Annotated in this window: 59 protein-coding genes (1 of these 59 running past the window's edge); 30 read left to right on the forward strand and 29 right to left on the reverse strand. The window is 68.8% G+C overall.

Going from position 1 to position 53,006, the window contains the following annotated elements:
- The 3 genes from ADE01S_RS18375 to ADE01S_RS18385 form a co-directional block, all read left to right on the forward strand.
- Positions 1–981, forward strand: a 981-nt coding sequence (locus ADE01S_RS18375) for a phosphate acyltransferase (RefSeq protein ID WP_255220869.1), incomplete at its 5' end; no start/stop codon positions are given.
- On the forward strand, positions 962–2,188 hold the full coding sequence (locus ADE01S_RS18380) for a patatin-like phospholipase family protein (protein WP_062683170.1): 1,227 nt from the start codon (positions 962–964) through the stop codon (positions 2,186–2,188). The genes ADE01S_RS18375 and ADE01S_RS18380, both read left to right, overlap by 20 nt.
- Positions 2,185–2,652, forward strand: a complete 468-nt coding sequence (locus ADE01S_RS18385) for a barstar family protein (protein WP_062683171.1) — start codon at positions 2,185–2,187, stop codon at positions 2,650–2,652. The genes ADE01S_RS18380 and ADE01S_RS18385 overlap by 4 nt, the downstream gene beginning before the upstream one ends.
- A gap of 5 nt (positions 2,653–2,657) precedes the next feature.
- Here ADE01S_RS18385 and ADE01S_RS18390 read toward each other — a convergent pair whose 3' ends face one another.
- Positions 2,658–3,389 (reverse strand): 16S rRNA (uracil(1498)-N(3))-methyltransferase, encoded by a 732-nt coding sequence (locus ADE01S_RS18390; protein WP_062683172.1) that lies wholly within the window; start codon positions 3,387–3,389, stop codon positions 2,658–2,660.
- A gap of 238 nt (positions 3,390–3,627) precedes the next feature.
- Here ADE01S_RS18390 and tkt point away from each other — a divergent pair, with 238 nt between their 5' ends.
- The 3 genes from tkt to ADE01S_RS18405 all read left to right on the forward strand — a co-directional run bounded on the left by tkt (position 3,628) and on the right by ADE01S_RS18405 (position 7,978).
- Positions 3,628–5,664: a transketolase gene (tkt, locus tag ADE01S_RS18395; protein ID WP_062683173.1), complete on the forward strand. Its 2,037-nt coding sequence runs from the start codon at positions 3,628–3,630 to the stop codon at positions 5,662–5,664.
- Positions 5,665–5,678: 14 nt separating this feature from the next.
- Positions 5,679–6,689 carry a type I glyceraldehyde-3-phosphate dehydrogenase gene (gene gap, locus ADE01S_RS18400; protein ID WP_062683174.1) on the forward strand — a complete coding sequence of 337 codons (1,011 nt, stop codon included), beginning with the start codon at positions 5,679–5,681 and terminating at the stop codon, positions 6,687–6,689.
- A 95-nt stretch (positions 6,690–6,784) separates the two neighbouring features.
- Positions 6,785–7,978 (forward strand): phosphoglycerate kinase, encoded by a 1,194-nt coding sequence (locus tag ADE01S_RS18405; protein ID WP_062683175.1) that lies wholly within the window; start codon positions 6,785–6,787, stop codon positions 7,976–7,978.
- A gap of 168 nt (positions 7,979–8,146) precedes the next feature.
- On the opposite strand, the gene ADE01S_RS18410 is transcribed toward ADE01S_RS18405, so the two are convergent.
- On the reverse strand, positions 8,147–9,130 hold the full coding sequence (locus ADE01S_RS18410) for a Bug family tripartite tricarboxylate transporter substrate binding protein (RefSeq protein ID WP_062683176.1): 984 nt from the start codon (positions 9,128–9,130) through the stop codon (positions 8,147–8,149).
- A gap of 279 nt (positions 9,131–9,409) precedes the next feature.
- On the opposite strand from ADE01S_RS18410, the gene ADE01S_RS18415 reads away from it, so the two are divergent.
- Positions 9,410–11,098, forward strand: a complete 1,689-nt coding sequence (locus tag ADE01S_RS18415; protein ID WP_172600282.1) for a SulP family inorganic anion transporter — start codon at positions 9,410–9,412, stop codon at positions 11,096–11,098.
- Positions 11,099–11,113: 15 nt separating this feature from the next.
- Here the strand turns inward: ADE01S_RS18415 and fabI are convergent, their stop codons facing one another.
- The 8 genes from fabI to ADE01S_RS18455 form a co-directional block, all read right to left on the reverse strand.
- Positions 11,114–11,887, reverse strand: coding sequence for an enoyl-ACP reductase FabI (fabI, locus tag ADE01S_RS18420; protein WP_062683178.1), 774 nt, complete (start codon positions 11,885–11,887; stop codon positions 11,114–11,116).
- Positions 11,884–13,068 carry an acetate/propionate family kinase gene (locus tag ADE01S_RS18425; protein ID WP_062683179.1) on the reverse strand — a complete coding sequence of 395 codons (1,185 nt, stop codon included), beginning with the start codon at positions 13,066–13,068 and terminating at the stop codon, positions 11,884–11,886. The genes fabI and ADE01S_RS18425 overlap by 4 nt, the downstream gene beginning before the upstream one ends.
- Positions 13,069–13,123: 55 nt before the next feature.
- The gene (locus ADE01S_RS18430; protein ID WP_062683180.1) at positions 13,124–14,068 is read right to left on the reverse strand and encodes a phosphate acetyltransferase; all 945 of its coding nucleotides are present in this window, start codon (positions 14,066–14,068) and stop codon (positions 13,124–13,126) included.
- Positions 14,068–16,554: a DUF3141 domain-containing protein gene (locus ADE01S_RS18435; protein ID WP_062683181.1), complete on the reverse strand. Its 2,487-nt coding sequence runs from the start codon at positions 16,552–16,554 to the stop codon at positions 14,068–14,070. The genes ADE01S_RS18430 and ADE01S_RS18435 overlap by 1 nt, the downstream gene beginning before the upstream one ends.
- 174 nt (positions 16,555–16,728) lie before the next feature.
- A complete protein-coding gene (locus tag ADE01S_RS18440; protein WP_062683182.1) occupies positions 16,729–17,133 on the reverse strand; it encodes a VOC family protein in 405 nt (134 codons plus the stop codon).
- Positions 17,134–17,160: 27 nt separating this feature from the next.
- Positions 17,161–17,796: a glutathione transferase gene (yfcF, locus tag ADE01S_RS18445; RefSeq protein ID WP_062683183.1), complete on the reverse strand. Its 636-nt coding sequence runs from the start codon at positions 17,794–17,796 to the stop codon at positions 17,161–17,163.
- Positions 17,797–17,860: 64 nt separating this feature from the next.
- A complete protein-coding gene (locus ADE01S_RS18450; RefSeq protein ID WP_062683184.1) occupies positions 17,861–18,190 on the reverse strand; it encodes a DHCW motif cupin fold protein in 330 nt (109 codons plus the stop codon).
- Positions 18,191–18,250: 60 nt separating this feature from the next.
- Positions 18,251–18,736, reverse strand: coding sequence for a GNAT family N-acetyltransferase (locus ADE01S_RS18455; RefSeq protein WP_062683185.1), 486 nt, complete (start codon positions 18,734–18,736; stop codon positions 18,251–18,253).
- Between the two features lie 181 nt (positions 18,737–18,917).
- Between ADE01S_RS18455 and ADE01S_RS18460 the strand changes: the two genes are divergently transcribed.
- The 4 genes from ADE01S_RS18460 to ADE01S_RS18475 all read left to right on the forward strand — a co-directional run bounded on the left by ADE01S_RS18460 (position 18,918) and on the right by ADE01S_RS18475 (position 21,308).
- Positions 18,918–19,862: a DnaJ C-terminal domain-containing protein gene (locus tag ADE01S_RS18460; RefSeq protein WP_062683186.1), complete on the forward strand. Its 945-nt coding sequence runs from the start codon at positions 18,918–18,920 to the stop codon at positions 19,860–19,862.
- Positions 19,863–19,864: 2 nt separating this feature from the next.
- The gene (locus ADE01S_RS18465; protein WP_062683187.1) at positions 19,865–20,182 is read left to right on the forward strand and encodes a chaperone modulator CbpM; all 318 of its coding nucleotides are present in this window, start codon (positions 19,865–19,867) and stop codon (positions 20,180–20,182) included.
- Between the two features lie 71 nt (positions 20,183–20,253).
- Complete coding sequence (locus tag ADE01S_RS18470; RefSeq protein ID WP_062683188.1) at positions 20,254–20,964, forward strand: AzlC family ABC transporter permease; 711 nt, start codon at positions 20,254–20,256, stop codon at positions 20,962–20,964.
- The gene (locus ADE01S_RS18475; protein WP_062683189.1) at positions 20,961–21,308 is read left to right on the forward strand and encodes an AzlD domain-containing protein; all 348 of its coding nucleotides are present in this window, start codon (positions 20,961–20,963) and stop codon (positions 21,306–21,308) included. The genes ADE01S_RS18470 and ADE01S_RS18475 overlap by 4 nt, the downstream gene beginning before the upstream one ends.
- A 12-nt stretch (positions 21,309–21,320) precedes the next feature.
- Here ADE01S_RS18475 and ADE01S_RS18480 read toward each other — a convergent pair whose 3' ends face one another.
- The 4 genes from ADE01S_RS18480 to ADE01S_RS18490 all read right to left on the reverse strand — a co-directional run bounded on the left by ADE01S_RS18480 (position 21,321) and on the right by ADE01S_RS18490 (position 24,897).
- Positions 21,321–21,968, reverse strand: coding sequence for a DsbA family protein (locus ADE01S_RS18480; RefSeq protein WP_062683273.1), 648 nt, complete (start codon positions 21,966–21,968; stop codon positions 21,321–21,323).
- Positions 21,969–22,065: 97 nt separating this feature from the next.
- A complete protein-coding gene (locus ADE01S_RS18485) occupies positions 22,066–23,541 on the reverse strand; it encodes an inorganic phosphate transporter (protein ID WP_062683190.1) in 1,476 nt (491 codons plus the stop codon).
- 89 nt (positions 23,542–23,630) lie between these two features.
- On the reverse strand, positions 23,631–23,756 hold the full coding sequence (locus ADE01S_RS32155; protein ID WP_254916382.1) for a hypothetical protein: 126 nt from the start codon (positions 23,754–23,756) through the stop codon (positions 23,631–23,633).
- A 16-nt stretch (positions 23,757–23,772) separates the two neighbouring features.
- Positions 23,773–24,897, reverse strand: coding sequence for a D-alanyl-lipoteichoic acid biosynthesis protein DltD (locus ADE01S_RS18490; RefSeq protein WP_062683191.1), 1,125 nt, complete (start codon positions 24,895–24,897; stop codon positions 23,773–23,775).
- A gap of 284 nt (positions 24,898–25,181) precedes the next feature.
- On the opposite strand from ADE01S_RS18490, the gene mog reads away from it, so the two are divergent.
- The 3 genes from mog to ADE01S_RS18505 all read left to right on the forward strand — a co-directional run bounded on the left by mog (position 25,182) and on the right by ADE01S_RS18505 (position 27,084).
- Positions 25,182–25,811: a molybdopterin adenylyltransferase gene (gene mog, locus ADE01S_RS18495; protein WP_062683274.1), complete on the forward strand. Its 630-nt coding sequence runs from the start codon at positions 25,182–25,184 to the stop codon at positions 25,809–25,811.
- A gap of 62 nt (positions 25,812–25,873) precedes the next feature.
- Entirely contained in the window at positions 25,874–26,212 is a 339-nt protein-coding gene (locus ADE01S_RS18500; protein WP_062683192.1) for a hypothetical protein, read from the forward strand.
- Between the two features lie 5 nt (positions 26,213–26,217).
- Positions 26,218–27,084, forward strand: coding sequence for a peptidoglycan DD-metalloendopeptidase family protein (locus ADE01S_RS18505; protein ID WP_062683193.1), 867 nt, complete (start codon positions 26,218–26,220; stop codon positions 27,082–27,084).
- A 25-nt stretch (positions 27,085–27,109) separates the two neighbouring features.
- Here ADE01S_RS18505 and ADE01S_RS18510 read toward each other — a convergent pair whose 3' ends face one another.
- The 5 genes from ADE01S_RS18510 to ADE01S_RS18530 all read right to left on the reverse strand — a co-directional run bounded on the left by ADE01S_RS18510 (position 27,110) and on the right by ADE01S_RS18530 (position 29,705).
- Complete coding sequence (locus ADE01S_RS18510; RefSeq protein ID WP_062683194.1) at positions 27,110–27,397, reverse strand: hypothetical protein; 288 nt, start codon at positions 27,395–27,397, stop codon at positions 27,110–27,112.
- A gap of 152 nt (positions 27,398–27,549) precedes the next feature.
- Positions 27,550–27,813: a translation initiation factor IF-1 gene (gene infA, locus ADE01S_RS18515; RefSeq protein WP_062683195.1), complete on the reverse strand. Its 264-nt coding sequence runs from the start codon at positions 27,811–27,813 to the stop codon at positions 27,550–27,552.
- Between the two features lie 509 nt (positions 27,814–28,322).
- Complete coding sequence (locus ADE01S_RS18520; RefSeq protein WP_062683196.1) at positions 28,323–28,862, reverse strand: SRPBCC family protein; 540 nt, start codon at positions 28,860–28,862, stop codon at positions 28,323–28,325.
- Positions 28,855–29,220, reverse strand: coding sequence for an ArsR/SmtB family transcription factor (locus tag ADE01S_RS18525; RefSeq protein WP_062683197.1), 366 nt, complete (start codon positions 29,218–29,220; stop codon positions 28,855–28,857). The genes ADE01S_RS18520 and ADE01S_RS18525 overlap by 8 nt, the downstream gene beginning before the upstream one ends.
- A 53-nt stretch (positions 29,221–29,273) precedes the next feature.
- Positions 29,274–29,705 (reverse strand): GFA family protein, encoded by a 432-nt coding sequence (locus ADE01S_RS18530; protein WP_062683198.1) that lies wholly within the window; start codon positions 29,703–29,705, stop codon positions 29,274–29,276.
- Positions 29,706–29,900: 195 nt separating this feature from the next.
- Between ADE01S_RS18530 and phnC the strand changes: the two genes are divergently transcribed.
- From phnC to phnE, 3 genes are all read left to right on the forward strand, one after another.
- Positions 29,901–30,737 carry a phosphonate ABC transporter ATP-binding protein gene (gene phnC / locus ADE01S_RS18535; RefSeq protein WP_062683199.1) on the forward strand — a complete coding sequence of 279 codons (837 nt, stop codon included), beginning with the start codon at positions 29,901–29,903 and terminating at the stop codon, positions 30,735–30,737.
- 32 nt (positions 30,738–30,769) lie between these two features.
- Positions 30,770–31,750 (forward strand): phosphonate ABC transporter substrate-binding protein, encoded by a 981-nt coding sequence (gene phnD, locus ADE01S_RS18540; protein WP_062683200.1) that lies wholly within the window; start codon positions 30,770–30,772, stop codon positions 31,748–31,750.
- Between the two features lie 80 nt (positions 31,751–31,830).
- Positions 31,831–32,625, forward strand: coding sequence for a phosphonate ABC transporter, permease protein PhnE (gene phnE, locus ADE01S_RS18545; RefSeq protein ID WP_062683201.1), 795 nt, complete (start codon positions 31,831–31,833; stop codon positions 32,623–32,625).
- 53 nt (positions 32,626–32,678) lie between these two features.
- Here phnE and ADE01S_RS18550 read toward each other — a convergent pair whose 3' ends face one another.
- The 3 genes from ADE01S_RS18550 to ADE01S_RS18560 are packed head-to-tail and all read right to left on the reverse strand — an operon-like array spanning position 32,679 to position 36,047.
- Positions 32,679–33,185 (reverse strand): GAF domain-containing protein, encoded by a 507-nt coding sequence (locus ADE01S_RS18550; RefSeq protein ID WP_062683202.1) that lies wholly within the window; start codon positions 33,183–33,185, stop codon positions 32,679–32,681.
- Complete coding sequence (locus ADE01S_RS18555) at positions 33,182–34,156, reverse strand: Bug family tripartite tricarboxylate transporter substrate binding protein (RefSeq protein WP_062683203.1); 975 nt, start codon at positions 34,154–34,156, stop codon at positions 33,182–33,184. The genes ADE01S_RS18550 and ADE01S_RS18555 overlap by 4 nt, the downstream gene beginning before the upstream one ends.
- 55 nt (positions 34,157–34,211) lie before the next feature.
- Entirely contained in the window at positions 34,212–36,047 is a 1,836-nt protein-coding gene (locus ADE01S_RS18560; protein WP_062683204.1) for a gamma-glutamyltransferase family protein, read from the reverse strand.
- 104 nt (positions 36,048–36,151) lie between these two features.
- Between ADE01S_RS18560 and ADE01S_RS18565 the strand changes: the two genes are divergently transcribed.
- On the forward strand, positions 36,152–37,099 hold the full coding sequence (locus ADE01S_RS18565) for a LysR family transcriptional regulator (protein ID WP_062683205.1): 948 nt from the start codon (positions 36,152–36,154) through the stop codon (positions 37,097–37,099).
- A 6-nt stretch (positions 37,100–37,105) separates the two neighbouring features.
- Here ADE01S_RS18565 and phnN read toward each other — a convergent pair whose 3' ends face one another.
- From phnN to phnF, 4 genes are all read right to left on the reverse strand, one after another.
- A complete protein-coding gene (gene phnN / locus ADE01S_RS18570) occupies positions 37,106–37,684 on the reverse strand; it encodes a phosphonate metabolism protein/1,5-bisphosphokinase (PRPP-forming) PhnN (RefSeq protein ID WP_062683206.1) in 579 nt (192 codons plus the stop codon).
- Positions 37,681–38,424 carry a DUF1045 domain-containing protein gene (locus ADE01S_RS18575; RefSeq protein ID WP_062683207.1) on the reverse strand — a complete coding sequence of 248 codons (744 nt, stop codon included), beginning with the start codon at positions 38,422–38,424 and terminating at the stop codon, positions 37,681–37,683. Before ADE01S_RS18575 ends, phnN begins: the two co-directional genes overlap by 4 nt.
- A 2-nt stretch (positions 38,425–38,426) precedes the next feature.
- Positions 38,427–39,626, reverse strand: coding sequence for an alpha-D-ribose 1-methylphosphonate 5-triphosphate diphosphatase (locus tag ADE01S_RS18580; protein WP_062683208.1), 1,200 nt, complete (start codon positions 39,624–39,626; stop codon positions 38,427–38,429).
- 111 nt (positions 39,627–39,737) lie between these two features.
- On the reverse strand, positions 39,738–40,460 hold the full coding sequence (gene phnF / locus ADE01S_RS18585) for a phosphonate metabolism transcriptional regulator PhnF (RefSeq protein ID WP_062683209.1): 723 nt from the start codon (positions 40,458–40,460) through the stop codon (positions 39,738–39,740).
- 171 nt (positions 40,461–40,631) lie between these two features.
- On the opposite strand from phnF, the gene phnG reads away from it, so the two are divergent.
- From phnG to ADE01S_RS18630, 9 genes are all read left to right on the forward strand, one after another.
- Positions 40,632–41,102 carry a phosphonate C-P lyase system protein PhnG gene (gene phnG / locus ADE01S_RS18590; RefSeq protein ID WP_062683210.1) on the forward strand — a complete coding sequence of 157 codons (471 nt, stop codon included), beginning with the start codon at positions 40,632–40,634 and terminating at the stop codon, positions 41,100–41,102.
- A gap of 1 nt (position 41,103) precedes the next feature.
- Entirely contained in the window at positions 41,104–41,721 is a 618-nt protein-coding gene (phnH, locus tag ADE01S_RS18595; protein WP_062683211.1) for a phosphonate C-P lyase system protein PhnH, read from the forward strand.
- A 1-nt stretch (position 41,722) separates the two neighbouring features.
- Positions 41,723–42,838 carry a carbon-phosphorus lyase complex subunit gene (locus ADE01S_RS18600; protein WP_062683212.1) on the forward strand — a complete coding sequence of 372 codons (1,116 nt, stop codon included), beginning with the start codon at positions 41,723–41,725 and terminating at the stop codon, positions 42,836–42,838.
- The gene (locus tag ADE01S_RS18605; protein ID WP_062683213.1) at positions 42,835–43,728 is read left to right on the forward strand and encodes an alpha-D-ribose 1-methylphosphonate 5-phosphate C-P-lyase PhnJ; all 894 of its coding nucleotides are present in this window, start codon (positions 42,835–42,837) and stop codon (positions 43,726–43,728) included. Before ADE01S_RS18600 ends, ADE01S_RS18605 begins: the two co-directional genes overlap by 4 nt.
- Positions 43,725–44,501 carry a phosphonate C-P lyase system protein PhnK gene (gene phnK / locus ADE01S_RS18610; protein WP_062683214.1) on the forward strand — a complete coding sequence of 259 codons (777 nt, stop codon included), beginning with the start codon at positions 43,725–43,727 and terminating at the stop codon, positions 44,499–44,501. Before ADE01S_RS18605 ends, phnK begins: the two co-directional genes overlap by 4 nt.
- A gap of 2 nt (positions 44,502–44,503) precedes the next feature.
- Entirely contained in the window at positions 44,504–45,226 is a 723-nt protein-coding gene (phnL, locus tag ADE01S_RS18615; RefSeq protein WP_062683215.1) for a phosphonate C-P lyase system protein PhnL, read from the forward strand.
- A gap of 2 nt (positions 45,227–45,228) precedes the next feature.
- Positions 45,229–46,428, forward strand: a complete 1,200-nt coding sequence (locus ADE01S_RS18620; protein WP_062683216.1) for an alpha-D-ribose 1-methylphosphonate 5-triphosphate diphosphatase — start codon at positions 45,229–45,231, stop codon at positions 46,426–46,428.
- A 20-nt stretch (positions 46,429–46,448) separates the two neighbouring features.
- On the forward strand, positions 46,449–46,991 hold the full coding sequence (locus tag ADE01S_RS18625; RefSeq protein ID WP_062683217.1) for an MOSC domain-containing protein: 543 nt from the start codon (positions 46,449–46,451) through the stop codon (positions 46,989–46,991).
- A 106-nt stretch (positions 46,992–47,097) separates the two neighbouring features.
- A complete protein-coding gene (locus ADE01S_RS18630) occupies positions 47,098–47,532 on the forward strand; it encodes a hypothetical protein (RefSeq protein ID WP_062683218.1) in 435 nt (144 codons plus the stop codon).
- A 27-nt stretch (positions 47,533–47,559) separates the two neighbouring features.
- Here ADE01S_RS18630 and ADE01S_RS18635 read toward each other — a convergent pair whose 3' ends face one another.
- Both ADE01S_RS18635 and ADE01S_RS18640 read right to left on the reverse strand, forming a co-directional pair.
- On the reverse strand, positions 47,560–47,937 hold the full coding sequence (locus ADE01S_RS18635; protein ID WP_062683219.1) for a hypothetical protein: 378 nt from the start codon (positions 47,935–47,937) through the stop codon (positions 47,560–47,562).
- 135 nt (positions 47,938–48,072) lie between these two features.
- A complete protein-coding gene (locus tag ADE01S_RS18640) occupies positions 48,073–49,374 on the reverse strand; it encodes a dicarboxylate/amino acid:cation symporter (RefSeq protein WP_228468614.1) in 1,302 nt (433 codons plus the stop codon).
- Positions 49,375–49,716: 342 nt separating this feature from the next.
- Here ADE01S_RS18640 and ADE01S_RS18645 point away from each other — a divergent pair, with 342 nt between their 5' ends.
- Positions 49,717–50,616 (forward strand): SMP-30/gluconolactonase/LRE family protein, encoded by a 900-nt coding sequence (locus ADE01S_RS18645; protein WP_062683221.1) that lies wholly within the window; start codon positions 49,717–49,719, stop codon positions 50,614–50,616.
- 194 nt (positions 50,617–50,810) lie between these two features.
- A complete protein-coding gene (gene fba / locus ADE01S_RS18650; RefSeq protein WP_062683222.1) occupies positions 50,811–51,875 on the forward strand; it encodes a class II fructose-bisphosphate aldolase in 1,065 nt (354 codons plus the stop codon).
- An 87-nt stretch (positions 51,876–51,962) separates the two neighbouring features.
- On the opposite strand, the gene ADE01S_RS18655 is transcribed toward fba, so the two are convergent.
- A complete protein-coding gene (locus ADE01S_RS18655; protein WP_062683223.1) occupies positions 51,963–52,418 on the reverse strand; it encodes a GFA family protein in 456 nt (151 codons plus the stop codon).
- Between the two features lie 265 nt (positions 52,419–52,683).
- Between ADE01S_RS18655 and ADE01S_RS18660 the strand changes: the two genes are divergently transcribed.
- Positions 52,684–53,006: the start of a phosphoribosylaminoimidazolesuccinocarboxamide synthase gene (locus ADE01S_RS18660; RefSeq protein WP_062683224.1), read on the forward strand. Its footprint extends 559 nt past the window's final position; the window shows 323 of its 882 coding nt (coding positions 1–323); the start codon lies at positions 52,684–52,686; the stop codon falls past the right edge of the window.

Consider the following 53,006-nt stretch of genomic DNA (forward strand, 5'->3'; position numbering starts at 1 on the left):
TCCAAGCGCATCGTGCGCGAAGGCGGCAAGGCCCGCATCGTGTTCGCCGAAGGCGAAGACGAGCGCGTGCTGCGCGCCGTGCAGGTGGTGGTGGACGAAGGCCTGGCCCGTCCGATCCTGGTGGGCCGTCCGTCGGTGCTGCTGACGCGCATCGAGAAGCTTGGCCTGCGCCTGCGCCTGGGCGAGGACGTCGAAGTCACCAACCCCGAATACGACGAGCGCTTCCACCAGTACTGGACGACGTACTGGGAACTGATGTGCCGCCGCGGCATCACCAAGGAAATGGCGCGCGTGGAAATGCGCCGCCGCATGACGCTGATCGGCGCGATGATGGTGCGCCTGGGCGATGCCGACGGCATGGTCTGCGGTTCGGTCGGCGCGTATCACGACCATCTGCGCTTCGTGGATGAAGTGATCGGACGCCGCCCCGGCCACAACGTGTACGCGGCAATGAACATCCTGCTGCTCAATGAGCGCACGGTGGTGCTGGTCGACACGCACGTGAACGATGAGCCCTCGGCCGAACAGATCGCGGAATTCACCGTGGCGGCCGCCAACGAGATGCGCCGCATGTACCTGGCGCCCAAGGTGGCGCTGCTGTCGCGCTCGAATTTCGGGTCGGGCAGTTCGGCTTCGGGCGCGAAGATGCGCCGGGCGCTGGAACTGGTGCGCGAGATCGCGCCGGACCTGGAGATCGACGGCGAGATGCATGGCGATTGCGCGCTGGATGAAGCGCTGCGCATGCGGATCCTGCCGTCCTCGTCGCTCAAGGGCGAGGCGAACCTGCTGGTGTGCCCGAACGTGGACTCCGGCAACATCGCCTACAACCTGCTCAAGACGGCGGCGGGCAGCAACGTGGCGGTGGGTCCGTTCCTGCTGGGCGCGAATGCGCCGGTGCACATCCTGACCTCCAGCTCCACCGTGCGCCGCATCGTCAACATGACCGCGATGACGGTCGTCGATGTCAACACACCACGTTGAAGTACGGCCGGCCGGCCCGGCGTGCCCGCGCACGCCGACCGGCCTGGTCCTGACCGGAGGCGGCGCCCGCGCCGCCTACCAGGTGGGCGTGCTCAGCGCCATCATGGAACTGCTGGACCCCGACTGGCATACGCGTTTCCGCAATCCCTTCCAGATCATCTGCGGCACGTCCGCCGGGGCGATCAACGCCGCCGCGCTGGCCTGCCGGGCCGACCGCCCGCACCTGGGCGTGCGCCGCATCCGGCGCCTGTGGTCCTCGCTCAATACCGACATGATCTACCGGGCCGACGCGCCCGGCCTGATCCGCACCGGCGTCCGCTGGCTGGGCCTGCTGTCGCTGGGATGGATGTACTCGGGGCTGACGCGCAAGCGGCCCACCTCGCTGCTGGACAACAGCCCCATGCAGGCCCTGCTGGGCCGGGTGCTGGATTTCCAGCACCTGCGCGCCAACCTGGAAAGCGGGGCGCTGTCCGCGCTGGCGATCACCGCCTCGGGCTACACCAGCGGGGAGCACCTGACCTTCTACCAGGCGCACACGCCCATCGAGCCGTGGCATCGCTATCTGCGCCTGGCCATCCCCACGCCGATCGGCATCGATCACCTGATGGCCTCGTCGGCCATCCCCTTCGTCTTCCCGGCGCGGCAGGTGCAGGTGCACGGCAAGGGCGAATGGTGCGGCGACGGGTCCATGCGCCAGCTGGCGCCGATCAGCCCGGCCATCCACCTGGGGGCGCATCGCGTCCTGGTGATCGGCACGGGCTTCCGCGACGATACCCACCCCGAGAACCGCGAGGACTCGCCGCCATATCCGTCCCTGGCCCAGGTGGGCGGGCACGCGCTGGCCAGCATCTTCCTGGACGGCCTGTCCTCCGACGTCGAGCGCCTGCAGCGCATGAACGCCCTGATGGAACTGGCCGGCGACGAGGGCGGGGGCAGCCTGCGCCGCGTGGATGTCCTGACCATCACGCCCAGCCAGTCGCTGGACCTGATGGCGCTGGAGCATCTGCAGGACATGCCGGCCCAGGCCCGTGCCCTTTTTCGCGTACTCGGTGTATCGTCCGACCCAGGCCGTCCGGGAGGGGGATCGCTGATGTCCTACCTGTTGTTTGAATCCAGCTACACCAAGCGATTGATTGAACTGGGTTATGCCGATACGATGCAGCGTAACGATGAAGTGATCGCCTTTTTCAAGGAGGCTCAGGCATGACGCGCAATGGCCAATCTACTTTGCAGCGGCAGCTGCTGCGCGGCGGTGCGCTGGCCCATGAAGGGCTCGACAAGAAGGCCGTGGTGGACGCCGCTCATGAGCTCGGCCTGGCCTTGTTCGTCGCCAACTGCGATCCCGCCCGCAGCCGTTCGGCGGTGCTGCGCGCCATCGTCAAGGCAGTGGACTTCCCCGAGTATTTCGGCGGCAATCTCGACGCGCTGTACGACTGCCTGTGCGACACCGTGCTGGACCACAAGACCGGCGTGGTGCTTTGGCTCTACAAGCTGCATTCGGGCGATCCGGCGCTGGAAGAAGACGCCGCCCTCATCGAAACCGTCTGCTCCGATGCGTCCGATTTCGCGCGCGAGAACGGCCGCGTCTTCGCCTACGTCATCGAGCACGCGGGCAAGCATCCCGACCCCGAACCCGGGGTGGCGGCCGCGCCCTACGGCGAAAACCACTGATCCGTTTACCAGCCCAGCAGCGCGCTGACGGCCGACGCCAGCGCCAGCCCGGCCGTCTCGGTGCGCAGCACCCGCGGGCCGAAGCGCACCGCCTGGACGCCCGCCGCCTCGGCCTGGGCCAATTCCTTGTCCGACCATCCGCCCTCGGGGCCCACCAGCAGGGTGAGCGCCGGCAGGCCCGGTGCCGCCCGGAGGCGGGCGGCGAGGTCGTCCGCGGCTTCCGGATGGCACATCAGGCGCAGGTCCCCGGACGGCTGCGCCAGCCACTCGGCCAGCGTCAACGGCGCATCCACGGCCATCAGCCGGTTGCGGCCGCATTGCTCGCTGGCGGATTGCGCGATGCGCTGCCAGTGCGCCACGCGTTTTTCCAGCCGCGGCCCCGACAACTGCAGCACGCTGCGCTGCGCCGCGACGGGGCAGACGCGCGCCACGCCCAGTTCCACGGCCTTTTCCACCACCCAGTCCATCTTGTCGCCGGATGGCAGGCCCTGGACCAGGGTGATGCGCCCGCCCAGTTCGGCCTCTCGCGGCGCGTGCTCGCCCAGCTGGGCGAAACCAGCCTTGCCCTCCACCTCCAGCACGGCGGGAAACTCGCCGCCCCGGCCATTGAACAGCACCAGGGCTTCGCCCTCGCGCAGCCGCAGCACCCGCAGCGCGTGGTGCGCCAGTGCGTCCGGCAGGGCGACGCGGGCGCCGGAACTGAGGGGAATGTCGCAGTAGAAGCGGGGAGCGGACATGGGCGTTGCTGGGATCGCGAGGAAATGGCGGCAGGCCGGCACGGCGGGCGCGTCCTGGGGGGCACCATTATGCCGCCGGGCCGCCCCAAGGTAAAAACCGCCCCTCCAGGGGCGCGCAGGCCCACCTTACGGCCGATGGCCTGGGGCAAACCCCTGGATGCTAAAATCCCTTGCTTCGCAACCTACTTAACTGGCCCTATTTTTCTTCTAGGGATGCCAGCTTCAAAGAGCCTTCCGAATGAGCAATCCGACCGCCCCTAAACTTGCCTTGGCGGATGCCATCCGCGCCCTCGCGATGGACGCCGTGCAACAAGCGAACTCCGGGCACCCGGGTGCTCCCATGGGCATGGCGGAAATCGCCCAAGCCTTGTGGGCCGGCAACCTGCGTCACAACCCCAAGGATCCCGCCTGGGCCAACCGCGACCGCTTCGTGCTGTCCAACGGCCACGGCTCGATGCTGATCTACGCCTTGCTGCACCTGACCGGCTACGACCTGCCGATCGAAGAACTGAAGAATTTCCGCCAGCTGCATTCCAAGACGCCGGGCCACCCCGAAGTGGGCATCACCCCGGGCGTGGAAACGACCACCGGCCCGCTGGGCCAGGGCCTGGGCAATGCCGTGGGCATGGCGCTGGCCGAGGCGCTGCTGGCCGCCGAGTTCAACAAGCCCGGCCACACCCTGGTCGACCACCACACCTACGCCTTCACCGGCGACGGCTGCCTGATGGAAGGCATCTCGCACGAAGTGTGCTCGCTGGCCGGCACGCTGAAGCTGGGCAAGCTGGTCGTGCTGTATGACGACAACGGCATCTCCATCGACGGCCACGTCGAGCACTGGTTCGCCGACGACACCGCCAAGCGCTTCGAGGGTTACGGCTGGAACGTGATCCGCGGCGTGGACGGCCATGACGTCGCCGCCGTGGACGCCGCCATCAAGCAGGCCAAGTCGCAATCGGCCAAGCCCACGCTGATCGTCTGCCGCACCGTCATCGGCAAGGGTTCGCCCAACATGGCCGGCACCCACAACGTGCACGGCGCGCCGCTGGGCAAGGACGAAATCGCCGCCACGCGCGCCGCGCTGGGCTGGTCCTCGGAACCGTTCCAGATCCCGCAAGACATCTACGACGGCTGGGACGGCCGCAAGGCCGGCGCCGCGGCGCAGGCCGAATGGCAGTCGGCGTTCAACGCCTACGCCGCCGAATTCCCGTCTGAGGCCGCCGAGTTCGCCCGCCGCATGAAGGGCGAGCTGCCCGCCGGCTACGCCGAACAGTTCCAGGCGTTCCTGAACGCCACGCTGGATAAGGCCGAAACCGTCGCCACCCGCAAGGCCTCGCAGTTCGCGATCGCGGCGCTGGCCGCCGCGCTGCCCGAAATGCTGGGCGGCTCCGCCGACCTGACCGGCTCCAACTTTACCGACTGGAAGGGCGTCGCCGCCGTCCGCGCGGGCGAGCAGGGCATCCAGTTCGGCCGCCACATCAACTACGGCGTGCGCGAATTCGGCATGGCCGCCATCATGAACGGCGTGGCCCTGCACGGCGGCTACCTGCCGTTCGGCGGCACGTTCCTGACCTTCTCCGACTACTCCCGCAACGCCATCCGCATGGCCGCGCTGATGAAGCAGCGCGTGGTCCACGTGTTCACCCACGATTCGATCGGCCTGGGCGAAGACGGCCCGACCCACCAATCCATCGAGCACGCCTCCAGCCTGCGCCTGATCCCCAACCTGTCGCTGTGGCGCCCCTGCGACACGGCCGAAACCGCCGTGGCCTGGAACGCCGCCGTGACGCGCCCCGCCAGCATCGGCATGGACGTGCATGACGGCGGCCCGACGGCCCTGTTGCTGTCGCGCCAGAACCTGCCCTTCGTGCCGCGCGACGCCGCCACCGTGGCAGCGATCGCCCGCGGCGGCTACGTGCTGCGCGATGCCGAAGGCGCCCGCGCCGTCATCATCGCCACCGGCTCGGAAGTCGCCATCGCGCTGGACGCGCAGGCGCAGCTGGCCAAGGAAGGCGTCGCCGTGCGCGTGGTTTCCATGCCCAGCACCGATGTGTTCGACAAGCAGGACGCCGCCTGGAAGCAGTCCGTGCTGCCCAAGGGCCTGCCGCGCGTGGCCGTCGAAGCCGGCGTCACCGCCTTCTGGCACAAGTACGTGGGCCTGGAAGGCGCCGTGGTCGGCATCGACCGCTACGGCGAATCCGCGCCGGCCGGCGCGCTGTTCAAGTTCTTCGGGCTGACCGCCGACAAGGTGGCCGAGACCGTCAAGCAAGTTTTGTAAAAAGGAGCCTAGTCATGACCATTCGCGTCGCCATCAACGGTTACGGTCGCATCGGCCGCAACATCCTGCGTGCCCACTACGAAGGTGGCAAGAAGCACGACATCGAAATCGTCGCCATCAACGACCTGGGCGATCCCAAGACGAACGCGCACCTGACGCGCTACGACACCGCCCACGGCAAGTTCCCGGGCACCGTCGAAGTCGACGGCGACTTCATGGTCGTCAACGGCGACAAGATCCGCGTGCTGGCCAACCGCAACCCGGCCGAACTGCCCTGGGGCGACCTGAAGGTCGACGTGGTGCTGGAGTGCACGGGCTTCTTCACGACCAAGGAAAAGGCCGGCGCGCACATCAAGGGCGGCGCCAAGAAGGTCATCATCTCGGCGCCGGGCGGCAAGGACGTCGACGCCACCATCGTCTACGGCGTGAACCACAATGTGCTCAAGTCGACCGACACGGTCATCTCGAACGCGTCGTGCACCACCAACTGCCTGGCCCCGCTGGTCAAGCCGCTGAACGACAAGCTGGGCCTGGAAAACGGCCTGATGACCACCGTTCACGCCTACACCAACGACCAGGTCCTGACCGACGTCTACCACGAAGACCTGCGCCGCGCCCGTTCGGCCACCATGAGCATGATCCCCACGAAGACCGGCGCCGCCGCCGCCGTGGGTCTGGTGCTGCCGGAACTGAACGGCAAGCTGGACGGCTACGCCATCCGCGTCCCGACCATCAACGTGTCGCTGGTCGACCTGTCGTTCGTGGCCAGCCGCGACACGACCGCAGAAGAAGTCAACGGCATCCTGAAGGCCGCCTCGGAAGGTGAGCTCAAGGGCATCCTGGACTACAACACCGAACCCCTGGTCTCGGTGGACTACAACCACAACCCGGCCTCCAGCACCGTCGACGCGTCGCTGACCAAGGTCTCGGGCCGCCTGGTCAAGGTCTCGTCCTGGTACGACAACGAGTGGGGCTTCTCGAACCGCATGCTCGACACCACCGTCGCGCTGATGTCCGCCAAGTAAGCAACACTGTCAGGCCAAAGGGGACGGATTTGTTTTCCGCTGTCGCGGAAAATGGGTTCGTCCCCTTTGTTCGCCAATCGTAGGAATCCATACTCATGCCCAAGGTCAATACCCTGTCCGCGCTGGCCAAGTCCGGCGCCCTGTCCGGCAAGCGCGTGTTCATCCGCGCCGATCTGAACGTGCCGTTCGACGACGCCGGCCGCATCAGCGAAGACACCCGCATCCGCGCCTCGGTGCCCGGAATCCGCCTGGCGCTGGACGCCGGCGCGGCCGTCATGGTCACGTCCCATCTGGGCCGTCCCAAGGAAGGCGTGCTGACCGAAGCCGATTCGCTCGCCAAGGTCGGCCAGCGCCTGTCCGAACTGCTGGGCATGCCCGTGCAGCTGGTGCGCGACTGGGTCGACGGCGTCCAGGTCGAGCACGGCCAGGTCGTGCTGCTGGAGAACTGCCGGGTGAACGTCGGCGAAAAGAAGGACGACGAAGCGCTCGCCAAGAAGATGGCCGCGCTCTGCGACGTCTACGTCAACGACGCCTTCGGCACCGCCCACCGCGCCGAAGCCACCACCCACGGCATCGCGCGCTTCGCGCCCGTGGCCTGCGCCGGCCCGCTGCTGGCGGCCGAGCTGGAAGCCCTGGGCCGCGCCCTGCATGAACCCAAGCGTCCGCTGGTCGCCATCGTGGGCGGCTCCAAGGTCTCGACCAAGCTGTCGATCCTGCAGTCGCTGGCCGACAAGGTCGACCAGTTGGTGGTCGGCGGCGGCATCGCCAACACCTTCATGCTGGCCGCCGGCCTGCCCATCGGCAAATCGCTGGCCGAGCCCGACCAGGTAGACCAGGCGCGCGCCGTGATCGAGATCATGAAGCAGCGCGGCGCGGCCGTGCCGATCCCGGTCGACGTGGTCTGCGCCAAGTCCTTCGGGGCGGACGCCGAAGCCACCGTCAAGGCCTCGACCGACGTGGCCGACGACGACATGATCCTGGATATCGGTCCCCAGACCGCCGCGCAACTGGCCGAGATCCTGAAGCAGGCCGGCACCATCGTCTGGAACGGCCCGGTGGGCGTGTTCGAGTTCGACCAGTTCGCCAACGGCACCGAAGTCGTGGCCCGCGCGATCGCGGACTCGGAAGGCTTCTCGATCGCCGGCGGCGGCGACACCCTGGCGGCCATCGCCAAGTACGGTATCGGCGAGCAGGTCGGCTACATCTCGACCGGCGGCGGCGCGTTCCTGGAGTTCCTGGAAGGCAAGACGCTGCCGGCCGTGGCCGTGCTGGAAGCTCGGGCAGGGTAGAAGAGAGGGAAGAGGCCCCCACGCGGCGCGCGCTTCGCGCGCTTGCTGCCCCCCAAGGGGGCTGTCCCGCCTTGGGGCGGCCCGGCGGCGGGACGGCCCCCACGCGGCACGCGCTTTGCGCGCTTGCTGCCTCCCGAGGGGCTGGCCCGCCTTGGGGCCGCCCTTTCTTTATTCCATCTTTGCGCCGGACAGTTTGACGATGTCGGCGTAGCGGTTGATCTCGGACTGGATGAAGGTGTTGAACGCTTCCGGCGTCTGGCCTGCGGGCACGATCGCGCCCATGCCTTCCATCCGCTGCTTCATGGCCGGGTCGGCCACCACCGCGTTCACTTCCTGGTTCAGGCGGCGCACCACGTCTTCCGGGGTGCCGGCGGGCGCCACGATGCCGTACCAGGCGGAGGCGTACATGCCGGGCACGCCGGCCTCGGCGAAGGTAGGCACGTCGGGCAGGGCCGGCAGCCGCTGGCGGGAGGCGACCGCCAGGGCGCGCAGGGCGCCGGCCTGCACCTGGGACAGGGAGCCGGTGTCCAGCATCATGTCCACCTGGCCCGCCATCAGGTCGGAGACGGCGGGGCCGCTGCCCTTGTACGGAATGTGCAGCACGTCGGCGCCGGTCAGGTGCTTGAACATCGAGCCGGCCAGGTGCTGCGACGAGCCCACGCCGCCCGAGCCGTAGTTCAGCTTGCCGGGTTCGGCCTTCGCCGCGGCGAGCAGGTCCGCGAGCGAGCGGAAGTTCGACTGCTTGGGCACTTCCAGGATGTTGGGGATCTCGGCCACGAAGGCCACCGGCGTGAAGTCCTTGGCCGGATCGAAGCCCAGGCGCGAGTACAGGTGCGGGTTGGCGGCGTTGGTGGAGCTGGTCGCCATGAGCAGGGTGTAGCCGTCGGCCTTCTCGCGCACGAAGGCGGCGGTGCCGATATTGCCGCCCGCGCCGGCCTTGTTGTCCACGATGACGGTCTGCCCCAGGCGTTCGGTCAGGCGCTGCGCCAGCATGCGGCCCAGCGCGTCGGTGGCGCCTCCCGGAGGCCAGGGCACGACCAGCTTGATGGGGCGGTCGGGATAGGCTTGCGCGGAAGCGGCGGGAGCGATGGCGGCGGCCAGCGCGGCGAGCGCGAGCGCGCCGCCGGCGCGACGCAGGAATGCGAGGGACATGGTGTCTCCAGGAGTGCCGGCCCGAGGTTGCGCCGCGGGAGCGGGCGGCGGGCCATTTTGGTCTAGGGACGCGGCCGCGGGCCGCTTTTTCTTATGGGACGACTCTACGCAATCGCATCGTTTCCGAAAAGGGATAAATATTGAAGAAAGTTCATTCCTTGAGGGAATATAAATCCGCCGGGCTTGATCTGGAGCAGCTGCAAAGCCCGGGCTTGGTGTAGGCTTGGCGCAGACCCCGCGTGCCGCGGAATTCCTTCGTCCGATTCGCCCCGCTGCATCATGAACCTACGCCTGTTTCCTGGCCTGAATAACCTCCGTGGCACTACCCGGGAATCGGCGCGGCGCGACGTCATGGCCGGCCTGAGCGTGGCGGCCGTGGCGCTGCCGGTGGGCCTGGCCTACGCCGCCATGATGGGCGTGCCGCCGGTCGCGGGCCTGTGGGCGGCGATTGCCGGGATGCTGGGCTATGCCGTGTTCGGTTCCTCGCGCACGCTGATCGTGGGCCCCGATACCGCCACCTGCACCCTGATCGCGGCCACGCTGACCGGCATGGCGCTCAGCACGCCCGAAGACCGCCTGGTGGCCGCGACGGGCATCGCCCTGACCGTGGGCATAGGCTGCCTGATCGCGCGCGTCCTGCGCCTGGGCGTGCTGGCCAACCTGCTGTCGCGCCCGGTCCTGATCGGCTACATGGCGGGAGTGGCCATCACGCTGGCCATCTCGCAGCTCAGCGGGCTGACGGGCGTGGGGCTGCGCAACAGCGGCCTGGTGCATCCCTTCCTGGAACTATCTCGGCGGCTGCCCGAAATCCGCATCCCCACGCTCATCCTGGGCGTGACGTCCTGCCTGCTGCTGGTGGCGCTCAAGCGCTGGCGGCCTAATTGGCCCGGGCCCATCCTGCTGGTGGTCGGGTCCTGCCTGTTGTCGTGGATCTTCAACTTTCCCGCCCTGGGCATCGCCGTCGTGGGCGAGGTCCCCGCCGGGCTGCCGGCGCTCAGCCTGCCGGTGCGGCTGGAGGGCCTGGACGGCATCCTGATGGGCGCGGCCGGCGTGCTCGTCGTGAGTTTTTCCAGCGGCATCGTGACGGCGCGTAGTTTCGCGGCGCGCACGGGCGAGCACGTCGACCCCAACCGCGAGCTGGTGGGTTTCGGCGCGGCCAACGTGGCCGCCGGCCTGTTCCAGGGCTTTGTGGTCACCGGCGCCGATTCGCGCACGGCGGTGGGGCTGGTCGCCGGCGGTTCGTCGCCGCTGGTCAGCGTCAGCGCGGCCGCCGCGCTGGCGATCGTGGTCGGCCTGCTGAGCGGGCCGCTGTACTGGCTGCCGCAGGCGGTGCTGTCGGCGATCCTGCTGTTGGCCGCGGCCAGCCTGTTCGACGGCCATGCCTTCCTGCGCCTGGCCCGCATCTCGCGCATCGAACTGGCTTTCGGCATCCTGGCGGCCGTGGGCGTCATCGGCTTCGGCGTGCTGCAGGGCGTGGCGGTGTCGGTGGGCGCCACGTTGCTGTATGCCATGTACGTCTCGGGCAATCCCCGCGATGCCCTGCTGGGCCGGCTGCCTGGCGAATCGGTGCTGGGCAAGCTGCACCTGAACCCCGGGGCCCAGCCGGTGCCGGGCACGGTGATCTGGCTGTTCGAGTCGTCCGTCTGGTTCTTCAACGCCGACGCGTTCCGCCGGCGCGCGCGCGAAGTGATGGATCAGGCGGCCGGCGCGCAGTGGTTCGTGCTGGACGCCGAAGCCATGACGCAGGCCGACGCCGACGCGGTCGAGGCGCTGTACGAGCTCAAGCGCGAACTGGATGCCCGGGGCATGACCCTGCTGGTCGCGGGCGGCCACGGCATGTTCCGCACGGCGCTGGAGCGTTCCGGCCTGGTGAAGAAGATCGGCCGCGACAAGATCTTCGGCAGCCCCGAGCAGGCCGTCGACGCCATCGATCGATGGCGCCAGGCCGCGCCTCCTACGCTGGGCTAGGGGCGCGCGCCGGGGCTAGTCGATGATGTGATAGCCGCCGTCGATATACAGTGTCTGGCCCGTCATGAGGCGCGCGGCGTCGGTGGCCAGCCAGGCGGTGGCCTCGCCCACGTCGTCGATGGATACCAGGCTGCGCGCCGGCGCCTTGGACTGCGCGCGGTCGAGCAGGGCGTCGAATTCGGCGATGCCCGACGCGGCGCGCGTCTTCAGCGGGCCGGGCGAGATCGCATGGACGCGGATCCCCTGCGGGCCCAGCTCCGCGGCCAGGTAGCGGGTGGCCGATTCCAGCGCGGCCTTCACCGGCCCCATCATGTTGTAGTGCTCGACCACCATCTGCGAACCGTAGTAGCTCATGCAGAAGAGCGCGCCGCCTTGCGGCATCAGCGGCTCGGCCAGCTTGGCCATGCGGATGAAGGACCAGCACGACACGTCCATCGCCTGCAGGAAGCCCGCGCGCGAGCAGTCCGTCACGCGGCCGTGCAGGTCCGCGCGCGGCGCGAACGCGATGGAGTGCAGCACGAAGTCCAGCTGCCCCCAGTCGGTTTCGATGCGGTCGAACACGCTTTCGAGCTCGCCGTCATTCAGCAGGTTCATGGGCAGCAGCAGCGAAGCGTCGACCTGCCGGGCCAGCGGCTCGACGTGAGGCAACGCCTTTTCGTTCAGATAGGTGACGGCCAGCTCCGCGCCCAGCGCGCGGAACGCCTTGGCACAGCCCCAGGCGATGGAATCGGTATTCGCGATGCCGGTGACCAGGCCGCGCTTGCCCGCCAGCGGCAGGTGGGCGCTCATCGTTGCCGCACCAGCGCCAGCGTGTGCTGGGCGATGATCAGCTCTTCATTGGTGCGCACGACGTAGACGCCGATGCGGCTGTCGTCGCTGGAGATGCGGGGGCCATGGCGGCGGTTGCGCTCCGGATCGAGCTTGATGCCCAGCCAGCCCCAATGCTCGCTGATCGCCTGCCGGATCTCGGCGGAATTCTCGCCCACGCCGGCGGTGAAGACGATGGCGTCCACGCCGTTCATGGCGCAGGCCAGCCCGATCATGCCTTCGGCCACGCGCCAGGCGAAATACTGCAGCGCCAGCTTGGCCGAGGGCTCGTCGCTGGCCAGCAGTTCGCGCATGTCGTTGCTGATGCCCGACAGGCCTTTCATGCCGCAGTCGTGATACAGCATGTGTTCGATCTGGTCATGCGTCATGCCGCGTTCCATCATCCACAGCACGATGCCCGGGTCCAGTCGGCCGGGGCGGGTGCCCATGGGCAGGCCTTCCAGCGCCGTGAATCCCATGGTGCTGTCCACGCTCTTGCCGTGATGCATGGCGCAGGCGGAAACGCCCGAGCCCAGGTGCGCGGCGATGATCTTGCCCATGGCGATGTCGGGCAGGGCCTGGCGCAGGCGCTGCGCGATGTACTCGTAGGACAGTCCATGGAAGCCGTAGCGGCGGACGCCTTCGCGGTACAGGCGTTCCGGCAGCGCGTAGCGGTCGGCCACGTCGGAATGGCTGCGGTGGAAGGCGGTGTCGAAGCACGCCACCTGCGGGATCCAGGGCCGGCGCTCGCGGATCACGCGGATCGGGGCCAGGTTGTTGGGCTGGTGCAGCGGCGCCAGCGGCGTGAAGGTATCCAGCCTTGCCAGGATCTCGTCGTCGACCAGCACGGGTTCCGAGAGATCGGGGCCGCCATGCACCACCCGGTGCCCGACCGCCAGCGGCGCGCCGCCCAGGTGGCCGCTCAGCCAGGTGCCCACCACTTCCTGCGCATTGGGCACGTCGGGCGCGTGGCTGGGCGAGATCTCGCGCTCCACCAGGGTCTCGCCCGCCGCGTCCCGGACCCGCAGCCTGGGGTGCGAGGTGCCGATGCCTTCGAGCTGGCCGCCCAGGCGGGGAGCCAGCTCCTGCGCGTCGTCGATGTCGTACAGATAGAACTTGATGCTCGAACTGCCGGCGTTGATGACGAGGATGGTATCGGTCATGGCGCTGTTATTCCACGTTGAGACAGGACGCGTGAGCGGGAAGGGGAGACGTGCCTCAGGCCAGGGGGCTGGCCTGCTGCTGGTTCAGGTGATGCGCGTAGATCGCCGCGACGGCGCACGAGGCCAGGCGCGAGCGCGGGCTGTCGGCGCGGCTGGTCAGGATGATGGGCACGCGCGCGCCCAGCACGATGCCGGCCGCTTCCGCGTTGGCCAGGAAAGTCAGGTTCTTGGCCAGCATGTTGCCTGCTTCCAGGTCCGGCACGACCAGCACCTGCGCGATGCCGGCGACCGGCGAGCGGATGCCCTTGATGCGGGCGGCGTCGGGGCTGATGGCGTTGTCCAGCGCCAGCGGGCCGTCCAGCAGGCCGCCGCTGATCTGGCCTCGGTCGGCCATCTTGCATAGCGCCGCGGCCTCGATGGTGCCGGGAATGCTGGGCGTGACCTGTTCCACCGCCGACAGGATCGCCACGCGCGGCTCGCCCAGGCCCAGGCCGTGGTGCAGGTCGATCACGTTGCGGATGATGTCGGCCTTGGTTTCCAGGTCCGGGAAGATATTGATGGCGGCATCGGTGATGAACAGCGGCTGCGAGTAGGTGGGCACCTCCATGATGAACACGTGGCTGATGCGCCGGCCGCTGCGCAGCCCGGTGTCGCGGGCCACCACTTCATGCATGAGTTCGTCGGTGTGCAGGCTGCCCTTCATCAGCAGGGTGGCCTCGCCGTTGCGCACCAGGGCCACCGCGCGCTCGGCGGCCGCGTGGCTGTGCGGCGCGTCGACGATGCGGGCATTGCCCAGGTCCAGGCCGTGCTGGGCGGCCGTCGCCCGGATCTTGAGTTCCGGGCCCACCAGGATCGGCTGCAGCAGGCCCAGGTCGCGCGCCTGCAGGGCGGCCGACAGCGAGGGTTCGTCGCAGGGATGGGCGATGGCGCAATGGGCGGGCGCCAGCGTCTGCGCGCGGGCGATGAGCTTGTCGTAGTGCGAGGACGCGGGCAGGGTCATCAGGAGGCCGCCTTGGTGGATTTGCGCGCGGGACGCGCGGGAGTCTTGGCCGCGCCGCGCGTGGCGCGGGCCGGCGAAGCCGCCGGGGTTGCCGGTTTGGCCTTCACGGGCTTGGCGGCGGCGGGCGGGCCGCTCTTCGCGGCGGCCGCGCGCGCGGGCTGGCGGACCGGCGCCTTGGTCGCGGTTTTGGCCGGAGCTTGGGCCGGGGCCTTGACCGTAGCCTGGGGCGACGCCTTGGCCGTAGCCTGGGCGGGCGCTTTGGCGGGCGCCTTGACCGGCGCGGGCGCCTGCGCCTGTTCGCGCTTCTGCGCGCGGCGCTCGGCGGATTCGAAGATCCGCTCCATTTCGTCCAGGCTCGCGCGCGCCGCGTCGCTCAGCGGCTCGGCGGCTTCCAGCACGCGTTTCATGGTGTCCAGCGTTTCGCGGATCGCGGCGGCCGACTCGTTTTCGAGCAGGCGCGGCATGGCCTGGATGGCGGCCGCCGAATCCATCGTCATCATCAGGGCCTGGTCGCGGATGGTGTCCTTGAACTCCTGCAGGGCGAGCGCGGTGTCCGCTTCGGCGCGCATCTTGCGGATCAGCGCGAAGCTGCGCTCGTCCAGGCCGCCTTCGGCGCCCGACACGAACAGCAGCATCCGGATCGCGGCAACGCGCAGGCCGCCTTCCTGCATCAGCGACCGAAGTTCCAGCGCGCGCTCTTCCATGAAGCGGCGGTGTTCGGGCGACACGCCAGGGTGCTTGCGAGGCGGGCCGGAGCGCGCGCCCAGGCCGGCCATGTCCTGCACCAGGGGCGAGCCGTACACGCCCATGAAGGTGCGCTCGTCGGCCGAGTCGCGCAATTCCTGCCAGATGTTCAGGCTGGTCTCGACCAGGTTCGAGAACATCTCCTGCGCCATCAGGAAGGGGTTGGAGGACGGAGCCGGCTTGCGCTGCTCGCGCACCTGTTGCGCCACCTGGGCGATCGGCGCGATCAGCGGGTTGCGGTCCGAGATGAGTTCATAGGGCAGGCGCAGCGGGTGCAGGCGTTGCGCCCACTCGGCGGACTGCGGGGTGACCATGGCGCGCACCCAGGGTTGCAGGAAACTGCGGTACATGCCCAGGTTGATGTCGGAGATCCGGGCGACGGCGGCGAAGCGGCGGTCGTCCTCTTCCTTGCGGTCCACGATGGCGCGCACGTCGTCCAGGCTGCGCTGCTCGAACGACAGCACGTAGTTGCCGAAGGCCAGGTCGGCGTTGGGCGTGTCCGGCGTCTTGTCGGCGATCTCGGCCTGGTAGATGCCCGGGGGCAGCACGTCGATCATGTCGATGTTGGACGTGAACTCCTGGTGCTCCTTGCGGGCCACGCTGCCGGACACGAAGATGCCCAGGTGGCCGATGCTCTCGTGCACGGCGTAGACGATGGTCTGGCCGTGGGCCAGCACCTCGGCTTCGTTCTGGTACAGATCGGGAATCCAGCCCAGCGCCTGCGGCGGGGGCGTGATGTTGTCGCCCTTGGAGCAGAACACCACGATGGGCGAGCGGATGTTGCGCAGGTCGATGCGGATGCCGTCGGAGGTTACCAGCCCGGCCGTTGCCAGGCGGTTGCCCACGAACAGGTTGTCGACGATGTACTGGATCTCGGGCCCGTTCAGGAAGACGTGGCCGCCCCACCATTTCTCGAAGCTCAGGTAGCGCGCCGATTCGGTGTCCACCTTGGAGTACAGGTTGTACTGCTTGGACCACAGCGTGTTGGCCGGATTCAGGTTCTCGAAGTTCTGCACCAGCCAGGCGCCGTCGAACTTGCCGTTGCCGAAGTCGCTGGTCATGGCGGTGAGCCAGCTGCCGCCCAGCAGGCCGCCGGCGTAGCGCATGGGATTCATGCCGCGCCAGCCGGCCCAGTACGACAGCGGGGCGCCCGCGACGATGATGGGGCCGAACAGTTCGGGGCGCACCGCGGCGGTCATCATGATCTGCCAGCCGGCCTGACAGTTGGCGACCACCACCGGCTTGCCCTCGGCGTTGGGATGCAGCGCGATGATCTCTTCCAGGAACCGCGCCTCGGCCATCATCACGTCTTCGACGGTCTGGGTGGGCATGGGCTGCGGCAGGAACGTCGCGAAGTAGCAGGGATGGCCTGCCCGCAGGGCCACGCCGATCTCGCTTTCGGGCTTGAACCCGCCGATGCCCGGGCCGTGCCCGGCGCGCGGGTCCACGACCAGGAAGGGGCGCTTGATCGGGTCCGTCTCGACGCCGGCGGGCGGCGTGATGCGCAGCAGGCCGTAGTTGACGGGGCGGGGAAGGCAGCGGCCGTCCAGCACCAGTTCGAATTCCATGCTCAGCACGTTCGGGGCGCGCTTGGCCATGTGCTCATGGTATTGGTTGCCGCGCTGGCGCATGACATCGGCGTAAAGCACGCCGCGCTGCCAGGCGTCCACTGCGTATTCATAGGCGGCCGTCCAGGGGTTGAAGGACGGCGCGGGGACGCGATCGTTGCCGGATCCGGCCATGGCGATCTCCTTGTAGTAGCTTCCGGCGGCGGTAGCCGCCAGGCCGATTCCAAGTGGAACCGGCCAGGTTGACCTCACCATTACACCGCAACTGATGTTGCGCTGCAACATCCGAGCGGCTGATCGCCGTCAAACCGCGGCGATTTAACTGTCCCTTTTTGCTTCCCGCGCCGATCAGGCCGGATCGTGGCAGACGGCTTCGATGCGGTTGCCGGCCGGGTCCAGCAGGAAGGCGGCGTAGTAATGCGAGTGGTAGTGTTCGCGCAGGCCGGGCGCGCCCTCGTCGCGACCGCCGTGGGCCAGGCCGGCGGCGTGGAACGCGTCGACGGCGGCGCGGCTGGGCGCCTTGAAGCACCAGTGGCGCCGCGCGCCGGCGGCGGCATCGACGCCGGCTCCCGTGGCGAAGACCGACAGATAGCTGTGCCGGCTGTTGCCGGGGCCGCAGCGCTCGCCGTAGCCGAGCGCGTCGGGGCGGTCATAGACCTTGTCCGCGCCCAGCGCCTGCATGACGGCGTCGTAGAAGGGCCGGGCGGCGTCCAGCCCGGGAACGGTGATGGAAACGTGGTCCAGCAGCTGCATCGGGGCCTCCGCGGGCGGGAACCGGGATCAGGGCCGCGCCGCGGCGTTGTGTTCCAGCCATTTCTGGACCGAGGGCCGCTGCCACTGGCCGTCGGCATAGGCGCGCAGGGGATCGGGCAGGTCGTCCTGGAACAGACGCCTGAGCATGACCGCCAGGTCGGTGTCGGCGATGCACCAGTCCTCGAACAGACAGGGGCGGCCGGCGCTCAACAGGCTGCCGGCCACGTGGATCAGCTTGGCCGCGGCGGCGTGGGCCGCGTCGGACAGCGGCTGGCCGGCGGCGCCGTAGAACACGGTTTCGGTGGGGCGTTCCTGGCGCAGCGCGGCCAGGTCGCTGCGCAGCCAGGCCTGCAGCTGGCGGGCCCGGGCGCGCGAGCGGATGTCGCGCGGGTACAGGGCGGCGTGCGCCGGGGCGGGAAAGGCCTCGTCCAGGTACTCGGCGATGGCGCTGGATTCGGTCAGGTGGAAGCCCTCGTGCGTCAGGGCGGGCACCCGGGACGTGAGCGCGCGGGCCTGGTAGGGCTGCATGCGCTGCTCGCCTGCCTCCAGGTCGATCGGACGCACCTCGAACGGCAGCTGCTTTTCGGTCAGCGCCACGTAGGCCGACATGGCGTAGGGGCTGAGGAAGAGAGAGTCGACGAATAGCGTAAGCGGGGCGCCCAAGAGAAGTCTCCGGTTGTATCGAAAAAGCGTAACGCAACTGCCGCCCGCGTGGCGCGCGGGCGCTTCAATCCACGATGAAGAGCTTGGCGCCGGTGACGGTGGACGAGCGGTGCGGCTCGGCCTGGTCCGCGACCTGGTAGCTCATGCCGGGCGTGAGCACGAACTGGCGGCCGTCTTCGAGTTCGGTATGGAGTTCGCCTTCCAGGCAGAAGAGGATGTGGCCCTTGCTGCACCAGTGGTCGGCCAGGTAGCCCGGGGTGTACTCCACCATGCGCACCCGCAGATCGCCGAACTGCCGGGTCCGCCAATAGGCCATGCCGGTCTCGCCGGCGTGTTCGGTGCGTTCCACTTCGGACCAGTCGGTGGTGCCGAAGGGGATGTTGCTCATCTTCATGGTCTGTCCTGCGTTTCGGGCCGGGCGACCTCGCCCGGCAAAACACAAATACTACGCTACTCAGGCGGCCAGTTTCTTCTGCCAGAACATGGCGCGGCCCGTGGCGTCGTCCAGGGCATAGCCCTCGAAGCCGAGCTTGCGGTACAGCCCCTGGGCCACCGCGTTGCCTTCCAGCACTTCCAGCGTGATCTTGCAGCAGCCCAGGCCGCGCGCCCGGTCTTCGAGCGCCGACAGCAGCGCCTTGCCCACGCCCAGGCCCTGGAACGCGGGCGACACGGCCAGGTCGTGCAGATTGACGAGGGGGCGGCAGGCGAAGGTGGAGAAGCCTTCGAGGTAGACCGCCACGCCGGCGGCGCGGCCGTCGACCCGGGCCAGCAGGGCGCGCGCGGCGGGGCGGCGGGCCAGTTCGGCGATCAGGTTCTGCCGCGTGTACTCGGGCAGCGGGGAGTTGCCGCCCATGGGGCCGCTGGCGTATTCGTTCAGCATGGCCAGCACCTGGCTGCCGTGTTCGGGGTTGTTGAAGTCGACGTCGATGATTTCAAGCACGATCGTTCCTGCGCAATGGCCCCGGCGCGCCAATCGCGCCGCGGCAACCGGACATTATGCGCGATGCGAGCAGCTTGGCAAGGCGCATTGAAAAATCGGTCCGCAGCCCCTATCTTCTTGATATTCAAGGCCGGACGCCGGCGCGATCCGGGGCGGCCGCAACCCTCGCAAAGGGCGGAACATGGAGTTCAAGGACTACTACGGCATTCTAGGAGTGGAACGGGGCGCTTCCGAAGACGAGATCCGGCGCGCCTACCGCAAGCTCGCCCGCAAATATCACCCCGACGTCAGCAAGGAAAAGGACGCCGAGGCGCGGATGCGCGACGTCAACGAAGCCTATGACGTGCTGCGCGACCAGGAAAAGCGCCTGGCCTACGACAACCTGGCCGCGGGCGTGTCGCCCGAAGGCGGCTTCCAGCCGCCGCCGGGCTGGGATGAAGGGTTCGAATTCCATCGGGGCGCGGCCCCCGGCGAGGAAGCGCAGTTCAGCGAATTCTTCTCGTCGCTGTTCGGCGGCCGCGGCCGCCGCGGCGCCGCGCAGCACCAGCAGGAATTCCGCGCGCGCGGCGAAGACCACCACGCCGCGATCGAAGTGGACCTGGAGGACGCGCTCAAGGGCGCGACGCGCGACATCAGCCTGCGCTCGATGAAGATCGACGACGAAGGCCATCCGCAGATGCAGACGCGCACGCTCAGCGTGCGGATTCCCGCCGGGGTGCGGGAAGGGCAGTACATCCGGCTGGCGGGGCAGGGCATGCCCGGCTACGGCGGCGGCGAGAACGGCGACCTCTATCTCGAAATCCGGTTCAAGCCCCATCCGCAATACCGCGCCGACGGCCGCGACCTCTACCTGACGCTGCCCGTGGCGCCCTGGGAGGCCGCGCTGGGCGCCAGCGTGAAGACGCCCACGCCGGGCGGCACCGTCGAGGTCACGATCCCGCCGGGGTCGGGCAACGGCCGCAAGCTGCGCTTGCGCGGACGCGGAATCCCCGGCGATCCGCCGGGCGACCTGTACCTGGTGCTGGACTTGGTGCTGCCGCCGGCCGATAGCGAGGCGGCCAAGGCGGCCTACCGCAAGCTGCAGCAGGACCTGCCTTTCAACCCGCGGCGCCACATGGGGGTCTGACCATGAAGAAGCTAGTCATCACCAGCGCCACCGTGGTGGGCAAAACGCAGCCCCTCAGCGCCGACGATCTGGCCCGCGCCTGCGGCCAGGAAGTGGAATGGATCGCCCGGCTGGTCGAGGTCGGCATCGTCAGCGCCAGCGGCCGCCGGCCCGCGGAATGGCGGTTCTACAGCATCGACCTGCAGCGCGCGCTGGACGCGCAGCGCCTGGAGCGGGATTTCGGCGCCAGCCTGGACGCCGTCGCGCTGATCCTGGACCTGAGCCAGGAGGTGCGGCGCCTGAAGGCGCAATTGCGCGTGCTGGGCGCCGACGAGACCTAGCGGGGCCGCCGGGGCGGCAGGCGGATAGGTAAACTACCTGCTTGCCGCAACCCCGAACAAGCGAATCCCCCTTGGAGACTTCATCCGCCCCGGCGTCCGTTCCCGCGGGCGCCCGTATCGACGGCCTGAAATCCTGCCTGCCCGTCATGATCGGCTACTTCCCGGTAGCCGTGACCTTCGGCATCGCCGGCATGGCGGCGGGCCTGACGCCCCTGCAAGTCATCCTGATTTCGGTGCTGGTCTACGCCGGCGCCAGCCAGTTCCTGCTGCTCGCCTCCATCAAGGCCGGCACGCCCTGGCTGTGGGTGGTGGCGCTGTGCTCGCTGCTCAACGCCCGCCACCTGCTGTACGGCCCGCTGCTGTCGCGGTTCCTGCCGGCCGCGCTGCGCGGCCGTCTGAAAATCGCCTTCCTGCTCACCGACGAGGTCTTCGCCACGGCATTCAACCGCCTGCAGGCGGTGGATCCGGCGCGCCGGCAGGGCTGGATGACCGCCCTGGGCCTGGGCGCGTGGCTGACCTGGATCGCGGGCACGGCCGTCGGCGTCTACGCCGGCGACGGGCTGGAGCGCCATTACCCCATGCTCTCGCAGGTCATGCGTTTCGCGCTGCCGGCGCTCTTCATGGCCCTGGTCTGCCAGAGCGCCAAGCGCGGCATGGGGCTGCCCATCGTGGCGGCGGTGGCGGGGGCCGGCGCCGTGGCCGCCCTGGGGCATACCAGCGCGGCCATCCTGGCCGGCGCCGTCATCGGCTGCGTCGCGTACCGCCTGAGGAGGCCCGCATGAATACCGACGGATTGGGATTCTGGGGGGCGGTGGTCGCCATGGCCGTGATCACCTACCTGACCCGCGCCCTGCCTTTCATGCTGTCCGAGCGCAGCCGCCTGCTGCGCCACCTGTCGCGCGAAGGATCGGCGCTGGCCGCATTGGGGCCGTCCCTGCTGGCGGGCATCGCCGCCGCCGTGATCGTGCCCGACCTGATCGAGGCCGGCGACCAGGCCGCCCGCATCGGACCCTACGCGGGCGGGCTGGTCATGACGGCGGTGGCGGCTCGGCTGGTCAGCAACACCGGCGTTGCCGTGCTGCTGGGCATGGCCGGCTACGGCGTGCTGCTGGCGCTTGCGGCCTAGGGTGGACAGGCCCTAGTCGATGCGCGCGTGCAGATCGGCCTGCCACTGGGCGGGGCGGCCGAGGTAGCGCGAAGGCTCCAGCAGGGTGCAGGCGCCGCCGCGTTCCAGCGCCAGGGTGGGAAAGCCGGTGCCGCCCAGCCGGGCCAGCAGTTGCCGGCTGGCGGCGATGTGGGCGGCGGTCTCGGCGCCCCGGGCCGCCGAATACGCGCTCTCGAAGGCCGCCGGGTCCAGCCCGATATCGGCCGCCAGCGCCGCCAGCACGGCCGGGTCGGCGATGCGCAGGCCCTGCACGTAATGGGCGCGCTGGATGCACGCGAGCAGATCCGGCCCGCGGCCGCCCAGCGACTGCGCCGCCAGGATTGCCGTGATGGGCGGTTCCGAATCGAATACCGCGCCGGTGTCGCGCAGCAAACCGTTGAAGTAGTCTTCGCCGAAGGGCTGGCCGGTCAGGCCGGCGATGCGCTCGTCGTGCGGCATTACATAGCGGCGCAGGGCGTCGGTCACGGGCTGGCGGTTGCCGTTGGCCATCATGCCGCCGCCATGCAGCGCGATATCCAGGCCGGGGATGGCGCGGGCGGCCTCGATCAGCGGCGCGGCGCCATAGCACCAGCCGCAAAGCGGGTCGTAGAGGTAATGCAGGGTGGGGTTGGGAGTGCTCATGGCGCCATGGTAGACGCCGGCCGCCTCCCGGGTAAGCCCGGCGCGGTAACCAGATTGTTGCATCGGCCCCGCGAATCCTTCGCGGGGCCCGCAGCCCTCAGCCGGCGATCTGCACGCCGATCCAGAACAGGCCCGCCGCCAGCAGCATCGAGGCCGGCAGGGTCAGGATCCAGGCCATCAGGATATTGCGCACCGTGCTGCCGTGCAGGCCGGTCTTGTTGGCGATCATCGTGCCGGCCACGCCGGAGGACAGCACGTGGGTGGTGGACACCGGCAGGCTGAACACGTTGGCCAGCCCGATGGCGCCCATGGCGGTCACTTGCGCGGACATGCCCTGCGCGTAGGTCATGCCCTGTTTGCCGATCTTCTCGCCCACCGTCAGCACCACGCGGCGCCAGCCGACCATGGTGCCCGCGCCCAGCGCCAGCGCAACCGCCACGATCACCCAGAAGGGCGCGTATTCGGTGGTGGCGGTCAGGTCGGCGCGCAGACGCTGCAGGTCCGCGCGTTCGCGGGCCGGCAGGCCTTCGATGCGCGCCACCTTCTTGGCCGTGTCGTCCAGGCAGAGCAGGTAGCGGCGCACGGTGATGCGCTTGTCGGCGGACAGGTCGGCGTAGTTGGACACGCCGTGCAGGTCGGCCTGCAGCGCGGTGATGGTCGGGATGGTGAGTTCGGGATCGCAGCGGAAATTGCGCGGCAGCTCGGTGGTCCCGTTGTGGCGCTTGAGCGCCAGATAGTCGCCCAGCATCGCCTCGTTGCGCTGGTAGAACACGTTCAGGTGATTGGCCGCGTCGCGGGTGCGTTCGATCTGGTAGGTGGTGCTGGTGGTGTCCAGCACGAAATTGGCCGGCACGATGCCGATCAGCACGAGCATGATCAGGCCGATGCCTTTCTGGCCGTCGTTCGAGCCATGGACGAAGCTCACGCCCATGGCCGACAGCACCAGGACCAGGCGGTTCCAGAACGGCGGATGCTTCTTGTTGTCGAGGGCGCGGCGCTGCTCGGGCGTCTTGTGCATTTTCGACAGCGGCAGCCAGCGCTTGAGCACCAGGAGCAAGCCGCCCGCCACCAGGAAGCCGGCCACCGGCGACACCACCAGCGACAGGCCGATGTCGATGGCCTTGCCCCAGTTCACGCCGTCCGCCAGGGGCAGGTCGGTGATGAGCGCATTGGCCAGGCCCACGCCCAGGATGGAGCCGATCAGGGTGTGCGAGCTGGAGGCGGGGATGCCGAAGTACCAGGTGCCCAGGTTCCAGGCGATGGCGGCCGCCAGCATGGCGAACACCATGGCCAGCCCGCGGCCCGTATCCACATTGATCAGCAGTTCCACCGGCAGCAGGTGGACGATGGCATAGGCCACGCCCACGCCGCCGAGCAGCACGCCCAGGAAATTGAAGATGCCCGATAGCACGACCGCCAGGTGCGGCGGCATGGCTTTGGTGTAAATGACCGTTGCCACGGCATTGGCCGTGTCGTGGAATCCGTTGATGAATTCAAAGGCCAGGACGAATGTCAGGGCCAAGACAAGACTGAGGCCTACCCAGAGGTCTAGGCCGTGGAAGAGGTCGAACATGGAGGCGGGGGAGATTCCGGCGAGACGCTGATTATTGCAGATTTGTGACCTGTCACTGGTTGCGTCCGGCTACCAAAGGGGCCCCCCCTCTAGAACTTCGAATACTGGAATTCGATCTCCATCGGCTTGCCCAGGTTGGCCGAGGTGTCGGCCTGGATCATGACGACCGCCAGCATGCCCAGGTAGAGCAGGCACAGCCACAGGGTTCTTTTCATGCAACGCTCCGGTCTGTCATGGCCGAAATACCTCGGCGATCTTCTGGTTGACGCGCAGCCAGCCCAGCTCGCCCAGGTGCTGCACGTCGCGCAGCGTGCCCACTTCGAAGGGCGCGCCGTACATGTCCATGCAGCGCATGGCGTAGCGCTGGCACAGCGCCGCGACCTCGCGCTGCACCGGCGTGAATCGGTCCAGGTCCTTGAACACCATGGGGTGCAGCGGCTGCATGACGAACAGGGCGTCCACGCCGCGCTGGCGCAGCAGCGCCATCAGGGCGGTCAGCTCGCGCAGCTCGTCGCGGCCGGTCAGCGGTTGCGGCTGGTAGGCCGTTTTGCCGCCCTCGGGGACGGTCCGCAGGTATTTGTCGAAGAAATCGTCGCGCACGGCGTAGCGGTTGTTCGCCATCAGGGCCTGCTCGGCGCCCTGGGCCTGGCTGGCCAGGGCGTCCCAGTCCACCACGCGGGCGGCGGCGGCCGGCCCGGCGTGCTCCGGTTCGGGGGCCGGCGCCGCATGGGCTGGCGTCCAGAGGTCGACCAGGCGCTGGCGGAATACGTAGGCCTGCTCGGCCGCCATCGACCAGGCCACGCCGGCGTCGCCCTTGGCTTCCAGCCAGCGCAGCAGCTCCGCCCGGCCCTCGGGCTGGCGGAGCAGCCGGGGCAGCAGCGGATTGGCGTGTTCCTTGAATTCGTCCGGGCCCAGGCCGCCCTCGCCGTCGAACCAGCCGGGCGATAGCATGACGACCACGCGCGACGCCGGGGAGAGGTCGTCGGCCAGCGCCGCCAGCACCAGCTGCATGCCCAGCGACTGGAAGCCGGAATGGCCGTAGGCCAGCACCGGCATCTGGAGCTCGTCGGCCAGGTAGCGGTAGGGCACGAAGCGCAGGTCGCTGCTGGTCAGCTCCGACGAGCCCAGGATGACCAGGCGGTCTCCCGTGCGCAGGGCCTGGCTCAGGCGCGAAAGGTTGCCGGTCTGTTCCTGCAGCGTGTTGCCGAGGTTGGGGATGTAGATGCCGGGAGCGGCGGCCGGCACGGCTTCCGTCTTCAGCGCCAGCGCGTGCAGGGCGCCCCACCCGGCGGCCGCGGCGGCGGCCAGGGCCAGCGCCGCCGCCAGCGCGTGCTGCCGGAGAGTGCGTGTGATCATGGGGAAACCAAAAAGCGGCGCGAGCGCCGGGATAGCCGGTCGGATTGTTAGCGGATGTTAGCGAGCGGCCATTGCCGGAACAAGCGCGCGATGGCGGGGTCGGAACCAATTCGCTTTTTCGCCACAAGCCCGCCTCGTGCAGATGGCCTAGGCCGCCGAGATTTCCCTGGGGAGAGAATGCGATAGCATCGTTGTCGCGGGGTTCTTCTGGATTTCCATGATTGACCGCGTCCGAGCCGCCCGTGCGGCGCCCGATCGTCTTCCCATTCAATGATTCCATCGCCATGACCGCCACCCGTATCGCCCGCAGCCATCCCGACGAACTGATCGTGGGCCTGGTATCCGTTTCCGACCGCGCCTCGACCGGCGCCTACCAGGACCAGGGGCTGCCCGCGCTGCGGGAATGGCTGGGCGGCGCGCTGGTCTCGCCCTGGCAGGCGGTGGACCGCCTGATCCCGGACGAGCCCGCCCGCATTTCGGAAACGCTGATCGAACTGGTGGACGGCTGCGGCTGCGACCTGGTGCTCACCACCGGCGGCACCGGCCCCGCGCGCCGCGACGTCACGCCCGAGGCGACGCTCGCCGTCGGCACCAAGGAAATGCCTGGCTTCGGCGAGCAGATGCGCCAGATCAGCCTGCGCTTCGTGCCCACGGCCATTCTGTCGCGCCAGGTGGCCGTCATCCGGGAAGCCGCGGACCACGCCGCGCTCATCGTGAACCTGCCGGGCCAGCCGAAATCCATCCGCGAAACGCTGGAAGGCCTGAAGGGGGAAGACGGCGCCGTGCTGGTGCCGGGCATCTTCGCGGCCATTCCCTATTGCATCGACCTGATCGGCGGGCCTTACGCCGAGACGCGCCCGGAAGTCATCGCGGCCTTCCGCCCCAAATCGGCCCGCCGCCCGGCGCAGGGCTAGCCCTGCGCTATAGTTGGCCGCGCTTTCATCAACATTCCCACCCGTTCGAGAGTTCCATCGCTATGAAGGTCCGTACCGTCCTGTCCCTTACCGCCCTGGCCGCCCTGACGGCCTGCGCCAACGTCAAAGACGTGCGCGACCGCGATCCCGTCTTCTACGGGGCGACCCAGCGCTCGGCCGAGGATTACACGAATTGCGTCGCGGAATCCTGGAAGAACCTGGGCATCAATTTCGAGCGCAAGACGGTGCGCAACGGGTTTGAACTCATCCAGCAGGACAGCCTGGGCGTGGAGGCCGTGTTGACGACCACCCACTGGAAGGGCAAGACCGAGACGCGCCTGTCCACGCGTATCGCCCGCCGCGACCAGACCATCATCGAGCCGGCGAACCTGTGCCTGTGAGCGTCATGTTCCGCCGTCGCGACATCCTGCGCCTGGGCTTGGCGGCGGCCGCGGCCGGCCTGTGCCTGCCCGCCCGCGCGCAGCAGGAAGGCTATCTCACCCGCAAGCTCAATTTTCCCGTTCCCGGCGGCGTGGCCGTCCTGGGCCTGGGCGGCGGGGAGCGCGCCCCCGAAGTCACGTTCCTGGGCCGGCGCGCGCTGGTCGTGCGCGAAGAAGGCAAGCAATGGATCGCCGTGGTCGGCATCCCGCTCAGCGTGAAGCCGGGCGAGCAGCACGTCACGGTCGCCGACGGGCAGGGCCCGCGCAAGCTGGCCTTCCGGGTCGGCGCCAAGGAGTACGCGGCCCAGCGCATCACGCTGAAGAACCAACGCCAGGTCGAGCCGAATCCGGACGATTTGAAGCGCATCGAGCGCGAAATGGCCGAGCAGAGCGCGGCCAACCGCGGCTACCGCGCCGGGGTCACGCCCAGCAACCTGCTGCTGGACCGTCCGGTGAACGGCGGGCGCCTGTCCAGCCCGTTCGGGCTGCGGCGTTTCTTCAACGGGCAGGAGCGCAACCCGCATTCGGGGCTGGATTTCGCCGTCCCGTCGGGCACGCCCATCAAGGCGCCGGCGGCCGGCGTGGTGGTGCTGGTGGGGGATTACTTCTTCAACGGCAAGACGGTGTTCCTGGACCACGGGCAGGGCTTCGTCAGCATGTTCTGCCACATGTCCGCGATCGACGTGAAAGTCGGCGACGAGGTGCCGCGCGGCGGGGTGGTGGGCAAGGTGGGGGCGACGGGGCGGGCGACCGGCCCGCATCTGCACTGGAACGTCAGCCTGAACGATGCCCGGGTCGATCCGGCCATCTTCATCGGGGCCTTCAAGCCCTGATTCGCCGCAAGGCGCGGCCGCGTCCCTAGGCGGGCGCGGCCTGCAGCGCGATCCGCTGCAGCACGTGCTGGTGCACGCGCTCGGCGTACTCCATGTGCTGGCGCACGTGGAGTTGCTGGGCATCCTGCTCGTCCAGGCAGTTGTCGTATTTGGTCTTGGCCTCGGCGTACGTCAGGCCGGTATTGCGCAGGCTGTTGATGAACGCTTCGCGCGATTGATGAAGCAGGCGCAAGCCTTCCTCGCCCTTCGCGTATCGTCTGCGCGCCAGGGCGAGTTCGTCAGCAGCCGCTTGCAACTCTTCTGTCAGGTCCATCTTGCATCGTGCGCGTCCCGCGGGATGTCGCGCCTAACCGGGATCGCCATTCTTCCATGAATGGGCGTTCCCAGCATTACGGCAGGCGGCCGCGCGGGCTTAAGCGCGTGAACGGGGCGGGGAGCCGGCGCGAGGCCGGCCCGGGGCCCGGTTCAGCGGCGGTATTGCTGGGGACGGTGCGCGGCCGGGGCGCGCTCATCCTTGTGGCGGAAGTTGATGCGGCCCTTGGTCAGGTCGTACGGCGACATTTCCAGGGTGACGCGATCGCCCGCCAGGATGCGGATGCGGTGCTTGCGGATACGGCCGGAGGCGTAGGCGCCGACTTCGATGCCGTTGTCCAGCTTTACGCGGTAGCGGCTATCGGGCAGCACTTCGTCAACGATGCCATCCAATTCGATGAGTTCTTCTTTAGCCATTTTCTACTCCTATCAAGGCGCGCAGCCATGCCGGCGGCATGGCTCGCCGCGCGGAGGCGGCAAGCGCGTTGGACTCAAATAACCAGGGTCCGGCGGTTTGAACGTAAAACGTCCGGGCAGGCGCGGGTAAGGGCCACGGCATCCGTAGCGGATGTCTGAAATGACGGATACTCGCGCCGCGAGGGCAATGTGCGCGCGATGCGCGGCTTGGTCGCGACGGCGCGTCGAGGGCGCATCGCCGGAAGAAGCGGGTTGGAGCGGTTGTTGCAGGGCCGGAAGCCGCTGCGCTTGCTGCGGCGGCGCCTCTGGCGGCGACGGGTTTCGTCCTGAAATGCCGGACACGTCCTGAGAGGGCCTCGCAGTATTGCCCAGAGGCGTTACAGGTTGGCGACGCAGAATGACCGAAGCCCGGTTTTCGCGGAGAAATCACGGACTTATGTTACTGCAAAGCGCAGTGATTAGCCAGTTTTTATCTGCCTCAAACCGGTGATAGTTGCTGTCGGACGACTCTAGCCGGCGGCGATCCGCTGCCGGTATTCCTCTTCGACCCGGCCGAGCACGGACCAGAACGGGCCCGGCTGCCGGCCGGCCAAGCGGGCTTCCAGCACGCCCAGGTGCGCATGCCAACCGCCCGCCACGTCCACCATGTCCTCGCGCGAGGACAGTTTGCGGTGCGTCAGGACGAGGCGCGTGCCCCGGCCCTGCGGCGACAGTTCGAAAGTGACTTCGGACGGATGGCCCGGGGATCCGCCCCAGGTGAACGCCAGCAGGCGCGGCGGCTCGCAGCGCGTGATCACGCCTTGCGTGGTGACGCCGTTCTCGTAGGGCTTGTAGGCCTCGGGCACGGGTTCCGCCACCGAGGACAGGTCGGCGTGGACGAAACGCAGCGTGACGCCGCCGCCCTCGCGCAGATCCATGTCGCCGGAGGCCAGCCAGCGGCCCCGCTTTTCCGATTCGGTCAGGAACGCCCAGACCTCGTCGACGCTGGCCGGCAGTATGCGCGTAAAGCAGATGGAGGTGGGGTCTAGGACGACGCCGTGATCACTCATGCTGTTCTCCTGGGGACGTGGCCGGAGACCGGCTGGCGGCGAGCGCGGCTTCCAGCGCGCCCAGCCTGCCCGACCAGAATTGTTCATAGAAGCGCAGCCACTGCATGGCCTCGGCCATGGGTTCGGGGTTGAGGCTGCATACGTGGGTGCGGCCCCGGATGGAGCGCCGGACCAGTCCGGCCCGCTCCAGGGCCTGCACGTGCTTGGAGGCGCCCGCGAAGCTCATGCTCAAGGGCGCGGCCAATTCGCCGATGGTTTGATCGCCCTGCGCCAGGGTGCGCAGCATGTCGCGGCGCGTGGGGTCGGCCAGCGCGCGAAAGACGGCATCCAGGGCGGGGGAGGGCGTTGATTCAACCATGAGGTTGAATATAGCCCGGGCTCCGGGGAAAATTCAACCTGCTGGTTGAATTTTTATGTAACGGCGTGCGGATCCTCTTCTTCCTGCACCCGGTAGGCCTCGGGGTACTGGGGCAGGTCGTCGGTGATGTCGAACCAGGGGGCCTTGCTGGCGACATGGCAATGCGCGGCCGGCTTCACGCCCGGATCGTCGTCCAGCGCGCCTAGCGGCAGGCCGTAGACATCGGGCGCCTGATCGAAGCGACTCAGCAGGGGCGTGCCGCAGGCTTCGCAAAACCCGCGATAGCTGCCCGGCGACGAGCAGTACCAGGTGACGTGGTTTTCTCCCCGCGTCCAGGCGAAGTCCTTGACCTGGACCGTGGCCCGGCTGCGGAAAGCCGCGCCGTGCGACTTGCGACACATCGTGCAATGGCAGTTGAGGGCGTTGGTGAGCGGGCCGGAGACTTCGTACGCGATGCGGCCGCACAGGCAGGAACCTTTGATCATGATGAACGCCTGGCTGTTGGGGATAACTTGAATATACCCGCGGCGCGGGGCGCCGGCGCCCGCTTTTATGACGAAGCGCTTTCAATCCATTGCGGCGTCCCTAATTTCCGCCAACTGAATCGATCCCCGGGTCATCGTGCTGTCATGCCGCGAAAACAGAATGCGGCAATGAACCAACCCAAGGGGGATTCGATAATGACTTACGCCATCGAAGTGCAAGGGCTCAGCAAGAGCTTCCACGCGGGCGCCAAGGCGCTGGACGGCGTGGGCCTGCAAGTGGCCGACGGCGAGATGGTGGCCTTGCTGGGAGCCTCCGGCTCGGGCAAGTCGACCCTGCTGCGCCATCTGGCCGGCTTCGTCGCGGGCGATGCCGGCAGCGTGGCCGTCAACGGCCAGCTGATCCAGCGCGACGGCCGCCTGAGCCGCAACGTGCGCGGCGCGCGCGCCGGCATCGGCTTCGTGTTCCAGCAGTTCAACCTGGTGGGCCGCCTGCCCGTCATCACCAACGTCCTCACCGGATTGCTGCCGCGCGTGCCGCTGTGGCGCAGCCTGACCCGCTGGTTCCTGCGCGCCGAAGTGCGCCAGGGCCTGGACGCGCTTGCCCAGGTTGGTATAGACGACTACGCATTTCAGCGCGCCTCCACGCTGTCGGGCGGCCAGCAGCAGCGCGCGGCCATCGCCCGCACCCTGGTGCAGAACGCCCGCGTCATCCTGGCCGACGAGCCCATCGCCTCGCTCGACCCCGAGTCCTCGCGCCGCGTGATGGACACGCTGGCCCAGATCAACCGCTCGCGCAAGGTGGCGGTGGTGGTGTCGCTGCACCAGGTCGACGTCGCGCTGCGCTACTGCCCGCGCGTGGTGGCCCTGCGTCACGGCAAGGTGGTCTACGACGGCCCCTCGGCGGCCCTGACGCCCGCCATGCTACGCGAACTCTACGGCGCCGAACTCGGCGAACTCCTACCCGACCACGCGCCGCTGGCGCCGGCCTCGCCGGGCGTCGCGCCGCTGTCCCAACTGGCGCACGCCGCCTGATTCTCTTGCCCCCTTCCTCCCCGGAGCCTTCCATGCTACGCAGAACCTTTTTCACCCTGATCGCCGCCGCGGCCCTGTCCACGCAGGCCTACGCGCAGGACGCCAAGACGCTGAACTTCGGCATCATTTCGACGGAGTCGTCGACCAACCTGAAGTCGGTATGGCAGCCCGTCATCGACGACCTGAGCCGCGCCATCGGCGTGCAGGTCAAGCCCTTCTTCGCCTCCGACTACGCCGGCATCATCGAAGGCATGCGCTTCAACAAGGTGCAGATGGGCTGGTTCGGCAACAAGTCCGCCATCGAAGCGGTGGACCGCGCCCAGGGCGAAGTGTTCGCCTCCGTGATCGACAAGGACGGCAACCCCGGCTACTGGTCGCTGCTGATCGTCAACAAGGACAGCGACCTCAAGACCCTGGACGACGTGCTCAAGCGCGGCGGCAAGCTGAGCTACGGCGCCGGCGATCCCAACTCCACCTCGGGCACCGCGGTGCCGGGCTACTACCTGTGGGCCGCCAACAAGATCGAACCCAAGACCTTCTTCAAGACGGTGCGCGCCAGCAACCACGAAGCCAACCTGCTGTCGGTGATCAACAAGCAGGTGGACGTGGCCGTCAACAACACCGAGGCGCTGGAACGCTACCGCCTGAGCACGGGCAAGGACGCCAACGACAGCGTGCGCGTGCTGTGGAAGTCGCCGCTGATCCCGGCGGACCCGCTGGTCATGCGCACCGACCTGCCGGCCGACCTGAAGGTCCGCATCCGCGACTTCTTCATCAATTACGGCAAGGGCAAGGACGCCGAGCGCGAACTGGCCAACCTGAAGGCGCTGACCTATCAGGGCTTCCGCCCCTCGGACAACCAGCAGCTGGTGCCCATCCGCCAGATCGAACTGGCGCGCGAAAAGGCCAAGGTCGAAGCCGACGCCACGATCGGCCAGGCTGAAAAGCAGGAGAAGCTGGCCGAACTCGACGGCAAGCTGGCCAGCCTGGGCCAGCCGGCCGCCAAGCAGTAAGCAAGCCCCGCGCGCCGGCGCGTCGCCAGACGCGCCGGCGTTCGCGCAACCGAACCTCCTCAAGCGAACCGCCCGTCTCCATGAACCTTGCCACGCAGACCTCCCGCCTTCCTTCCGCGCCGCGATCGTCGCTGCCGGTCCTACTCGTCTGGGGCGTCGTGCTGGCGCTGCTCGTCATGTCGTGGAACGGGGCGGACATGCGGCCCCTGGACCTGCTGCGCGACTCGGGCAACATGGCCCAGTTCGCGGCCGACTTCTTCCCGCCGAATTTCCGCGACTGGCGCATGTACCTGGACGAGATGATCGTGACGGTACAGATCGCCGTCTGGGGCACGTTCCTGGCGATCGTGGTGGCGGTGCCGCTGGGGTTGCTGTGTTCCTCGAACATGGTGCCGGCCTGGGTCTACCAGCCCATGCGGCGGCTGATGGACGCCTGCCGCGCCATCAACGAGATGGTGTTCGCCATGCTGTTCATCGTGGCCGTGGGCCTGGGCCCCTTCGCCGGCGTGCTGGCCTTGTGGGTGCACACGACGGGCGTGCTCGCCAAGCTGTTCTCGGAGGCGGTCGAGGCGATCGATCCGCGTCCGGTTGAAGGCGTGCGCGCGACCGGCGCGAACGCGCTGGAGGAAATCGTCTACGGCGTGATTCCGCAGGTGCTGCCGCTGTGGATTTCGTACTCGCTCTACCGCTTCGAATCGAACGTGCGGTCGGCCTCGGTGGTGGGCATCGTGGGCGCGGGCGGCATCGGGACGGTACTGTGGGAAATCATCCGCAGTTTCCGCTACGCGGAGACCTGCGCGGTGATGATCATCATCGTCGCCTTCGTCGTGGTGATCGACATGGTGTCTTCGCGGATCCGCAGCGCGCTGATCTGAGGGCGGCGCCCGCGGGGCCCGGCCGGGTCCCGCAAGCATCGCGCTTCATTCGGCTACGGCCGTTCCAGCGCCTGGAACGCGGGCAGCGCCAGCAGGCCCGCCAGGCGCGCGGCATGCACGTCGGCGTCCGATACCGCCGGGCGCGGCATCAGGAAATTCACGGTGCCCAGGCAGGCCCCGCCATACACCACCGGCACGTTGATGACGGACCGCAGCCCCAAGGCGCGGATGGCGTCGTGGTCGTCGAAGAATTCGCGGATCGCGTCTTCGCCTTCGCCGATGAAGACCTGCCGTTCCTGCAGGACGTGGCGGCCCCAGGCCGTGCCGGCCTTGTCCTTGCTGCCGCCGGGCGGATAGGCCTCGGGATTGGAGCTGTACAGCCGCACGACGCGCATGGCGCCGGCATCGTAGCGGTTGATCGTGCACAGGGCATGCGCCAGCGATGCGTGCGCGTAGGCGTCGATGGCGCGGAAGGCGGCCGCCGCGTCGGCGGCGGCGTAGGCCTGGGCGATGGCCTGCGCCCCGGCCAGCGCCGGGGCCGTGGACGGGGCTGCGTTCATTCGGCCGTGATTCCCAATTCTTTGATCAGCTTGCCGTACTTGTCGGCATCGCGCGCCAGGATCTGGCCGAACTGCTCCGGCGTGGTCTCGGTCAGCAGCACGCCCATGTCGGCCATTTTCTTGATGACCTCGGGGCGCTTGAGGATCAGGTTGATTTCGCGGTTCAGCCTGGCGGTCAGCTCGGGCGGCATGCCGGCCGGGCCGAACGCGCCGTACCAGACCGACAGCTCGTAGCCGGGCAGCGTTTCCGCCACGGTCGGCACGTCGGGCAGGAGCGGCGAGCGGGCTTCCTCGGTGACCGCCAGCAGCTTGAGCTTGCCGCTCTGGACGTGGGGCAGCGTCTGCGTGCCCGCGCTGAACAGCACCTGCGTGCGGCCGGCCACGGTATCCATCACCGCCGGCGCGCCGCCGCGGTAGGGGATGTGGGTCATCTTCACGCCGGCGGCCTTCTCGAAGAGCGCCGCGCTCAGGTGGTTGGTGGACCCCTGGCCCGCCGAGGCGTAGGTGACGGTGTCGGGATGCGCCTTCAGATACGCGATGAATTCCTTCAGGTTGCTCGCCGGCACCGACGGATGCACCACCATGGTGTTGGTCACCAGCGCGAGCTCGGCGATGGGCGTGAAGTCCTTCACGCCATCGAAGGGCATGCTGGAATAGAGCGCCTGGTTCATCGTGTGCGTGCTCATGGACCCCACGAGCAGGGTGTAGCCGTCGGGCTTGGCGCGGGCGACGAAGGTGGTGCCGATGTTGCCGGACGCGCCCGAGCGGTTCTCGACGATGACGGACTGGCCGAGGGACTGGGTCAGCCCTTCGGACAGCACGCGCGCCAGGATGTCGGTGGAGCCGCCCGCGGCCCACGGCACGATCAGCGTGATGGGCTTCTCGGGCCAGGCGGCGTTGGAGGCGGCGGGCGCGGCGAGAGCCAGGCCCAGCGCGCAGGCGCGCAACAGTCGTTTGAATCGCAGTGTCATGGTTGATACCCCTTGTGCAAAGGCCGGTCTGTGCGCCGGCTGGAACGAAACAGGTTCATCGTCCGGCGGCGTAGCCCTGCATGCCGCGCGGGTTGGCCCCCGCGCGCAACAGCAAGCCGCCGCCGGGGGCGGGTTCGCGGGTGCAGGCGCTGATGCGTCCTTCCGACCAGTCCGGCCCCACCTTGACCTCGTGGCCGGCGGCGCGCAGCGCGTCCAGCGTGGCGGCGGGCATGCGGGACTCCACCGTCAGCCGGTTCAGCGTGAGCGCGCGGGGCCAGAACGATCCCGGGAAGTGGTCGATGTGCCAGGAGGGCGCGTCGATGGCTTCCTGCAGGTTCATGCCCATGGCATGGCGCAGGAAGAACGCCACCGTCCACTGGTCCTGCTGGTCGCCGCCGGGCGTGCCGAAGGCCATGTAGGGCTGGCCGTCGCGCAATGCCAGGCCGGGAGACAGGGTGGTGCAGGGGCGCTTGCCGGGCTGCAACTGCCCCGGCACGCCCTCGTCCAGCCAGGTCATCTGCAGGCGGGTGGTGAGCGGAAAGCCCAGGCCCGGCACCACGGGGCTGGACGAGAGCCAGCCGCCCGACGGCGTGGCCGCCACCATGTTGCCGTCGCGGTCGATGACGTCGATCTGGCAGGTGTCTCCCACGAACAGCTCGCGCGCGGCCCATTCCGAGACCGGGGGCAGCGCGGCGAAGGTCGGCTCGCCGACGCCGAAGCGGGTGTCGGACGCGGCCAGGGTGCGGGCGGCGGCCTCCAGGTCCGGCATGCGCGGCGCCAGCCCGCCGGGGCTTCCCGGCTGCAACGCGCGGGAGGCGTGCTCGCCGATGCCGGCCGCGCGCGACCGGGCGTAGTCGTCGCTCAGCAGTTCCGCCAGCGGCACTTGCGTGAAGTCGGGATCCCCGTACCAGGCGCAGCGGTCGGCGAAGGCCAGCTTGGCCGCCTCGGCGACGCGGTGCACGAACGCGGGGGACAGCGGATCCAGGCCGTCCAGGCCCAGGTGGCGCAGCATGGCCAGCTGTTGCAGATGGACCGGGCCCTGCGACCAGACGCCGCATTTGGCCACGGTGTAGCGGCCGTAGTCGACGGTGAGGGGATCGTCGTAGGTGGCGCGCCAATCGGCCAGGTCGGACTTGCGCAGCAGCCCGCGGTTGCGCTGGCCGGTGGTGTCGCGCACGGCTTCGTGGCGGTAGTAGGCGTCGATCTCGTCGGCGACGAAACCGCGGTACCAGGCCCCCAGCGCGGCGTCGATGCGGCCGCGGCGGTCGGCGCTGGCGGCATGCGCCTCGTCCAGGATGCGGGTGTAGGTGGCCGCGATGGCGGGCGTGCGGAACAGCGTGTCGGGGGCGGGCACGCGGCCATCGGGCAGCCAGACGTCGCGCGAGCTGGTCCATTCGTCGCGGAACAGCGCCTGCACCGCCAGAATGGCCTGCGAGATGCGCGGTACCAGCGGAAAGCCATTGCGCGCGTAATCGATCGCCGGGCGCAGCACCTCGGCCAGTTCCCAGGTGCCGTAGTCGCGCAGCAGGGTCAGCCAGGCGCCGAACGCGCCGGGCACGGTCGCGGGCAGCAGGCCGATGCCGGGCACCAGGTCCAGCCCCAGGCCGCGGAAGTGGGCCGGCGTCGCCAGGGCCGGCGCGGGGCCCTGGCCGCAGAGGGCGCGCATGCGCTGCTCGCGCTCGCTCCAGAACAGGATAGGCACTTCGCCGCCGGGGCCGTTCAGGTGCGGCTCCACGATCTGCAGCGCGAAGCCGCCCGCCACCGCCGCGTCATAGGCGTTGCCGCCGCGCTCCAGCACGCCCATCGCCACCTGCGTGGCGAGCCAGTGGGTGGAGGACACCACGCCGAAGGTGCCGCGTATTTCCGGACGAGTGGTGAAGGAGGCGCTCATGGGGCGGTTCCAGACAGGGGAAGATGCCAGCAGTATAGGATCGAGAAATAACTGGTTTTATCTTTGTTGGCATAATTGAATAACCAATCGGTTATGGGGAAAACATGAACTGGGATGGGGCCCGTCTCGCCAACCGCCTGAAGCACCGCCACCTGGCGCTGCTGCTCAACATCGCCAGGCACGGCTCGCTGACGCGCGTGGCCGCGGCCGCAGGCATCAGCCAGCCCGCGGTCACCAAGGCCTTGGCCGAACTGGAGGACATCTTCGGCGCGCCGCTGTTCATGCGCACCGGGCGCGGCCTGCAGCCCACGCCCCTGGGCAGCCTGGCCCTGGTGCGCGCCCGCCACATGCTCAGCGATCTGGACCTGTGGGCGCGCGAAGTGGAAGCCCTGCATGCGGGCCGGTCGGCGCACCTGCACGTGGGCGTGGTGCCCTACGTATCCAGCGCCTTGCTCACGGCGGCGATCAGCCGCCTGCACCAGCGCCACGGCGTCACGCTGAGCCTGCACCGCGCGACCACCGACCATCTCGTTCCCATGCTGCGCCAGCACGAGCTGGACTGCATCATCAGCCGCGCCACCTCCACGGTGGCGCACGAAGACTTGATCCACCGAGCGCTGTACCGCCAGCGGCCGCGCCTGATCGCGCACGGCCGGCTGGCCCAGCGGCTGGCGCGGCGCCAGCCGGACTGGGCGGCGGTGGCGGCGATGGACTGGGTGCTGCCGGCCACCAATACGCCCACGCGGCAGCTGATCGTGGAGCATTTCATCCGCGAGGAACTGAGCCCGCCGTCCCCGGTGCTGGAGGCCTACTCTACCGACGTGATCGAAGGCATGCTGACCATGAACGAGACCTTCATCTCGGTCGTGCCGGAGGAGATTGCCCGCGAACTGTGCCAGCGCGGCAAGCTGGGCATGGTGCCCTGGGACTTCGGCTGGGAACTGCCGCCGATCAACCTGATCCGGCGCAAGCGCGAGCAGCCGCTGGCGGCCGAAACGTATTTCTCCGACATCCTGCTCGACCTCTGCGGCGGCGGCGCGGCGCCGGCCTGAGCCGCGTCATGCGGCGAGCTTGGCGCGCGCGATGTCCAGCAGCGCGGCGGCCGCGGTTTCCGGCGCGGCGTCGTTGCTGACCCGCATCAGGCGGCACTGTCGCGGCACCGGGAAGGCTTGGGTGGCGCGCGAGAGCCGTTGCGCGATCTGCTCCGCGCTTTCGCGCCCGCGGTCGGCCAGCCGGCGCGCGAGCAGCCCCGGGTCCACCGTGACTTCCACCGCGGTCAAGGCCGGATAGCGCGAGTGGGCCTGCTCCAGGTGCGCGCGCGAACCGTTGATGATGACGGCCGCCCCGCAGGTGAGCCAGGCGTCTATCTCGATGCCGATGCCATAGTGCAGGCCATGGCTGCTCCAGCGCAGCGCGAAGCAGCCCAGCGCCGCGCGGCGGGCGAACTCGCCGTCCGTCAGGCGCAGCGCGTCTTCGCTCGCGCCGCTGTCGCGGGTGATGTAGCGGTGCGCCACCAGCACCGGCTCGTCGCCGCGGAGGTGGGCGCGCAGCAGGCGCAGCAGCGTATCCTTGCCGCTGCCCGAAGCGCCCATCAGGTAGATCAGGCGCGCGCCGTCGGCGGGGGCGCGGGCGTTCATGCCGCCGCCGGCCCTTGCAGATAGGCGGCGCCGGCGGCGTCCGCGCAGGAGCCGTCGAAGCCATAGTGCCGGGCCGCCACGAAATCGGCGCCCGGCGTGGCCTGCACGTAGACGCTGAGGCCGGGCACGCTCATGGGCTGCCCGCGCAGTGGATCGGCGAAGGCCGCGATGCCGGCCCTGGCCTGCGCCAGCGCCTCGCCCTCCAATTTGCCCGTCAGCGTGATGTGGAAGGTGTAGGTGTCGAACACATAGGGGTAGCCCCAGCGCGCCAGCATGGCCTGCTGCCCGGGCGTGAGCGATTGGGGCTGCCGGCGAGCGGTTTCCTCCGGCGTGGGCGGGGCGCGCAGGGGATCCAGGTCGCGCACGGCCGCGTCGGCCAGCGCCTGAATGCGGGACCGGCTCTCCCGGTCGGCCTCGGCGATGCGCCAGGCCAGGAAGCCGCGCAGCGGCTCGCACTCCAGCGCCAGCGTGAACGGGGCGTGGCCGAGCGCCAGCCGGCGCACGGCGGCATCCAGCTCGGCGGGGGTCGCGCCCGGGCGCAGGCGGAAGGGCGGTTTCAGGGTGGCATGCAGGCCGTAATGGCGCGGCGCCTGCGTCCATTCGGGCGCGGGGCCGGGCAGGCCCGGCAGCGGTGGCAGCGCCTCGCCGGTATCGGCGCAGCGGCCCAGCCAGCGGCTGCCGTGCTCGCGCCACGGGCCGGTGGGCGCCAGGTACAGGGCGTAGCGATGGGCCAGGGGCATGGTCAGGCCGCCATGCGTTGGTGGTGGTCGTCGCCGAAGGCGCGGCTGGCGTAGCGCAATTCGCCGCCCACGATGGCCGCGCACACGCGCGGCAGCCCCGGCACGTGGTCGTCCACCACGATGGCATCGGCGATCAGGCCCGGCGCCAGCGCGCCGCGGTCCTTGAGGCCGGCGGCGTTCGCGGGATTGCGCGACACCAGGTCCCAGGCCTGCGGCAGCGGCAGCACGCCCTCGGCGGCCAATCGCAGGGCCGCCGTGAGCGGAGCGGGGTAGTAATAATCGGAGGTCAGCACGTCGCACAGGCCAGCGCGCACCATGTCCGTCGCGCTGGGCGCGCCGGTGTGGCTGCCGCCCCGCACCACGTTGGGCGCGCCGAACACCACGGAATTGCCCAGGTCGCGCGCGACGCTGGCGGCTTCGCGCGTCAGCGGGAATTCCGCCACGCCGCAACCCAGCTGATGGTAGTAGCGGCGGGTCGAGGCGTCCGGATCGTCGTGCGACGCCACCTTCAGGCCGGCCTCGCGCGCGCACGCGGTCAGCTCGCGCATGGCGTCGGCCACCGAATCCGCCGCCGCCATGGCCGCCCGGATGCGGTCCTGGAAGACGTCGAGGTCGCATTCCGCCCGGTTGGCGTACTGCATGAGCTTGCGTTCGTCGCCCAGGCGCCGCGCCATGCTGGGCAGGTGGTCGTTCAGCGCCAGGAAGCGGACCCGGCCGTCGCGTATCCATTGCCGGGCGATATCCAGGCCGCCCACGTGGTGCGTCTCGAAGCGCAGGTGCACGTAGTGGCGCGCGCCCATGATGGGATGCATGCGCTCCAGCGCGTCGAACATGCGCTCGGCGTAGCTCTCGCCGCGCAGCCCGCCTTCCCAGGACAAGGTCACGCCGTGGAATTCGGTGGTGATGCCGTTGGCCAGCAACTGGCGGTCCACGTCGAACAGCGCGCCGTCGTAGGGGAACGTCACGCTGGGCCGGGGCATGATGGCGCGCTCGAAGGCGTCGCCATGCAGGTCCACGATGCCCGGGAGCACCAGCAGGTCGCCGGCGTCGAACCAGGAGGCGCCGCGCGTCGCCGGGGCGGCCGAGTCGTCGATCAGCCCGCCGTGGAAGCGCAGGCTGGCGTGTTGGACGCCGCTGGGCGTGAGGATGCGCTGGCCTGTGACACCGGCCAGGGGCGAGGGGGCATGTGTGCGTGTGTTCATGCCGTGACGTTAGCGGGATTGCATTACAACCAGATGTCTAGATGAGTTTGGGCGGCTTGCGGCAGTGCGGCGCCGTCGCCGCGCGAGGGCGGACGGCGGCGCGTTTGCTTTTCAGGTTTCGTCGGTCACCATCAGCTGCACCAGGTCGCCCACGAAGCGGGCGATGCTGTACTGCAAGGGCGCGCCGTCCTGGTCGACGTTCAGCGCTTCGACCTGGAGGATGGGGCGGGTCTTGGGCTGGCCCAGCTGGCGGGCGATCTCGGGCGAGGGCAGCACGGCCGTGATGCGCGACCACTTCCGGGTGTAATCGCCGAGGCCGTAGTGCGCGTAGACCTTGGAGATCGAGCGCAGCGCCGTCAGGCGTTGCGCGAAATCGGGGAAGCGCTTTTCGTCGAAGTAATGCTCGGAGGCGCTGATCGGGCGGTTCTCGGCCTTGCCCACGATCTGCACGCGCAGCAGCGGCGCGGTGCGGGCCAGGCCCAGATGCTTGGCGATCTCGGCGGCGCGCAGCGACTGGCTGCCCAGCACCTCCTGGTGGCCCAGCACGCCCTGGCTGCGCAGGTTCTCGGAAAAGCGCGTGCGCTTGCCGATGGCGTAGTCGATGGCGTGTTCCTGGACGAAGGTACCGCGGCCCTGCTCGATCCTGACCAGGCCGCTTTGCTCCAGCTCGCCCATGGCGCGCCGTATCGTGTGGCGGTTGACCGAGAACTTGGCGGCCAGCTCGGGTTCGGAGGGCAGCTGCTCTCCGGCCGCATAGAGTTTGTTGCGGATGTCGTCCGCAAGGGATTCGCCGATTTGCCGCCAGACGGCGATGCCTGAACCTCTTTCAACCATGGGGTGCGCTCGTGCTGTCATATCCGCTCGTCAAGAATGGCCCGATTGTGCCCGATGCCGAGCCTGCCGGAAAGGCGCCGCGCCTGTCATCAAAAATTCACGCCAGGCTGTTGAACTTGCATTTCGGAGCGATCATACTTCATCCGGTCGTCTAGACGTTTAGAGGAAAAAATGAATCACCCACAGGCAGGACAGGATGCGGACAAGGCCCGGCGCGCGGCCTGGATGCGCGTGCTGGCGCTGGCGGACCCGGGCGCGCTGGACGGCGCGTTCAGCGCCTTGACCGACGTGCCCGCGCACCGGACGCTGCGGCCGGCCCAGACCGGCATGGCCATGGTGCGCGCCCGCAGCGGCGGCACCGGCGCCCGGTTCAACCTGGGCGAAATGACCGTGACACGTTGCGCGGTGACGATGGGCGAAGGCGTGGTCGGCCTGGCCTACGTGCAAGGCCGTTCGCTGCGCCATGCCGAGCAGGCCGCGGTGGCCGATGCCCTGCTGCAGCTGCCCGAGTGGCATGAAACGGTGCAGTCGCAGCTGATCGCGCCGCTGGCGCGCCAGCATGCCGAGAAGGTCGAGCGCCAGGCCCGCGTGGCGGCGCAGACCAAGGTGGAATTCTTCACGATGGTGCGAGGCGAGGACTGACATGGAACAACAGATACCGACCGCCGCGGCTTCGGGCCGGACGCTGCTGCCCGGCTTCGCGGATCCGGTCGACGATGCGCAGGCTACGTTCCGCGCCGCCCTGAACGCGCTGGCCCATCCCGGGAGAATCCACGAGGTCCTGGCCGACTGCGGCGTGCCCGAGGGCCTGTCGCCCGCCATGACCGCCTTGCTGCTGACGCTGGTCGACGTGGACACTCCGCTATGGCTGCCGGAATCCGTGGGCGCCGACACGCTGGCCTTCCTGCGCTTTCATTGCGGCTGCCCCATCGTGCCGTCGCCGTCCCTGGCCCGCTTCGCCGCGGTGCCGGCCGGCCTTGCGGCGCCCGCGCTGTCGTCCTGCCATCCGGGCGACCCCGCCTATCCCGACCTGTCGACCACCTTGCTGATCGAGGTCGACTCCCTGGACTCGGGGCCGCAAGTCGTGCTGAGCGGCCCCGGCATCGAATCGCGGCAAACCCTGTCCGCGGCCGGGCTGCCCGGGGGATTCTGGCGCGAATGGCGCATCAATCATCAACGGTTTCCGCTGGGCGTCGACGTGCTGCTGACGCAGGGCCGGCGGATCTGCGGGCTGCCGCGCAGCACGCGCCTGGAGAACTGACATGTACGTAGCTGTGAAAGGGGGCGAACGCGCCATCCTCAATTCCTACCGCATGCTGGACGACTACCGCCGAGGCGACCGCGAGGTGCCCGAGCTGGAGCTGGACCAGATCCGCGAACAGATGCCGCTGGCCGTGTCCCGCGTCATGGCCGAAGGCTCGCTCTACGATCCGCAGCTGGCGGCGCTGGCGCTCAAGCAGGCGGCCGGCGACGTGATCGAAGCCGTGTTCCTGCTGCGCGCCTATCGCACGACCCTGTCGCGCTACGGCTACACGCAGCCCATCGATACGGGGCGCATGCGCTTGCAGCGCCGGATCTCGTCCACCTTCAAGGACATCCCGGGCGGCCAGATCCTCGGCCCGACCTACGACTACACCCAGCGCCTGCTGGATTTCTCCCTGCTGGCGCGGCGCGAGGCCGACGCCCCGCCCGAGGGCGAGGAGGCCCTGGACAGCGCGATGCCGCGCGTGACCGACCTGCTGGCGCAGGACGACCTGATCGACGCCGAGCCGGTGCCCGAAGGCGATCCCGACCCGTTCGACCTGACCCGGCAGCCGCTGGACTTCCCGGCTACGCGCGCCGCGCGCCTGCAGAACCTGGCGCGCGCCGACGAAGGCTTCCTGCTGTCGATGGGTTATTCCACGCAGCGCGGCTACGGCAACACCCACCCCTTCGCCGCCGAGATCCGCTACGGCTCGCTGGAGGTGGAAATGCACATCGAGGAGCTGGGCTACGCCGTCACCGTGGGCGAGATCGAAGTCACCGAATGCCAGATGGTCAGCCAGTTCGCGGGCAACGCCGGCGAAGGGCCGAAGTTCACGCGCGGCTACGGCCTGACGTTCGGCTATGGCGAACGCAAGTCCATGTCGATGGCGCTGGTCGACCGCGCCCTGAAAGCGGACGAGCTGGGCGAACGCGCCGATTCCCCGGCCAACGACCACGAGTTCGTGCTCTATCACAGCGACAACGTCGAAGCCTCGGGCTTCGTGCAGCATCTGAAGTTGCCGCATTACGTGGACTTCCAGGCCAACCTGGAATTGCTGCGCCGCATGCGCGCCGAACGAGGCGAACCCGAGGCCGCGCGCAACGAACTGATGGACGAGGCGGTTTCCCCATGACGACCCAACACGCGACGGTCGAACGCGACCACCACTACAACTTCGCCTACCTGGACGAATCCACCAAGCGGATGCTGCGCCGCGCCTTGCTCAAGGCGGTCGCCATTCCCGGCTACCAGGTGCCGTTCGGCAGCCGAGAGATGCCGCTGCCCTACGGCTGGGGCACGGGCGGCATCCAGGTCACCGCGGCCATCATCGGGCGCGACGACGTGCTGAAGGTCATCGACCAGGGATCGGACGACACCACCAATGCCATTAACATCCGGCGCTTCTTCGGCCGGGTCGCGGGCGTGGCCACGACGGAGTCCACCCGGGCCGCCACCATCGTGCAGACGCGCCACCGCATCCCCGAGACGCCCCTGTCGCCGGGCCAGGTCATGGTGTTCCAGGTGCCGATCCCCGAGCCGCTGCGCTGGCTCGAACCGAGCGAGACCGAGACGCGCACCATGCACGCGCTGGCCGAGTACGGCGGCATGCACGTCAAGCTGTACGAAGACATCGCGCAGCACGGCCATATCGCCACCACCTACGACTATCCCGTCATCGTGAACGACCGCTACATGATGCGGCCCTCGCCCATCCCCAAATTCGACAACCCCAAGCTCGACGGCAGCCCGGCCCTGATGCTGTTCGGCGCGGGCCGCGAGAAGCGCGTCTACGCCGTTCCGCCCTACACCCGCGTGAAGAGCCTGGACTTCGAGGACCATCCTTTCCGCGTCGAAACCTGGACCGAGTGCTGCGACCACTGCGGCTCGCGCGAAAGCTACCTGGACGAGATCATCCTGGACGACGCGGGGACGCGCCGCTACGTCTGCTCGGACACCGAATACTGCAACGATCGCCAGGCGCGGCAGCGCCAGGCTCCTTCTCCGGACGAGGCCGCCGCATGAACGCCCAACCTTTGCTTTCCGTGCGCAACATGACGCGCACCTGGGACGGCGTGCACGGCTGCCGCGACGTCAGTTTCGATCTCTACCCCGGCGAAGTGCTGTGCGTGGTCGGCGAGTCCGGCTCCGGCAAGAGCACGCTGCTGTCGGCGGTGTCGTACCAGACCCGGCCGGACGCCGGCAGCGTCTGGTACGACACGCGGGACCAGGGCTTCACCGACCTGGCCGCGCTACCCGGCGCGCGGCTGCGCCTGCTGTCGCGCACCGATTGGGGCTTCGTGCGGCAGAACGCGAGAGACGGCCTGCGCATGCGCGTCAGCGCCGGCGCCAACATCGCCGAGCGCCTGATGGCAGTGGGTGACCGGCACTACGGCGATCTGCGCCGGGTGGCGGGCAACTGGCTGCAAAAGATGGAGATCGATGCCGGGCGGCTGGATGACGCGCCGGTGTCCTTTTCCGGCGGCATGCAGCAGCGCCTGCAGATCGCGCGCAACCTGGTGACGCATCCTCGCCTGGTATTCATGGACGAGCCCACGGCCTCGCTGGACGTGTCCGTCCAGGCGCGCCTGCTGGACCTGCTGCGCCAGCTGGTGACCGACCTGGGCCTGGCCGCCATCGTCGTCACCCATGATTTGGCGGTCGCGCGGCTGCTGGCCCACCGCACCCTGGTGATGCGCGGCGGCGAGGTCGTGGAAAGCGGGCTGACCGACCAGATACTCGACGATCCGCAGCATCCCTACACCCAATTGCTGGTGTCCTCCATCTTGCAGAGCTGACCATGCGCGCAACCACTCCCATGATCGAGGTGCGGGGCCTCGGAAAAATGTTCACCCTGCACAACCAGGGCGGCATGCGGCTGCCGGTGCTGGAGGCGGTCGACTTCGACGCCGCCGCCGGCGATTGCCTGGTGCTGTCCGGCCCGTCGGGCACCGGCAAGAGCACGCTGCTGCGCTGCCTTTACGGCAACTACCTCGCCACCGAAGGCAGCATCCGGGTGCGCGCCGCGGACGAATGGGTGGAGCTGGTGGGCGCGCCGGAGCAGCGCATCCTGGCCCTGCGGCGCGACGTGATCGGCTACGTCAGCCAGTTCCTGCGGGTGATCCCGCGCGTGTCCGCGCTGGACGTGGTGGCCGAGCCGTTGCGCGCCGCCGGGGTGGACGCGGAGGAGGCCCGCGCCCGGGCCGCCGCGCTGCTGCGGCGCCTGAACGTGCCGGCCCGGCTCTGGGGCCTGGCCCCGGCCACCTTCTCCGGCGGCGAGCAGCAGCGCGTGAACATCGCGCGCGGCTTCATCGCCCGCCATCCCATCCTGCTGCTGGACGAACCCACGGCATCGCTGGACGCCGACAACCGCCAGGTGGTGATCGACCTGATCCGCGAGGCGCGCGCCGAGGGCCGCTGCCTGCTGGGGATCTTCCACGACGCCGAAGTGCGCGCGGCGGTCGCCACCCAGACGCTGGCCCTGCGTCCCGCCCGGGCGGCCGCGGCCGCCATGGAGGCCTGATCATGCAAAGCACCTACCTGACCCACGCCCGGGTCGTGATGGCCGACCGCGTCCTGGAGGACAGCGCCGTGCTGATCGACGACGGCCGCATCGTCGCCATCGAGCCGGCCGGGGCGCGCGCCGACCGCGAGATCGACCTGGGGGGCCAGACCCTGATGCCCGGGCTGGTCGACCTGCATTGCGACGCGATCGAGAAAGAAGCCGAGCCGCGTTCGCGCGTGCTGTTCCCGCTGGACTTCGCGGTGGCCCAGGTGGACCGCCGCAACGCCGCCGCGGGGATCACCACGCCTTATCACGCGCTGTCGTTCGCCAACAGCGAATGGGGCGTGCGCAACAACCAGACCGCGGCCGAAGTGGTGCGCACCGTGCGCGCCTTCCGCCGCCACAGCCTGGTCGACAACCGCATCCACTGCCGTTACGAAGTCACCGACGCCACGTCCGTGGACGTGCTGCGCGCGCTGATGGACGAGGGCGCGGTGGACCTGCTGTCCGTCATGGACCATTCGCCCGGCCAGGGGCAGTTCAAGACGCTGGAGTCCTATCTGCAATACATGATGGGCAACCATGCCATGAGCCGCGAGCAGGCCGAGGACGCCGCGCACGCCAAGACCCGTTCCAAGGACGGGGCGGTGGCGCGGGTGGAAGCGCTGCTGTCGCACGCGCAGCGGCTCGGCATCCCCACCGCCAGCCATGACGACGACTCGATCCACCGGATCGCCACCATGCGCAACCTGGGCGTGGCGATGAGCGAGTTCCCCATCACGCTGGACACGGCGCGCGCCGCGGTGTCCTGCGGCCTGCCCACCATCCTGGGCGCGCCCAACGTGCTGCGCGGGCAAAGCCAGAGCGGCTCCATGCGCGCCATCGACGCCATTCGCGCGGGCGTGGCGAGCTGCCTGTGCTCGGACTACCAGCCGTCCACGCTGATCGCCGCGGCCTTCGCGGCGGCGGCGCAGTCCGACCTGACCTTGCCTCAGGCGGCCGCGCTGGTTACCCTGAACCCGGCGCAGGCCTGCGGGCTGTCGGACCGCGGCCGGATCGCGCCGGGGCTGCGCGCCGACCTGGTGGCCGTGGCCCAGGTGGGCGGGCAGCCGCTGATCAGCCACACCTGGTCGGCAGGGCGGCTGGTATTTTCGACGCACTATCCGCCCTTGCTCGCGAGCGAGGCCGGCAGGGCCGAGCCGCAAGGCCTGGCGGCCTGAGTCGACAGGGTGAAAACGTGATGAGCTCCATCGTGACCGCCGTGGCGCGCAGCGCGGCGCATTCGTTCAGCAAGCCGGTGGTGCCGGCGATCATGCTGTTGAAGGGCCTGGGCGTGGAGGGCGACGCCCATCTCGGCGCGACGGTCCAGCACCGATCCCGCGTCAGGGCCGATCCGACGCAGCCCAACCTGCGGCAGGTGCACCTGATCCACGGCGAATTGCACGACGAGCTTCAGCTCGCGGGCTTCAACGTGGCGGAAGGCACGATGGGCGAGAACATCACCACCCGCGGCATCGACCTGCTGGGCCTGCCGCGGGGCGCCAGGCTGCACATCGGCGCGGACGCCGTCGTGGAGATCACCGGCCTGCGCAATCCTTGTGCGCAGCTGGACCACTACCAGCAAGGCCTGACCGCCGCCGTGCTGGGCCGCCATCCTGACGGCAGCCTGATGCGCCGGGCCGGGGTGATGGGCATCGTGGCGGAGGCCGGCGAGGTGCGGGCCGGCGACCCGATACGCATCGAGCTGCCGGTCTTGCCGCACCTGCCGCTGGACCGTGTCTGAAATATCCCTGGAAGGCGCGGACGCGGGGCCGCGCATCTGGTTAAATGGCGGCAAGAGCGCTGCCGCAGTTTCCGCGGACGGTGCCCCCTTTTTTCCGGAGCGCGCGATGGCAAGATTCAATTTCACCCAGGATCCCGAAGAACCCGATCTGTGGGCGGCCGAAAACGTCGCCGCGGGCGAGGGGCGTCCGCCGATCCACGTCATGATCCAGACCGACGGCGAGGAGCCCGCCGGCGGCGCCTCCAAAGTGGTCAAGGCCATCATCGACAACCTCGACGAGCAGATCCTCGCGGCCGCCGATTTCCTGCTCGACAACTACTCCTACGAGCACTGCAAGAAGCTCGGGCTGGAAGACGACCAGCTGCTGGCGGAGGAAACCGCCGAGGCCATGGCGGAAAAAGCCGTGCTGCGCGCCTTGTGGCTGTTCGACGAAGACGGCGACGGCTACGAACTGTGGTTCACGCTGCCCTGGGACCCGGTGCATACCTACGACGTGGAATTCGAGGACGGCACGCCAGTCTCCTGCTCGGTCAACGACTGAACGGTCGGCAGCCGGGCCGTCAACGACCTAGCGCTCCAGCTCGAAATGCGTGGCCTGGGCCTGGCCCAGCGAATCGTCATAGCGGTAGCGCATTTTCACGGGCATGCCCTTGCGCACGGCGCCCGTGCCGGCGCCGTCGAGCACCACGTCCAGTTCCCGGTCGACGAATTCGCGGCAATCGGTATCGGCGCGGGCGCCCTCCGGGATGTCCGCGCTCCGGACCTTGAGCTTGAACATCAGCTGCGTGATTTCCGTGCCGTCGATGCGGTACTGGCGCATCTGCACCGGCAGGTTGGTGACAGTGCCGCCCAGCTCGCAGGAAATGCGGGTCCAGGCGTGCGAGGCAGGGGTGGCGGCCATCAGGACGGCGGCCGCCAGGGCGCGGCGCAGGCGTGAGGAGATCATGGCTTGCGGACGGCGCGCGAAGCGCGGGCAGGGCACGCCGGCATTCGGGCAAAGGGTTTATATGTTGCGCCCGGCGTCTGCCCGGGTCAAGCCGGGGGCTGCCCCATGAAGAAGCGGGCCTTGCGGCCCGTTTTTTTATGCGCGTTGCTCGGCGGGCCGGCCAGCCGGCATCTCCGCCTCGGGGGCGGGAGCCGCCTCGTCCGCGGGCGCGTCCCGTCCGCCTTCCAGCTTCGAGATGACGGCGGTGGCCAGGCTGTTGCCCACCACGTTGGTGGCGGTGCGGCCCATATCGAAGAACTGGTCGATGCCCATGATCAGCAGCAGGCCGCCTTCGGGAAGGTGGAACATCGGCAGCGTCGCGGCCACCACGACCAGCGAGGCCCGGGCCACGCCGGCCATGCCCTTGCTGGTCACCATCAGCACCAGCAGCAAGGTCAGCTGCTGTGTAAAGCTCATCTGGATGTTGTAGGCCTGCGCGATGAACAGCACCGCGAAGGACTGGTACATCATCGAGCCGTCCAGGTTGAAGGAATAGCCCAGGGGAAGGACGAAGCCCGAGATCCGCTTGGGAACGCCGAAACGCGTGAGCGCCTCGATCGTCTTCGGATAGGCCGATTCGCTGCTGGCCGTCGAAAACGCCAGCAGCGTGGGCTCCTTGATCAGGCCGCCCAGCTGCCGGGTGGACTTGCCCAGGAACAGATAGCCCACAAAGAAGAGCACCCCCCACAGCAGCGCCAGGCCCAGGTAGAACTCGCCTATCAGCTTGCCGTAGCTGAGCAGCACGCCCAGCCCTTCGGTCGTGATGGCGGCGGCCATCGCGGCGAACACGCCCAGCGGCGCGAAGCGCATCACGTAGTCGGTCACCCGGAACATGATCTTGGCGAGCTCGTCGATCAGGTTGTAGATGGTGTTGTGGCCCTTGCCGCGGATGAACGACAGCGCCGCGCCGAAGAACAGCGAGAACACCAGGATCTGCAGGATCTCGTTGGTGGCCATGGCCTCCACGATGCTGCGGGGGAACACGTGCGCGATGAAGGCCTTGAGCGTGAAGTCCCCGGTCTTCAGGCCCGAGGTGGCGCCCGCGTCCGGCAGCGCCAGGTTCATGTGCGCGCCCGGCTGGAAGATATTGACCAGGGCCAGGCCCAGCAGCAGCGAAATGGCGGAAGCGGCGATGAACCAGATCATGGCGCGCATGCCGATGCGGCCCACCGCGCTGGCGTCGCTCATGCTGGCCAGGCCCGTCACCAGCGTGGCGAACACCAGCGGCGCGATGATCATCTTGATCATGCGCAGGAAAATGTCGGTAATGAGGCTGAAGTGCGAGGCGATCTGCGCGGCCTCTTGGGGGGTCTGCGCGTATTTGTTGCAGAAGTAGCCCACCACGATGCCCAGCACCATGGAGATGCCGATGTAACGCGTCAGCTTCTTAGTGTTCATGATCAAAACGGAAAACGGCGACCCTTTGCCTGGCCCCGAGGGGGCCGGGTCCGCCGGCATGGGGCGGGCAAGCGGGTCCGGTGACAGACATGCCAGGGCGGCGCCCGAAATTTACGGGTTTACCCTTGGTGCGCGATGTTAACGCCGCCAACCTGACAGTCAGTTGTCGGTACGGGGCCGGATCGGCGGCCCCGCGCTATCGCGCCGCGTGGGCGGAGCGATAGCGGGGGTGTATCACCGGAACCTGGGCACTATCGGTCCCAGCCATGCCAGAATGGACCGCGAGGCACCCCGAGTGCACCCGCCCTTCGGGCAAACAAACGAAAAAATGGAGACAAAACAATGCCGAAACGCGAATTGGCCGTGCTGGCGTCTGGGTACACCTATCTGGAAGGGTTGCGCTGGCACGAGAACCGCTTGTGGGCGTCGGATTTCTATACTGAACAGGTCATCGCCGTGGACCTGGACGGCAAGGTCGAACGGATCTGCGAGGTGCCCCAGCAGCCGTCCGGGCTGGGCTGGCTGCCCGACGGCCGCCTGCTCATCGCCTCCATGAAAGACCGCAAGCTCCTGCGCCGGGAAGCCGACGGCACCCTGGCCGTCCATGCCGACCTGTCCGCGCTCACGGGCGGCCATATCAACGACATGGTGGTGGACGCCCAGGGCCGGGCCTACGTGGGCAACTTCGGCTTCGACCTGATGGGCGGAGCCCCGGTGCGCAACACCACCATCGTTCGCGTCGATCCCGACGGCGCCACCCGCGTGGTGGCCGAAGGGCTGTGCTTTCCCAACGGCTCCTTCATCACGCCCGACGGCAAGACCATGATCGTCAACGAGACCTTCGGCAACCGCATTTCCGAATTCGACATTCTTCCCGACGGCGGCCTGGGCCTCCGGCGCGACTGGGCGAACTTCGGCGCGCTGCCCGACAGCGACGATTTGGGCGTCCTGATCGCGGCCTCCGCCATCGGGCCGGACGGCGGCGCGCTGGACGCGGAAGGGGCGCTGTGGGTGGCCGACGCCATCGGCAAGCGCATCGTCCGCGTGGCGCGCGGCGGCAAGATCCTGGAACAGATCGACACCGGCGAATTCGGTATCTTCGCCGCCGCCCTGGGCGGGCCGGACGGCCGCAGCCTGTTCATGGCCGCCGCGCCGGACTTCATCGAAGCCAACCGCCGCGCGAGGCCAGAGGCCCGGATCCTGGTCACCCGGGTGGACGTGCCGCACGCCGGCAGGCCGTAGGCGGCCCGCCCTCCGCCCCGCCGCGCCATCCTCCGTCAGGAGGGGGGCGCCGGGGCGGTTTACCTCCTTGGGCGCAGTCCGAATGGCCTGGATACCGGCGGTTGCAAGACCTTTCGGCGAATCCCCCGTAAAATCACACCATTCGGCAAGACTTCAACCATCTTTCAATAGACAGTACCTAAGGAGGACCACTCATGGCCCTAGTCTCCATGCGCCAGTTGCTCGACCACGCCGCCGAGCACGGCTACGGCATTCCCGCTTTCAACGTCAACAACCTGGAGCAGGTCCAGGCCATCATGGAAGCCGCTGCGGAGACCGACAGCCCGGTGATCATGCAAGCCTCGGCCGGCGCGCGCAAGTACGCGGGCGAAGGCTTCCTGAAGTACCTGATCCAGGCCGCCGTGGAATCGTATCCCCACATCCCCGTGGTCATGCACCAGGATCACGGCCAGTCGCCCAAGATCTGCCAGGGCGCCATCGATCTGGGCTTCTCCAGCGTCATGATGGACGGCTCGCTCAAGGAAGACGGCAAGACCATCGCCGACTACGACTACAACGTCGAAGTGACCAAGAAGGTCGTCGACATCGCGCACAAGCTGGGCGTGACGGTCGAAGGCGAGCTGGGCTGCCTGGGCTCCCTGGAAACCATGCAGGGCGACAAGGAAGACGGCCACGGCGCCGACGGCAAGCTGACCATGGACCAGCTGCTGACCGATCCGGAGCAGGCCGCCGACTTCGTGCGCAAGACGCAGCTGGACGCCCTGGCCATCGCCATCGGCACCAGCCACGGCGCCTACAAGTTCACGCGCAAGCCCACCGGCGACATCCTGTCGATCTCCCGCATCAAGGAAATCCACGCCCGCCTGCCCAACACCCACCTGGTGATGCACGGCAGCTCCAGCGTGCCGCAGGAACTGCTGGCCGAGATCCGCGAATTCGGCGGCAACATGAAGGAAACCTACGGCGTGCCCGTCGAGGAAATCCAGGAAGCCATCAAGTTCGGCGTGCGCAAGATCAATATCGACACCGATATCCGTCTGGCCATGACCGGCGCGATCCGCCGCTTCTTCGCCGAAAACCCGGAGAAGTTCGATCCGCGCGAATACCTGAAGCCGGCCCGCGCCGCGGCCAAGGCCATCTGTGTCGCCCGCTACACGCAGTTCGGCACCGCCGGCAACGCCAGCAAGATCAAGGCGCTGCCGCTGACCGAAATCGCCGCGCAGTACGCCTCGGGCAAGCTGTCGCAAGTGGTGCAATAAGGCTGGCGGCGCCCCTGGCGCCTCCAAGCACGGAAAGGCGGGCCCCCGAGGGGGCCCGCCTTTTTTCATGGGGCCCATCCGCCCGGCTTAGGCGGCGGGGCCGTTCCCGGGGAAATGGGGGACGCCGCGGTCCACGTGATGCCAGGACGGGGCGGACGCCGTCCACAGGCTGGCCTTGGCGTGGAAGGCTTCGGGATCGTCCAGCGAGCCGGCCCGCACGACTTCGTAGCCCATCCCTTCGGAGCCGCCGAACAGCGGCGTGCCACAGGCGGCGCAGAAGCTGCGCATGACGGTGTGGCCCGAATCGCCCCGGTAGCGGTGTTCCTTGGGCTGGCCGCGCAGTATGGTGACCGAGCCGGCCGGGAAGATCAGCGCGTGGGCGGGGGCGCCGCCGCTGGAATACTGGCAGTCCCGGCAATGACAGGTGGCGGCCGTGAGCGGCTCGTCGGTGACGGCGTAGCGGATGGCGCCGCACTGGCAGCCTCCGGTCAGGTGCACCTGCGCGTCGGCATGGGCGGTGCGTTTGGGGGAAGCATCCTGCATACGACTCTGTCTCCGGGGTCAGCGCCGTGACGCCAGCGGCGGTCGGCGCGCATATTGGGAGACGACAGCCTAACCCGGGCGCCGGGCGGCGTCGAGGGGAGGGCGGGCCGCCGGACCCTTCCGTGAGTCCGGCAAAGCCGGCCCATTTGCAGTAACCTATGCGCTTTGCAGGACCCGCGCCGCGCGCCGGCCTTGCCCTGTTCTACTTCCCGCCCTGGCGCCTGCCCGAGGCGGGAATCTTCATTATTGCCATAGGCCATTTCCCGTGACTTCTGCTTTGCATCAATCCAGCATCAAGTCCTTGCCGCTGCTGGGCCGCGGTAAGGTGCGCGATATGTACGCGGTGGGCGACGACAAGTTGCTGATCGTCGCGTCGGATCGCATCTCCGCCTTCGACGTGATCCTCGACGACCCCATCCCCGGCAAGGGGCAGGTGCTGACCGAGCTGACCGAATTCTGGCTGCAGAAGCTGGCCCACATCCTGCCGAACCACTCCACCGGCGTGAAGCCCGAAGACGTGGTGGCGCCGGACGAAGTGGACCAGGTGCGGGGCCGCGCCGTCGTGGTCAAGCGCTTGAAGCCCATCCT

Origin of the sequence: Achromobacter denitrificans NBRC 15125 (assembly GCF_001571365.1) — a bacterium.
Classification (GTDB): domain Bacteria; phylum Pseudomonadota; class Gammaproteobacteria; order Burkholderiales; family Burkholderiaceae_B; genus Achromobacter; species Achromobacter denitrificans.

Coding starts and splice junctions, on each gene's coding strand:
- ADE01S_RS18380 (WP_062683170.1), top strand. CDS start 962: ATGTCAACACACCACGTTGAAGTACGGCCGGCCGGCCCGGCGTGCCCG.
- ADE01S_RS18385 (WP_062683171.1), top strand. CDS start 2,185: ATGACGCGCAATGGCCAATCTACTTTGCAGCGGCAGCTGCTGCGCGGC.
- ADE01S_RS18390 (WP_062683172.1), bottom strand. CDS start 3,389: ATGTCCGCTCCCCGCTTCTACTGCGACATTCCCCTCAGTTCCGGCGCC.
- tkt (WP_062683173.1), top strand. CDS start 3,628: ATGAGCAATCCGACCGCCCCTAAACTTGCCTTGGCGGATGCCATCCGC.
- gap (WP_062683174.1), top strand. CDS start 5,679: ATGACCATTCGCGTCGCCATCAACGGTTACGGTCGCATCGGCCGCAAC.
- ADE01S_RS18405 (WP_062683175.1), top strand. CDS start 6,785: ATGCCCAAGGTCAATACCCTGTCCGCGCTGGCCAAGTCCGGCGCCCTG.
- ADE01S_RS18410 (WP_062683176.1), bottom strand. CDS start 9,130: ATGTCCCTCGCATTCCTGCGTCGCGCCGGCGGCGCGCTCGCGCTCGCC.
- ADE01S_RS18415 (WP_172600282.1), top strand. CDS start 9,410: ATGAACCTACGCCTGTTTCCTGGCCTGAATAACCTCCGTGGCACTACC.
- fabI (WP_062683178.1), bottom strand. CDS start 11,887: ATGAGCGCCCACCTGCCGCTGGCGGGCAAGCGCGGCCTGGTCACCGGC.
- ADE01S_RS18425 (WP_062683179.1), bottom strand. CDS start 13,068: ATGACCGATACCATCCTCGTCATCAACGCCGGCAGTTCGAGCATCAAG.
- ADE01S_RS18430 (WP_062683180.1), bottom strand. CDS start 14,068: ATGACCCTGCCCGCGTCCTCGCACTACGACAAGCTCATCGCCCGCGCG.
- ADE01S_RS18435 (WP_062683181.1), bottom strand. CDS start 16,554: ATGGCCGGATCCGGCAACGATCGCGTCCCCGCGCCGTCCTTCAACCCC.
- ADE01S_RS18440 (WP_062683182.1), bottom strand. CDS start 17,133: ATGCAGCTGCTGGACCACGTTTCCATCACCGTTCCCGGGCTGGACGCC.
- ADE01S_RS18450 (WP_062683184.1), bottom strand. CDS start 18,190: ATGAAGATGAGCAACATCCCCTTCGGCACCACCGACTGGTCCGAAGTG.
- ADE01S_RS18460 (WP_062683186.1), top strand. CDS start 18,918: ATGGAGTTCAAGGACTACTACGGCATTCTAGGAGTGGAACGGGGCGCT.
- ADE01S_RS18465 (WP_062683187.1), top strand. CDS start 19,865: ATGAAGAAGCTAGTCATCACCAGCGCCACCGTGGTGGGCAAAACGCAG.
- ADE01S_RS18475 (WP_062683189.1), top strand. CDS start 20,961: ATGAATACCGACGGATTGGGATTCTGGGGGGCGGTGGTCGCCATGGCC.
- ADE01S_RS18480 (WP_062683273.1), bottom strand. CDS start 21,968: ATGAGCACTCCCAACCCCACCCTGCATTACCTCTACGACCCGCTTTGC.
- ADE01S_RS18485 (WP_062683190.1), bottom strand. CDS start 23,541: ATGTTCGACCTCTTCCACGGCCTAGACCTCTGGGTAGGCCTCAGTCTT.
- ADE01S_RS32155 (WP_254916382.1), bottom strand. CDS start 23,756: ATGAAAAGAACCCTGTGGCTGTGCCTGCTCTACCTGGGCATGCTGGCG.
- ADE01S_RS18490 (WP_062683191.1), bottom strand. CDS start 24,897: ATGATCACACGCACTCTCCGGCAGCACGCGCTGGCGGCGGCGCTGGCC.
- mog (WP_062683274.1), top strand. CDS start 25,182: ATGACCGCCACCCGTATCGCCCGCAGCCATCCCGACGAACTGATCGTG.
- ADE01S_RS18500 (WP_062683192.1), top strand. CDS start 25,874: ATGAAGGTCCGTACCGTCCTGTCCCTTACCGCCCTGGCCGCCCTGACG.
- ADE01S_RS18505 (WP_062683193.1), top strand. CDS start 26,218: ATGTTCCGCCGTCGCGACATCCTGCGCCTGGGCTTGGCGGCGGCCGCG.
- ADE01S_RS18510 (WP_062683194.1), bottom strand. CDS start 27,397: ATGGACCTGACAGAAGAGTTGCAAGCGGCTGCTGACGAACTCGCCCTG.
- infA (WP_062683195.1), bottom strand. CDS start 27,813: ATGGCTAAAGAAGAACTCATCGAATTGGATGGCATCGTTGACGAAGTG.
- ADE01S_RS18520 (WP_062683196.1), bottom strand. CDS start 28,862: ATGAGTGATCACGGCGTCGTCCTAGACCCCACCTCCATCTGCTTTACG.
- ADE01S_RS18525 (WP_062683197.1), bottom strand. CDS start 29,220: ATGGTTGAATCAACGCCCTCCCCCGCCCTGGATGCCGTCTTTCGCGCG.
- ADE01S_RS18530 (WP_062683198.1), bottom strand. CDS start 29,705: ATGATCAAAGGTTCCTGCCTGTGCGGCCGCATCGCGTACGAAGTCTCC.
- phnC (WP_062683199.1), top strand. CDS start 29,901: ATGACTTACGCCATCGAAGTGCAAGGGCTCAGCAAGAGCTTCCACGCG.
- phnD (WP_062683200.1), top strand. CDS start 30,770: ATGCTACGCAGAACCTTTTTCACCCTGATCGCCGCCGCGGCCCTGTCC.
- phnE (WP_062683201.1), top strand. CDS start 31,831: ATGAACCTTGCCACGCAGACCTCCCGCCTTCCTTCCGCGCCGCGATCG.
- ADE01S_RS18550 (WP_062683202.1), bottom strand. CDS start 33,185: ATGAACGCAGCCCCGTCCACGGCCCCGGCGCTGGCCGGGGCGCAGGCC.
- ADE01S_RS18555 (WP_062683203.1), bottom strand. CDS start 34,156: ATGACACTGCGATTCAAACGACTGTTGCGCGCCTGCGCGCTGGGCCTG.
- ADE01S_RS18560 (WP_062683204.1), bottom strand. CDS start 36,047: ATGAGCGCCTCCTTCACCACTCGTCCGGAAATACGCGGCACCTTCGGC.
- ADE01S_RS18565 (WP_062683205.1), top strand. CDS start 36,152: ATGAACTGGGATGGGGCCCGTCTCGCCAACCGCCTGAAGCACCGCCAC.
- phnN (WP_062683206.1), bottom strand. CDS start 37,684: ATGAACGCCCGCGCCCCCGCCGACGGCGCGCGCCTGATCTACCTGATG.
- ADE01S_RS18575 (WP_062683207.1), bottom strand. CDS start 38,424: ATGCCCCTGGCCCATCGCTACGCCCTGTACCTGGCGCCCACCGGCCCG.
- ADE01S_RS18580 (WP_062683208.1), bottom strand. CDS start 39,626: ATGAACACACGCACACATGCCCCCTCGCCCCTGGCCGGTGTCACAGGC.
- phnF (WP_062683209.1), bottom strand. CDS start 40,460: ATGGTTGAAAGAGGTTCAGGCATCGCCGTCTGGCGGCAAATCGGCGAA.
- phnG (WP_062683210.1), top strand. CDS start 40,632: ATGAATCACCCACAGGCAGGACAGGATGCGGACAAGGCCCGGCGCGCG.
- phnH (WP_062683211.1), top strand. CDS start 41,104: ATGGAACAACAGATACCGACCGCCGCGGCTTCGGGCCGGACGCTGCTG.
- ADE01S_RS18600 (WP_062683212.1), top strand. CDS start 41,723: ATGTACGTAGCTGTGAAAGGGGGCGAACGCGCCATCCTCAATTCCTAC.
- ADE01S_RS18605 (WP_062683213.1), top strand. CDS start 42,835: ATGACGACCCAACACGCGACGGTCGAACGCGACCACCACTACAACTTC.
- phnK (WP_062683214.1), top strand. CDS start 43,725: ATGAACGCCCAACCTTTGCTTTCCGTGCGCAACATGACGCGCACCTGG.
- phnL (WP_062683215.1), top strand. CDS start 44,504: ATGCGCGCAACCACTCCCATGATCGAGGTGCGGGGCCTCGGAAAAATG.
- ADE01S_RS18620 (WP_062683216.1), top strand. CDS start 45,229: ATGCAAAGCACCTACCTGACCCACGCCCGGGTCGTGATGGCCGACCGC.
- ADE01S_RS18625 (WP_062683217.1), top strand. CDS start 46,449: ATGAGCTCCATCGTGACCGCCGTGGCGCGCAGCGCGGCGCATTCGTTC.
- ADE01S_RS18630 (WP_062683218.1), top strand. CDS start 47,098: ATGGCAAGATTCAATTTCACCCAGGATCCCGAAGAACCCGATCTGTGG.
- ADE01S_RS18635 (WP_062683219.1), bottom strand. CDS start 47,937: ATGATCTCCTCACGCCTGCGCCGCGCCCTGGCGGCCGCCGTCCTGATG.
- ADE01S_RS18640 (WP_228468614.1), bottom strand. CDS start 49,374: ATGAACACTAAGAAGCTGACGCGTTACATCGGCATCTCCATGGTGCTG.
- ADE01S_RS18645 (WP_062683221.1), top strand. CDS start 49,717: ATGCCGAAACGCGAATTGGCCGTGCTGGCGTCTGGGTACACCTATCTG.
- fba (WP_062683222.1), top strand. CDS start 50,811: ATGGCCCTAGTCTCCATGCGCCAGTTGCTCGACCACGCCGCCGAGCAC.
- ADE01S_RS18655 (WP_062683223.1), bottom strand. CDS start 52,418: ATGCAGGATGCTTCCCCCAAACGCACCGCCCATGCCGACGCGCAGGTG.